Origin of the sequence: Caulobacter sp. 602-1 (assembly GCF_003931565.1) — a bacterium.
Lineage (GTDB): Bacteria > Pseudomonadota > Alphaproteobacteria > Caulobacterales > Caulobacteraceae > Caulobacter.
This window is the reverse complement of sequence record NZ_RRYI01000001.1, coordinates 951,580-1,006,213: the sequence shown is the minus strand read 5'-3', so window position 1 is coordinate 1,006,213 and position 54,634 is coordinate 951,580. Positions and strand designations below refer to the sequence as shown.

54 protein-coding genes and 2 pseudogenes (2 of these 56 running past the window's edge) are annotated in these 54,634 nt (G+C 68.8%); 17 read left to right on the top strand and 39 right to left on the bottom strand.

Annotated features, from left to right (window positions below; translation table 11 throughout):
- Together EIK80_RS04705 and EIK80_RS04700 are read right to left on the bottom strand one after the other, a co-directional pair.
- Positions 1–1,348, bottom strand: the 5' portion of a protein-coding gene (locus EIK80_RS04705; RefSeq protein WP_125155783.1) for a choline dehydrogenase. It extends 320 nt beyond the left edge of the window; the window shows 1,348 of its 1,668 coding nt (coding positions 1–1,348); its start codon is at positions 1,346–1,348; its stop codon lies beyond the left edge, outside the window.
- Between the two features lie 294 nt (positions 1,349–1,642).
- The gene (locus EIK80_RS04700) at positions 1,643–2,176 is read right to left on the bottom strand and encodes a gamma carbonic anhydrase family protein (RefSeq protein WP_125155782.1); all 534 of its coding nucleotides are present in this window, start codon (positions 2,174–2,176) and stop codon (positions 1,643–1,645) included.
- Between the two features lie 312 nt (positions 2,177–2,488).
- On the opposite strand from EIK80_RS04700, the gene EIK80_RS04695 reads away from it, so the two are divergent.
- From EIK80_RS04695 to EIK80_RS04685, 3 genes are all read left to right on the top strand, one after another.
- Positions 2,489–3,292 (top strand): PhoH family protein, encoded by an 804-nt coding sequence (locus EIK80_RS04695; protein ID WP_125155781.1) that lies wholly within the window; start codon positions 2,489–2,491, stop codon positions 3,290–3,292.
- A 144-nt stretch (positions 3,293–3,436) separates the two neighbouring features.
- Positions 3,437–5,416 (top strand): OPT family oligopeptide transporter, encoded by a 1,980-nt coding sequence (locus tag EIK80_RS04690; RefSeq protein ID WP_125155780.1) that lies wholly within the window; start codon positions 3,437–3,439, stop codon positions 5,414–5,416.
- A 5-nt stretch (positions 5,417–5,421) separates the two neighbouring features.
- A complete protein-coding gene (locus EIK80_RS04685; RefSeq protein ID WP_125155779.1) occupies positions 5,422–6,072 on the top strand; it encodes a glutathione S-transferase family protein in 651 nt (216 codons plus the stop codon).
- Here the strand turns inward: EIK80_RS04685 and EIK80_RS04680 are convergent.
- The 3 genes from EIK80_RS04680 to EIK80_RS04670 all read right to left on the bottom strand — a co-directional run bounded on the left by EIK80_RS04680 (position 6,069) and on the right by EIK80_RS04670 (position 8,037).
- Positions 6,069–6,764, bottom strand: coding sequence for a GNAT family N-acetyltransferase (locus EIK80_RS04680; protein WP_125155778.1), 696 nt, complete (start codon positions 6,762–6,764; stop codon positions 6,069–6,071). The genes EIK80_RS04685 and EIK80_RS04680 overlap by 4 nt on opposite strands.
- 85 nt (positions 6,765–6,849) lie before the next feature.
- Positions 6,850–7,056, bottom strand: a complete 207-nt coding sequence (locus EIK80_RS04675) for a DUF3126 family protein (RefSeq protein WP_099576144.1) — start codon at positions 7,054–7,056, stop codon at positions 6,850–6,852.
- A 15-nt stretch (positions 7,057–7,071) separates the two neighbouring features.
- Positions 7,072–8,037, bottom strand: coding sequence for a LysR substrate-binding domain-containing protein (locus EIK80_RS04670; protein ID WP_125155777.1), 966 nt, complete (start codon positions 8,035–8,037; stop codon positions 7,072–7,074).
- 73 nt (positions 8,038–8,110) lie between these two features.
- Between EIK80_RS04670 and EIK80_RS26060 the strand changes: the two genes are divergently transcribed.
- A complete protein-coding gene (locus EIK80_RS26060; RefSeq protein ID WP_158624640.1) occupies positions 8,111–8,272 on the top strand; it encodes a hypothetical protein in 162 nt (53 codons plus the stop codon).
- 139 nt (positions 8,273–8,411) lie between these two features.
- Here the strand turns inward: EIK80_RS26060 and EIK80_RS04665 are convergent, their stop codons facing one another.
- From EIK80_RS04665 to EIK80_RS04655, 3 genes and pseudogenes are all read right to left on the bottom strand, one after another.
- A complete protein-coding gene (locus tag EIK80_RS04665) occupies positions 8,412–9,188 on the bottom strand; it encodes a glutaminyl-peptide cyclotransferase (RefSeq protein ID WP_125155776.1) in 777 nt (258 codons plus the stop codon).
- 14 nt (positions 9,189–9,202) lie between these two features.
- A complete protein-coding gene (gene cysE / locus EIK80_RS04660; RefSeq protein ID WP_125155775.1) occupies positions 9,203–10,036 on the bottom strand; it encodes a serine O-acetyltransferase in 834 nt (277 codons plus the stop codon).
- Positions 10,037–10,113: 77 nt separating this feature from the next.
- Positions 10,114–10,792: pseudogene (locus EIK80_RS04655) on the bottom strand (NUDIX domain-containing protein).
- A gap of 4 nt (positions 10,793–10,796) precedes the next feature.
- On the opposite strand from EIK80_RS04655, the gene EIK80_RS04650 reads away from it, so the two are divergent.
- Together EIK80_RS04650 and EIK80_RS04645 are read left to right on the top strand one after the other, a co-directional pair.
- Entirely contained in the window at positions 10,797–11,414 is a 618-nt protein-coding gene (locus tag EIK80_RS04650; RefSeq protein ID WP_125155773.1) for a nitroreductase, read from the top strand.
- Between the two features lie 36 nt (positions 11,415–11,450).
- Entirely contained in the window at positions 11,451–11,741 is a 291-nt protein-coding gene (locus EIK80_RS04645) for a hypothetical protein (RefSeq protein ID WP_125155772.1), read from the top strand.
- On the opposite strand, the gene EIK80_RS04640 is transcribed toward EIK80_RS04645, so the two are convergent.
- From EIK80_RS04640 to queF, 3 genes are all read right to left on the bottom strand, one after another.
- Complete coding sequence (locus EIK80_RS04640) at positions 11,738–12,496, bottom strand: LytTR family DNA-binding domain-containing protein (RefSeq protein WP_199743374.1); 759 nt, start codon at positions 12,494–12,496, stop codon at positions 11,738–11,740. The genes EIK80_RS04645 and EIK80_RS04640 overlap by 4 nt on opposite strands.
- Positions 12,496–13,614 carry a sensor histidine kinase gene (locus tag EIK80_RS04635; RefSeq protein WP_125155771.1) on the bottom strand — a complete coding sequence of 373 codons (1,119 nt, stop codon included), beginning with the start codon at positions 13,612–13,614 and terminating at the stop codon, positions 12,496–12,498. Before EIK80_RS04635 ends, EIK80_RS04640 begins: the two co-directional genes overlap by 1 nt.
- Before the next feature lie 252 nt (positions 13,615–13,866).
- A complete protein-coding gene (gene queF / locus EIK80_RS04630; protein ID WP_125155770.1) occupies positions 13,867–14,322 on the bottom strand; it encodes a preQ(1) synthase in 456 nt (151 codons plus the stop codon).
- A gap of 68 nt (positions 14,323–14,390) precedes the next feature.
- Here queF and EIK80_RS04625 point away from each other — a divergent pair.
- Positions 14,391–15,208, top strand: a pseudogene (locus EIK80_RS04625) (SDR family NAD(P)-dependent oxidoreductase).
- A gap of 246 nt (positions 15,209–15,454) precedes the next feature.
- Positions 15,455–16,156, top strand: coding sequence for a TorF family putative porin (locus EIK80_RS04620; RefSeq protein ID WP_125155768.1), 702 nt, complete (start codon positions 15,455–15,457; stop codon positions 16,154–16,156).
- Positions 16,157–16,225: 69 nt separating this feature from the next.
- Here EIK80_RS04620 and EIK80_RS04615 read toward each other — a convergent pair whose 3' ends face one another.
- The 4 genes from EIK80_RS04615 to EIK80_RS04600 form a co-directional block, all read right to left on the bottom strand.
- Positions 16,226–17,497, bottom strand: coding sequence for a CynX/NimT family MFS transporter (locus tag EIK80_RS04615; RefSeq protein WP_125155767.1), 1,272 nt, complete (start codon positions 17,495–17,497; stop codon positions 16,226–16,228).
- Positions 17,498–17,541: 44 nt separating this feature from the next.
- Complete coding sequence (locus tag EIK80_RS04610) at positions 17,542–19,941, bottom strand: TonB-dependent siderophore receptor (protein WP_125155766.1); 2,400 nt, start codon at positions 19,939–19,941, stop codon at positions 17,542–17,544.
- 154 nt (positions 19,942–20,095) lie between these two features.
- Entirely contained in the window at positions 20,096–20,821 is a 726-nt protein-coding gene (locus EIK80_RS04605; RefSeq protein ID WP_125155765.1) for a GntR family transcriptional regulator, read from the bottom strand.
- Between the two features lie 61 nt (positions 20,822–20,882).
- Positions 20,883–21,701 (bottom strand): MetQ/NlpA family ABC transporter substrate-binding protein, encoded by an 819-nt coding sequence (locus tag EIK80_RS04600; RefSeq protein ID WP_199743373.1) that lies wholly within the window; start codon positions 21,699–21,701, stop codon positions 20,883–20,885.
- Between the two features lie 117 nt (positions 21,702–21,818).
- Here EIK80_RS04600 and EIK80_RS04595 point away from each other — a divergent pair, with 117 nt between their 5' ends.
- Positions 21,819–22,067, top strand: coding sequence for a hypothetical protein (locus EIK80_RS04595; protein ID WP_125155856.1), 249 nt, complete (start codon positions 21,819–21,821; stop codon positions 22,065–22,067).
- Here the strand turns inward: EIK80_RS04595 and EIK80_RS04590 are convergent.
- The 5 genes from EIK80_RS04590 to EIK80_RS04570 all read right to left on the bottom strand — a co-directional run bounded on the left by EIK80_RS04590 (position 22,064) and on the right by EIK80_RS04570 (position 27,645).
- Positions 22,064–22,411: a hypothetical protein gene (locus tag EIK80_RS04590; RefSeq protein WP_125155763.1), complete on the bottom strand. Its 348-nt coding sequence runs from the start codon at positions 22,409–22,411 to the stop codon at positions 22,064–22,066. The two genes, EIK80_RS04595 and EIK80_RS04590, sit on opposite strands and share 4 nt — an antisense overlap.
- An 8-nt stretch (positions 22,412–22,419) precedes the next feature.
- The gene (locus EIK80_RS04585; protein ID WP_125155762.1) at positions 22,420–23,079 is read right to left on the bottom strand and encodes a methionine ABC transporter permease; all 660 of its coding nucleotides are present in this window, start codon (positions 23,077–23,079) and stop codon (positions 22,420–22,422) included.
- Positions 23,076–24,074 (bottom strand): methionine ABC transporter ATP-binding protein, encoded by a 999-nt coding sequence (locus EIK80_RS04580; RefSeq protein WP_125155761.1) that lies wholly within the window; start codon positions 24,072–24,074, stop codon positions 23,076–23,078. The genes EIK80_RS04585 and EIK80_RS04580 overlap by 4 nt, the downstream gene beginning before the upstream one ends.
- A 93-nt stretch (positions 24,075–24,167) precedes the next feature.
- Entirely contained in the window at positions 24,168–26,258 is a 2,091-nt protein-coding gene (locus EIK80_RS04575; protein WP_125155760.1) for an ATP-binding protein, read from the bottom strand.
- Between the two features lie 109 nt (positions 26,259–26,367).
- A complete protein-coding gene (locus tag EIK80_RS04570; RefSeq protein WP_125155759.1) occupies positions 26,368–27,645 on the bottom strand; it encodes an amidohydrolase family protein in 1,278 nt (425 codons plus the stop codon).
- A gap of 419 nt (positions 27,646–28,064) precedes the next feature.
- Here EIK80_RS04570 and EIK80_RS04565 point away from each other — a divergent pair, with 419 nt between their 5' ends.
- The gene (locus tag EIK80_RS04565; RefSeq protein ID WP_199743372.1) at positions 28,065–28,463 is read left to right on the top strand and encodes a helix-turn-helix domain-containing protein; all 399 of its coding nucleotides are present in this window, start codon (positions 28,065–28,067) and stop codon (positions 28,461–28,463) included.
- A gap of 11 nt (positions 28,464–28,474) precedes the next feature.
- Here EIK80_RS04565 and EIK80_RS04560 read toward each other — a convergent pair whose 3' ends face one another.
- Entirely contained in the window at positions 28,475–29,254 is a 780-nt protein-coding gene (locus EIK80_RS04560) for a competence/damage-inducible protein A (RefSeq protein WP_125155757.1), read from the bottom strand.
- A gap of 52 nt (positions 29,255–29,306) precedes the next feature.
- On the opposite strand from EIK80_RS04560, the gene sfsA reads away from it, so the two are divergent.
- From sfsA to EIK80_RS04530, 6 genes are all read left to right on the top strand, one after another.
- The gene (gene sfsA, locus EIK80_RS04555; RefSeq protein ID WP_125155756.1) at positions 29,307–30,026 is read left to right on the top strand and encodes a DNA/RNA nuclease SfsA; all 720 of its coding nucleotides are present in this window, start codon (positions 29,307–29,309) and stop codon (positions 30,024–30,026) included.
- Positions 30,027–30,083: 57 nt separating this feature from the next.
- Positions 30,084–30,473: a hypothetical protein gene (locus EIK80_RS04550; protein ID WP_125155755.1), complete on the top strand. Its 390-nt coding sequence runs from the start codon at positions 30,084–30,086 to the stop codon at positions 30,471–30,473.
- Positions 30,474–30,587: 114 nt separating this feature from the next.
- Positions 30,588–31,415 (top strand): type I methionyl aminopeptidase, encoded by an 828-nt coding sequence (gene map / locus EIK80_RS04545; RefSeq protein ID WP_125155754.1) that lies wholly within the window; start codon positions 30,588–30,590, stop codon positions 31,413–31,415.
- A 63-nt stretch (positions 31,416–31,478) separates the two neighbouring features.
- Positions 31,479–31,745: a hypothetical protein gene (locus EIK80_RS04540; protein ID WP_125155753.1), complete on the top strand. Its 267-nt coding sequence runs from the start codon at positions 31,479–31,481 to the stop codon at positions 31,743–31,745.
- 11 nt (positions 31,746–31,756) lie between these two features.
- The gene (radC, locus tag EIK80_RS04535) at positions 31,757–32,503 is read left to right on the top strand and encodes a DNA repair protein RadC (protein ID WP_125155752.1); all 747 of its coding nucleotides are present in this window, start codon (positions 31,757–31,759) and stop codon (positions 32,501–32,503) included.
- Positions 32,504–32,619: 116 nt separating this feature from the next.
- A complete protein-coding gene (locus EIK80_RS04530) occupies positions 32,620–33,867 on the top strand; it encodes a dipeptidase (RefSeq protein ID WP_125155751.1) in 1,248 nt (415 codons plus the stop codon).
- Between the two features lie 3 nt (positions 33,868–33,870).
- On the opposite strand, the gene EIK80_RS04525 is transcribed toward EIK80_RS04530, so the two are convergent.
- The 6 genes from EIK80_RS04525 to EIK80_RS04500 form a co-directional block, all read right to left on the bottom strand.
- A complete protein-coding gene (locus tag EIK80_RS04525) occupies positions 33,871–34,548 on the bottom strand; it encodes a periplasmic heavy metal sensor (protein ID WP_125155750.1) in 678 nt (225 codons plus the stop codon).
- On the bottom strand, positions 34,545–34,979 hold the full coding sequence (locus tag EIK80_RS04520) for a hypothetical protein (protein WP_125155749.1): 435 nt from the start codon (positions 34,977–34,979) through the stop codon (positions 34,545–34,547). The genes EIK80_RS04525 and EIK80_RS04520 overlap by 4 nt, the downstream gene beginning before the upstream one ends.
- Positions 34,980–34,992: 13 nt before the next feature.
- Positions 34,993–35,559, bottom strand: coding sequence for an RNA polymerase sigma factor (locus EIK80_RS04515; RefSeq protein WP_125155748.1), 567 nt, complete (start codon positions 35,557–35,559; stop codon positions 34,993–34,995).
- Positions 35,560–35,585: 26 nt separating this feature from the next.
- Positions 35,586–36,014, bottom strand: a complete 429-nt coding sequence (locus EIK80_RS04510; RefSeq protein ID WP_125155747.1) for an EF-hand domain-containing protein — start codon at positions 36,012–36,014, stop codon at positions 35,586–35,588.
- An 87-nt stretch (positions 36,015–36,101) separates the two neighbouring features.
- Positions 36,102–38,984: a bifunctional [glutamine synthetase] adenylyltransferase/[glutamine synthetase]-adenylyl-L-tyrosine phosphorylase gene (locus EIK80_RS04505; RefSeq protein ID WP_125155746.1), complete on the bottom strand. Its 2,883-nt coding sequence runs from the start codon at positions 38,982–38,984 to the stop codon at positions 36,102–36,104.
- 38 nt (positions 38,985–39,022) lie between these two features.
- Positions 39,023–40,219 carry an FAD-dependent oxidoreductase gene (locus EIK80_RS04500; protein ID WP_233586423.1) on the bottom strand — a complete coding sequence of 399 codons (1,197 nt, stop codon included), beginning with the start codon at positions 40,217–40,219 and terminating at the stop codon, positions 39,023–39,025.
- Positions 40,220–40,445: 226 nt separating this feature from the next.
- On the opposite strand from EIK80_RS04500, the gene EIK80_RS04495 reads away from it, so the two are divergent.
- Positions 40,446–41,336: a M56 family metallopeptidase gene (locus EIK80_RS04495; protein ID WP_125155745.1), complete on the top strand. Its 891-nt coding sequence runs from the start codon at positions 40,446–40,448 to the stop codon at positions 41,334–41,336.
- Positions 41,337–41,471: 135 nt separating this feature from the next.
- Here EIK80_RS04495 and EIK80_RS04490 read toward each other — a convergent pair whose 3' ends face one another.
- The 12 genes from EIK80_RS04490 to EIK80_RS04435 form a co-directional block, all read right to left on the bottom strand.
- Positions 41,472–42,608 (bottom strand): low specificity L-threonine aldolase, encoded by a 1,137-nt coding sequence (locus EIK80_RS04490; RefSeq protein ID WP_125155744.1) that lies wholly within the window; start codon positions 42,606–42,608, stop codon positions 41,472–41,474.
- A gap of 49 nt (positions 42,609–42,657) precedes the next feature.
- Positions 42,658–44,064: a two-component system sensor histidine kinase UczS gene (gene uczS / locus EIK80_RS04485; RefSeq protein ID WP_125155743.1), complete on the bottom strand. Its 1,407-nt coding sequence runs from the start codon at positions 44,062–44,064 to the stop codon at positions 42,658–42,660.
- Positions 44,065–44,097: 33 nt separating this feature from the next.
- The gene (gene uczR, locus EIK80_RS04480) at positions 44,098–44,769 is read right to left on the bottom strand and encodes a two-component system response regulator UczR (protein WP_125155742.1); all 672 of its coding nucleotides are present in this window, start codon (positions 44,767–44,769) and stop codon (positions 44,098–44,100) included.
- A gap of 188 nt (positions 44,770–44,957) precedes the next feature.
- Positions 44,958–46,532 carry a Do family serine endopeptidase gene (locus EIK80_RS04475; RefSeq protein ID WP_125155741.1) on the bottom strand — a complete coding sequence of 525 codons (1,575 nt, stop codon included), beginning with the start codon at positions 46,530–46,532 and terminating at the stop codon, positions 44,958–44,960.
- 145 nt (positions 46,533–46,677) lie between these two features.
- Complete coding sequence (locus tag EIK80_RS04470) at positions 46,678–47,130, bottom strand: cytochrome c-type biogenesis protein (protein WP_125155740.1); 453 nt, start codon at positions 47,128–47,130, stop codon at positions 46,678–46,680.
- Positions 47,127–49,109 (bottom strand): heme lyase CcmF/NrfE family subunit, encoded by a 1,983-nt coding sequence (locus EIK80_RS04465; RefSeq protein WP_125155739.1) that lies wholly within the window; start codon positions 49,107–49,109, stop codon positions 47,127–47,129. The genes EIK80_RS04470 and EIK80_RS04465 overlap by 4 nt, the downstream gene beginning before the upstream one ends.
- Positions 49,106–49,609 (bottom strand): cytochrome c maturation protein CcmE, encoded by a 504-nt coding sequence (gene ccmE / locus EIK80_RS04460; protein WP_125155738.1) that lies wholly within the window; start codon positions 49,607–49,609, stop codon positions 49,106–49,108. The genes EIK80_RS04465 and ccmE overlap by 4 nt, the downstream gene beginning before the upstream one ends.
- The gene (gene ccmI / locus EIK80_RS04455; RefSeq protein ID WP_125155737.1) at positions 49,606–50,712 is read right to left on the bottom strand and encodes a c-type cytochrome biogenesis protein CcmI; all 1,107 of its coding nucleotides are present in this window, start codon (positions 50,710–50,712) and stop codon (positions 49,606–49,608) included. The genes ccmE and ccmI overlap by 4 nt, the downstream gene beginning before the upstream one ends.
- A 75-nt stretch (positions 50,713–50,787) precedes the next feature.
- Entirely contained in the window at positions 50,788–52,119 is a 1,332-nt protein-coding gene (locus EIK80_RS04450) for a hypothetical protein (protein ID WP_199743371.1), read from the bottom strand.
- A gap of 200 nt (positions 52,120–52,319) precedes the next feature.
- The gene (locus EIK80_RS04445) at positions 52,320–53,699 is read right to left on the bottom strand and encodes an ATP-binding protein (protein WP_125155736.1); all 1,380 of its coding nucleotides are present in this window, start codon (positions 53,697–53,699) and stop codon (positions 52,320–52,322) included.
- 3 nt (positions 53,700–53,702) lie between these two features.
- Complete coding sequence (locus tag EIK80_RS04440; RefSeq protein ID WP_125155735.1) at positions 53,703–54,380, bottom strand: response regulator transcription factor; 678 nt, start codon at positions 54,378–54,380, stop codon at positions 53,703–53,705.
- A gap of 20 nt (positions 54,381–54,400) precedes the next feature.
- Positions 54,401–54,634 carry the 3' portion of a PepSY domain-containing protein gene (locus EIK80_RS04435; protein WP_125155734.1) on the bottom strand. Its footprint extends 93 nt past the window's final position, so 234 of the gene's 327 nt are visible here — the last part of the coding sequence; the start codon falls outside the window, past its right edge — the gene reads right to left on this strand; it ends in the stop codon at positions 54,401–54,403.

The window sequence follows — 54,634 nt, the reverse complement described above, 5'->3', positions numbered from 1 at the left end:
CCGGCGCGTACTCGGCGTCACGATAGGGATCGAAGGCGGCCTGGGCCACCGTCTCGCGGGCGATGCGTACGCCCTCGCGGATGGCCCGACGGTCTTCGTCCGTGGCCAGATAGTTGGCCAGGATGGTGGGATCGTCGAACGGATCGGCCGAGCGCAGCCCGATCTTGCCGCGGCTCTCGGGGCGCAGCTGGCAGACGTGCAGGGTGAAGCCGTCCTTCTCGACCACGACCTTGCCGTGATCCTGCATGATCGCCAGCACGCCGTGGATCTGCAGGTCGGGGCGGTCGAGGTCGGGTCGCGACTTCAGGAACGCGCCGCTCTCGAGAAACTGCTGCCGCCCGAGACCCTTGCCGAAGAACATGTAGCCGAGGCCGACGCCCAGCTTGTTCAGGCCCTTGTTGGCCGAATAGGCGGTCTTGAGGTTCTTGGCCGTCCACGAGACGCAGACATCCAGGTGGTCCTGCAGGTTGCCGCCGACGCCCTTGGATTCATGGACCACGGCGATTCCGTGAGCCTTCAGGTCGTCCGGCGCGCCGATGCCCGACAGCTGCAGGATGTGCGGCGACTGCACCGCGCCGGCGCTGAGCAGAACCTCGGCGTCGGCATGGGCGGTCTTCTTCTCGGCGGCCTTGCCGACCACATAGTCGACTCCGACCGCGCGACCCTTCTCGACGATGATCCGGGTCGTGCGGGCCTCGGTCACGACGGTCAGGTTCGGACGCGCCAGGGCCTGGTTCAGATAGGCCATGGCCGCGCTCCAGCGCTGGCCGTCGCGGATGGTCAGGTCGTAGGGCCCGAAGCCCTCCTGCTGGAAGCCGTTGAAGTCCTTGGTGGTCTTGTGGCCCGCCTGCCGGCCGGCCTCGATCAGGGTCGAATAGAAGGGGCTGTCGCTCTCGCCCTTCGAGACATACAGCGGCCCCTTGTCGCCGTGATAGGCGTCGCCGCCGGCGTGGTGGGTCTCAGAGCGCTTGAAGTAAGGCAGCACCTCTTCATACGACCAGCCCGACAGGCCCATCTGCCGCCACTGGTCGTAGTCGCGCGCATGGCCGCGGATATAGATCATGCCGTTGATGGCCGAGCTGCCGCCCAGGCCCTTGCCGCGCGGCCACCAGAGTTTGCGATTGTCCAGATGGGGCTCGGCCTCGGTCCAGAAGCCCCAGTTCTGCTCACCCTTGGCCTTGATCAGCTCGCCCACGCCGGCCGGCATCTTGACCAGGATGGAGGTGTTCTTGCCGCCGGCCTCCAACAGCAGGACCTTGACGCCGGGGTCCTCGGTCAGACGCGCCGCGAGCACGCAGCCGGCCGAGCCGGCGCCGATGATGACGTAATCATAGCGTTCGCTGGCCATGCCCCGACGCCCTCCCTGGAAGGTTATCATTGTTAAGCCAGAGAGTGATCCGGGATCGGTCACAGCGCAAGGTTCCCTCACGTCGTGAAGGGAAAACGCGAGTTATACGTTCCCCCTCAACCCGAACCGCGCTACATACTACCTGAAGTCGAAACGGAGGCGGGCTCGCCCGCGCCGTCTCGCCACGCGGATGGACTTCGCGCGGCGGGCCCTCCTCGTGCTCACCCGCGCGAGGAGGGGGAGCGCCGCATCGCATCCCCCAAGCAGCATGCGGCGCTCCCTGACCTCTCCAGGCTACTCGGCCACCACCTTCAGATCGCGGACATAGCGCTTCCAGTTCTCGACATAGTGGAGGGCCGAGCCCTGCAGGATCATGGTGTGGTGTTCGCTGACCTCGCGCACCACCTTGCCCGGCGCCCCCATGACCATCGAGTTGTCCGGGATCTCCTTGCCCTCGGTGATCAGGGCGCCGGCGCCGATCAGGCAGTTCTTCCCGATCCTGGCCCCGTTCAGCACCACCGCCCCGATCCCGATCAGCGAGCCGTCGCCGATCGTGCAGCCGTGCAGCATCACCATGTGACCGATGGTCACGTTGGCGCCGATGGTCAGAGGAACGCCAGCATCCGTGTGAAGAACAGAGCCGTCCTGGACATTGCTGTTCTCGCCGATCGTGATGGGATCGTTGTCCCCGCGCACCACCGAGCCCCACCAGATACTGGCGTTCTTCTTGAGAATCACATTGCCCATCACGCTGGCCGTTGGGGCGATCCAGTATTCGCCTTGCGGGGGAAGCGTCGGCGTCGTGGCGCCCAGGGAATAGACAGTCATCCGTATGCCTCGTTTTCTTGCGCGCCATTTTCCGGTTAACCCCCCGGAAACCATAATGCGGCATTGTAGTTGGGCGATTCGAGAGGGAACATTCCTCCAGCGGGGATGATTCTTATCTCGTACGGGTCGGGGGCGACCACCGCCATCGGCCCACCCGCTGACGAAGAAGGTGTCGCATTTGGCGTTCCGGCGTACAGCACCGCCTATCGGAAGCCCCTCCGGGCCGCCTCGCCGCGCACGCGACTTCGTCTCCATCATCCAGCTCACCGACAAGGACGACGCCTTTTGGCCTCGTCCTTTTTTATTGCCCTCATGGAGGCTTTGATGACCAAGCGAGCCCTGAAGCGGATGGCGCGCGAAGGCGCGTATGAGACCGGCCAATATGGTGATGACGCCAAGGTGCGCCGCCTGCCGGTGGATGTTCGCGACCGGGGGAACAGCTGGAATCCCTTGGGGCATGATGGCGCGCCAAACAATCCGGAGCGCGATCAGAGCTACTTGAAAACCATAAAACCAAAATCACCAGGCCAGGCGCAGTTGATGGAAGCCATCGACGAGAAGAATCTGGTCATGGCCCTGGGTCCGGCCGGCACCGGCAAGACCTACATCGCCATCTCCAAGGCCGTGGAGGCCCTGGAAGCGGGCCGCGTCGGCCGCATCGTGCTGTCGCGCCCCGCCGTCGAGGCCGGGGAGTCGATCGGCTACCTGCCGGGCGACATGGAGGACAAGCTGGCCCCCTATCTGCGCCCGCTCTACGACGCCCTGACCGACCGCCTGTCGGTCAAGCGCATGCGGGCTCTGATGGCCGAGGGCGCGATCGAGATCGCCCCGGTCGGCTTCATGCGCGGCCGCACTCTGAACAACGCCTTCGTGGTCATCGACGAGGCCCAGAACTGCACCTACATGCAGCTGAAGATGCTGCTGACGCGGCTGGGCTGGAGCTCGACCATGGTCGTCACCGGCGACCCGAACCAGTCGGACCTGCTGCCCGGCATCTCGGGCCTGGCCGATGTCGCCGCGCGGTTCGAGGCGGTCGACAACATCGCCGTCGTCCGTCTGGCCGACCGCGACATCGTCCGTCATCCGCTGGTCGCGGAGATGCTGGGCGTCCTCTAGCGCTTCGTTAGAACAACCATCCCCTGGGGCCCTCGTTTCGATCCGAAACGGGGGCCTTTGGGCCTTCATGGCCCCAAATCCGAGCTTGAGTTGCGGGCGGTCGGACGTGCAAGGTCCGCCGTCTTAACTTTTCCGGACTCGTTCATGGCCGACCCCGTAGCGCCGCGCACAGAATTGACCCTGCGAGGGGTCCTCCTCGGCGTCCTGATCACCCTCGTCTTCACCGCCGCCCAGGTCTATCTGGGCTTAAAGGTCGGCCTGACCTTCGCCACCTCGATCCCCGCCGCCGTCATCTCGATGGCCCTGCTGCGGGCGTTCAAGACGGCGACCATCCAAGAAAACAACATCGTCCAGACGATCGCCTCGGCGGCGGGCACGCTGTCGTCGGTGATCTTCGTGCTGCCGGGCCTGCTGATGATCGGCTGGTGGGCGCATGTTCCGTTCCTGCCCACCTTCGGCGCCTGCGCCGTCGGCGGCATCCTGGGTGTGATGTACACCATCCCCCTGCGCCGGGCCCTGGTCACCAACTCCAACCTCCCCTACCCCGAAGGCGTCGCCGCCGCCGAGGTGCTGAAGGTCGGCACCGGTTCGCGCGAAGGCGCTGCGGAGGGCAAGGCCGGCCTGGTCGCCGTCGCCCTGGGCACTCTGGCCTCGGCCGCCTTCGGCGCCCTGGCCGCCGCCAAGATCTTCGCCGCCGAAGTGGCCGGCTACTTCAAGGCCGGGGCCGGCGCGACGGGCCTGGGCGCCTCCAGCTCGCTGGCCCTTATGGGCGCGGGCCACCTGATGGGCATCACGGTCGGCATCGCCATGTTCGCGGGCCTGGCCATCGCCTGGGGCGTGCTCGTCCCGATCATGACCACGCTCCACCAGATCCCCGGCGCTGACGCGGCCACCCACGCCCTGACCGTCTGGAAGACCGAGGTGCGCTTCATGGGCGCCGGCGTCATCGGCGCGGCGGCCATCTGGACCCTCGGCAAGCTGGCCGCCCCGATCTGGAGCGGCCTGGTCTCGTCGCTGGACGCCGGCAAGGCCCGCAAGGCCGGCGGCGTCATTCCCCGCATCGAGCAGGACATCCCGATCACCATCGTCGGCCTGATCTCGTTGCTGTTGCTGGCCCCGGCCGGCTGGTTCCTGGCCCACTTCCTGGTCGGCGGCCCGATCGCCCACCTGACGGTCCCCCTGGTCGCCATCGGCATCGGCTATGTGCTGATCGCCGGCCTGCTGGCCGCCGCCGTCTGCGGCTACATGGCCGGCCTGATCGGCTCGTCCAATAGCCCCGTCTCGGGCATCGCCATCCTGACGGTGCTGGGCGCCTCGCTGATGGTCGGCGCGGTCGGCCGCGGCGTCATCGGCCCGGACGTCACCAAGGCCCTGGTCGCCTTCGCCCTCTATGTCACCACCGTCGTCCTCGCCGTGGCCGTGGTCGCCAACGACAACCTGCAGGACCTGAAGACCGGCCAACTGGTCGACGCCACCCCGTGGAAGCAGCAGGTCGGCCTGATCATCGGCGTCATCTCCGGCGCGGTGGTCATCCCGTTCGTACTGGAGCTGCTGAACCTGTCGAACGGCTTCGCCGGCGCCCCGAACCTGAACGCCATCGCCAATGACCCGCTGGCCGCGCCCCAGGCCACCCTGATCTCGACCCTGGCCAAGGGCGTGCTGGGCGGCGACCTGAACTGGAGCCTGCTGGGCGTCGGCGCCCTTATCGGCCTGGCCCTGGTCGCCGTCGACGAGACCCTGCGCAAGACCTCGGCCGGCCGCTACAGCCTGCCGGCCCTGGGCGTGGGCCTGGCCATCTATCTGCCCAGCACGGTCACCGCCCCCGTCGTCGTCGGCGCCGTGGTCGGCTGGATCTACGACAAGCTGGTCGACAAAGACCGCACCGGCGAGGCCGCCAAGCGCCTGGGCGTGCTGGTCGCCTCGGGCTTCATCGTCGGCGAGAGCCTGTTCAATGTCGCCCTGGCCGGCCTGATCGTCGGGACCGGCAAGGGCGAGCCTCTCGCCCTGTCGTTCGCGCCGTCCGAGCACATCGGCATGATCCTGTCCCTGGTCGCCGCGGCGGTCGTGGTGTTCGGGCTCTATAACTGGGCGCGCGGCGCGGCCAGGAAGACGGCCGAGGCGTAAGGCCCATGGCGCTGAGGGTCTGGGGCCGCCGCTCCTCCTTCAATGTCCAGAAGGTGTTGTGGCTGGTGGGGGAGCTTGGTCTTCCCCACCAGCACCTCTCCGCCGGCGGCGACCACGGCGGACTCGACGACCCCGACTTTCTGAAAATGAATCCGCATGGACGGGTCCCGGTCATCGACGACGACGGCGTGGTCGTATGGGAGTCCCACGCCATTCTCCGCTATCTCGCCGCGCGATACGGCGGCTCGACCTGGTGGTCGCAAGCGCCCGCCGAGCGCGCCGAGGCCGATGGCTGGATGGATTGGGCCCAGACCGCCTTGCAGCGTGATTTCCTAACCGGCGTGTTCTGGGGCTGGTACCGGACGCCGGAAGCCCAGCGGGATGAGCTGGCGATCCTGGCCGCCCTCGCCGCCTGTGCTCGGCATTTCAAACTGCTCGACAAGGTGCTGGCCGACCGACCGTTCCTGGGAGGCGCGACGCCGAGCCTGGCGGACATCCCGGCCGGAACGCACCTCTACCGCTACTACGCGCTGGAGATCGATCGGCCGAAGACGCCGAACGTCGAGGCCTGGTACGCGCGACTTCGCGAGCGGCCAGCCTATCGCGAGCACGTCATGATCCCGTTCGACGAGATGAAGGGCCGGCTAGCCTATTAGGCCGCCGCCAGGATCGTGAACATCACCTCGGCCCGCCCCCGATAGCCCAGCGACTCATAGAGCCCGATAGCCGTGGCGTTATCGGCGTAGCTGTGCAGGAAGGCCTTCTCTCCCGTCGCCAGGATCGTGGCCGTCACCTCGCGCAGCAGGCGCGCGGCGTAGCCCTTGCCGCGATGGTCGGGATGGACGCACACGCCGCTGGCCTCGGTATAGCCGTCGGGCCGCATCCGCTGGCCGGCCATGGCGACCAACTGCCCGTCAACCCGCACCCCGATGAAGTCGCCCAGCTGATGGGTGCGCGAGAAGAACGGGCCGGGCTTGGTCAGGGTGGCCAGGGCCAGCATCTCGGCGGCGTCGGCGTCGCCCAGCGGCAGCATGTCGAAGTCCACATCCCATGCCGGCGCGACGCGCTCGGCGACCATCTGCAGGCACGGCGCGCTGGAGACGATCCGCGTCCCGGGCGGCGGCGATGGCGTGGTCGGTTCAACGAGGCCGACGGTCCCCATCTCGCGGACGAGCGCGCCCAGGTCGGCCAGACTTTCGGGGCTGTCGTCCAGCGTGCCGGCGAACAGGCCGAAGTCGGGATGCATCCGGATCGCGCCGCCGCGCTGGACGGCCAGATGCTTCTGGCGGCCGGTCAGGGTGGAGACGACGGGGCGATCCAGGACATGGGCGAGGACGTTGGCGGTCATGCGTCCATTCAAGCGCGACAACAGGACGATCCGCCGCGCGGCCCCAAGGCAGCTCTGGCCAGAGGCGCGCGGCGGCCAGAGAGGCTTAGTCCAGGTCTTCGGCCAGGATGGCCATTTCGAACATGAACGAGCCGTCCTCGTCCTCGTCCTGGAAGAGCACGCCGATGAACTCGCCAGCGACTTCGACCTCGGCCGAGTCCTTCTGCTTGGGGCGCGGCTTCACGGCGATGTGCGGGTTGCCGAAGGTGCGCTTCAGGTGCTTTTCGAGCTTGGCGATGTCGTTGGCGTCCACGGGGGGCCTCTTGTTCTAGCTGTGCGCCCGGGAGCGCGTTGTCGGGGCGAAACTAGCGTCCGGGGCGTGGGGCGCAAGCGCTTCCGGCGGATGAGGTGTGGACGCTCCTTCGGACAGCAGCCAGTCGCGAAAAAGGACGGCCTCGTCGGTGGCTCCATCGGGCGGCGTGACGGCCACGATCTTGGCCCGGCCGGGGGTGAAACCGAGCGGCGCCACGAGGCGTCCGCTGGCCAGATCGCGCTGCACGAAGGCCCACGGCCCGATAGCCACGCCCATGCCGGCGGCGGCGGCTTCCAGCATGTAGAAATAGTGATCGAACTCCTGCTCGCTGACGGGCGGCGGCAGGTCGGCGACCTCTAAATTGCGCGCCCAGTCCGACCAGCTTTCCGGGAAGGTGCGGGTCAACAGGCGCGGCAGGGCGCAGACCTGCTCCAGAGTCATCGGCGTCTTGGCCAGTTCCGGCGCCATCACTGGCCCATGGAAGTGCTCCATGAACGGCGTCACCACCGCGTCGTAGGTCACCACAGTGTCGGGCGAGCGCATGCGAATGGCCAGATCGACGCCATCGCCCTTGAAGTCGAACGGCCCGTTGGACTCCGCGACTCGGACCGGGATGTCCGGATGCGCCGCCTGGAAGCCGGGCAGCCGCGGGATCAGCCACTTCATGGCGAAGGTGGGCAGGCAGGAGACCACCAGGGGCTGGGGTCCCACCGGCTCCGGGCGAGGTACGGCGGCCTCGATCTGGTCGAAGGCCGGCGACAGGGCCTGGGCCAGCCTCAGCCCGGCCTGGGTCATGCGCAGGCGGGTGCGCGGGCCTTCGGTCAGGGCGACGCCCAGATGCTCTTCCAATTGGCGAATCTGGCGGCTGACCGCGCCGTGAGTCACGCACAGCTCATCGGCGGCCAGGGTCATGCGCCCATGGCGGCCGAACGCCTCGAAGGCGCGCAGGGCGTTGAGCGAGGGCAGCTGTCGGCGGGCCATGTGATTAAACCTCACAGAAGGCCGACGGATAAGTCGTTATCCCAGGCCGCGCAACCGATGGATAGTCGCGCGCATGCCCGCCGCAGCTCCGCAACGCATCACCCTACCCCAGGTTTTGGCCCTGATGGCGATCTGGACCGCCGTGATCTATGGGTTCACGGCTAAGCGACCGTCGGGAGTCGATCAAATCTCACTGAAGAAGCCCGCCCTCGTCGCCTGCGCCAAGCAGGGCTGATCAACAAGAAACCATGTCCCAGATAGGGGTTGGGCCCCGGCGCGTTACGCTGCCAGGGCCCAGGTCCGCCCACTAGGTCGGGGGGGCGTAGAGGGGCGGACGTGAGATAAACGCCAGTCCCTGAACGTGGTTCCGCCCGCTAATTCGCCGGCGCGAGTTTTATTTCGTAGAGCTTGGGCCACAGCTTGCCGGTGACGAACAATCGGTCGCTGACGGCGTCATAGGCTATGCCGTTCAGCACGTCGTCCTGGGTCCCGGTGACGCCGGCGTCCTTCAGCAGGCCCGCCAGCTCGATCCAGCCGACGACATTGCCGGTCTTGATGTCGATGCGGGCGATGCGCGTGGTCTGCCAGACATTGGCCAGCAGCTCGCCCTTCACCCATTCCAGTTCATTGAGGTTGCGCACCGGCACGCCGTGGTCGGTGACCTCGATACGCCCCGTTTCTTTCAGGGTTTCAGGGTCCAGGAAGCGGATGAACGAGGTGCCGTCGCTCATCATGATCCGCTTGTCGTCGCGGGTCAGGGCCCAGCCCTCGCCCGGATAGCTGAACTCGCCGATCCGCTCGAAGCTGTCGATGTCGTAGATGATCCCGATCTCGTCGGTCCAGGTCAGCGCGTAGAGCCTGTTCTTCCAGTCGACGACGCCCTCGCCGAAATAGCGGCTGTCGACGATGCGCTCCTGCTCGGAGACGCCGGTCTCAAGATTCCACTTGCGGATGAACGAGCGGCCCTTCAGGCCCGTGCTCTCGAAGATGAAGCCGTCGCGATAGAACAGGCCCTCGGTGAAGGCGGCGGTGTCGTGCGGATAGGCCTTCACGACGGTGTAGCCGCCGACCGGCGCGGTCGCGGCCAGGGCGCTGGTCACGAGCACGGACGACAGGATCAGCCCAACCAGGCCGCGAAGCAAAGCGCCCATGGGCATCCGCGCGATCAGATGTCGGAGCCGTTGTAGACGGTCTCGGCCAGGGTATGGTCCATGGTCCGGGCCGGCTCCTCGCAGGTCGGGCAGTTGACCAGGCGCGCGGGCACGCCCGCCGCCGTGCAGTGAGCGGGCACGGCCCGCAGCACCACCGAGCCCGAGGCGATCTTGGCGTAGTCGCCGACGGTGATGTTGCCCAGCACCTTGGCCCCCGCGCCCAGCAGGACGCCGTTGCCGATCTTGGGGTGTCGGTCGCCGCGGTCGGCGCCGGTGCCGCCCAGGGTCACGCCGTGCAGCATCGAGACATCATCGCCCACCACGGCGGTCTCGCCGATGACGATGCCCGTGCCGTGGTCGATGAACACGCCCTTGCCGATCCTGGCGGCGGGATTGATGTCGACCTGGAAGACTTCGCTGGACCGGCTCTGCAGATAGAAGGCCAGGGTCTCGCGGCCCTCGGTCCACAGCCAGTGCGACACGCGGTGAGTCTGCAGGGCCAGGAAGCCTTTGAAGAACAGGAACGGCTGGACATAGCCCTTGCAGGCGGGATCGCGCTCGAACACCGCCTTCAGGTCGGCCTCCGCCGCCTCGACGATCGAGGGATCGCTCTTGAACGCGTCGGCGGCGAACTCGCGCGCCGTCATCGCCCGCATCTCCTGGTCGCCCAGCTTGCGCGCCAGCTGAAAGGTCAGGGCGTCGGCCAGATTGTCATGGCTCAGGATCACCGCGTTCAGCAGCGAGGCCAGGGCCGGCTCGGCCTTGGCGGCATGTTCGGCCTGGTTGCGCAGGGCGATCCAGACGGGGGTTTCCGTCTCCGCCGTCACGACTTCCAGAGGCTTGGCCATCGGGCTCTCCCTTCCCAGCAGGCTATACTCATAGAGCATTTTTTTGAAAAATGCTCGAACCAGCCGATGAAAGCCGGCTACGCCAAGATGAGAGCCGCCAACTCGGCCGGCAGTTCCCCTCGGACGGCCATATGGTGCGTCCGCAGCAGTAACGCCACCGTAATTGCGTCGGGCATGTGGCCGGCGGTCGCCGCGTCCAGCGCTTCCTGGAACGGCACGCGGGCGACAGCCAGGTCCTCGGTCTCGTCCGGCGCGGTTTCCGTAGCGGTCAGATCCATGGCCAGAAAGCCGTAGGCGATTTCGTCGGTGACCGAGTTGGAAAGCTCCATCCGCAGGATCTGGCGCCAGTCGGCGGCCTGGAGACCCACCTCCTCGGCCAGTTCGCGCTTGGCGCCGTCCAGCGGATCCTCGTCCAGCGGCGCGCCGCCCTCGGGAAGCTCCCAACTGTAGTTGGCCAGCGAGAAGCGGTTCTGGCCGACCAGAGTCACCGTGCCGTCCGCGTGCAGCGGCACGACGCCGATCGCCTGGTTCTTGAAACCCACCTTGCCGTACAGCGCCGGCCGGCCCGTCGGGGCTATGGCCTGATACTCGGTCAGGGTGATCCACGGGTTGTCGTACACGACTTGACGGGACGAGACGCCCCAGGGCTTTCCGTGCGGCTTCAGCCAGGCGGGCTTTTCGGACATGGCGGCTCACGCGACTTGTGGCGGCCGCGCCGCGGCCATAGGTGTGCGGCTTATATCGTTTCGGAGAAATCGTCTTGGCCGCTTCAGTTCCCCCCGCGCCGCAATTCGCCGAAACGCTGCCGATCGAGGCGTCGCCCGAAGTCGTCGCCTTCCTGGCCAGGCGCCGCTCGGCCTCGGCCATGAGTCTTGCCGCCCCGGGACCGGACGACGCCCAGCTGGCCGATCTGCTGCGCGTCGCCGCGCGGGTGCCCGACCACGGCAAGCTGGCCCCCTGGCGGTTCGTGATCCTGAAGGGCGCGGCGAAGGACGCCTTCGCCGAACGGATCACCCAGCTGGCCGACAGCCAGGCCAATCCGGTCAAGGCCAACGCCGCCCTGCGCAAGCTGACCCGTCCGCCGGTCGCGGTGGCCGTCGTCTCGCGCTTCATCCCGGGTGAGATCCCCGAGTGGGAGCAGCGCCAGAGCGCCTCGGCGGTCTGTCATCAGTTGCTGTTGGCCGCGTCAGCCCTGGGCTGGGGCGCCAACTGGATCACCGACTGGTACAGCTACGACCCGCGCGCCACGGCGATCCTAGGTTTGGCCGAGGGCGAGCAGGTCGCCGGCTACCTCTATCTCGGCACGTCGACCGAGCAGCCGCAGGAGCGCGTGCGCCCCGACGTGGCGGCGATCACGACGGAGTGGAGCCCTAGTTAGGCTCGCCGCGTTCCTTCAGCACAACGAGGACACCCCATGGCCAAGCGTAAAGACCCCTGGACGAGCCTGGCCTTCGATTCCTGGTCTTTGGGGCTGGAAGCCTCGACCGTGATCGGCCTGCGCATGATGAAGCTCGCCGCCGGCGGGGCGGCGGCCCAGGCCGAGGCCCAGCTGATGGTCGGCGAGAAGCTCGCCACCAGCATGACCTTGCCGATGCTGGCCATGACCGGCCAGTTGGGCGCGTCCGGGCCCGCCATCGCGGCGGGTTCGCTGGCGCATCTGCGCAAGAAGGTGCGCGCCAACCGGCGGCGGCTGGCGAAGGGCTAGGCCTCGACCGCCAGACCCAGCCGGGCCTGGACCGCCTTCACATAGGTCGGCCCCACCGGCACGGCGACGCCGTCTCGCAGCACCAGCGCGATCAGCCCCTTGCCCAGGCGATTGACCGCCTCGACGCGGTCAGGGCTGACGAAGGCCGAGCGGTGGACGCGGATCATCCTATTACGGTCCAGCCCCTGCTCCAGGGCGTTCATGGTGATCCGGTGGATGTGACTGCGGGTGGCGGTGTGCAGAAGGACATAGTCCTTGGCCGCCTCGATCCAGTCGATCTCGCCGACCGCCACGCGGACATGGCCGTTGCGGGTGGCCACCCAGATGCCATCGAGGTCGGTCTCGCGCACCGGCGCGGTCGCCGCCTCGGCCCGCTCGTAGACCTTCTGCAAGGTGCGGCGGCGGCGGGCCCGCTCGACGGCTTGGCGCAGGCGATCGAAGCGCACGGGCTTGAGCAGATAGTCGGCGGCCTCCACCGCGAAGGCGTCGGCGGCATAGACCTCGAAAGCGGTGACGAAGACGATCTCGGGCCTGTGCTCGGCCGGCAGTTCGGACGCCAGGGCCAGACCGCTCAGCTCGGGCATCTGGATGTCGAGCATCACGAGATCGGGCGACAGGTCGGCGATGGCTTGCGCCGCCTCGCGACCATTGCGGGCCACGCCGACCAGTTCGACATCGGGGATCTGATCGAACAGGGCCGTCAGCCGCTCCAGGGCGGCGGGCTCGTCGTCGACCAGCAGGACCTTCAGCCGCATCAGGCCGCCCTCGCCTGGGTTTCCAGCGCCAGCGGGATGCGGATCAGCACCAGGAACCCGCGCTCTCGCGGAGCCGCCTGCAAGACGCCGCGCGCGCCGTACAGCACCTCCAGCCGCTGACGGACATTGGTCAGGCCCACGCCCATGCCGCTCGCCGCCTGGGTCGCCGCCTCCCCGTCGTCCTCGACGATCACCACCAGGTCATCGCCGTCGCGGGAGGCTTCGAGGCGGATGGTCACGGGCCGGCTGGTGGGGGCGACGCCGTGCTTGACCGCGTTCTCGATAAGCGGCTGCAGCACGAAGCTGGGGATCAGCGCGCCGAGCAGCTCGTTCGGGCACGAGAACGCCACGCCCAGCCGGTCGCGGAAACGGACGCTCTCGATCTCCAGATAGGCCTGCAGGGTCGCCAGCTCGTCCTCGAGCGGGATGATCGCCTGGGGATCGGCCGCCAAGGTCAGGCGCAGGAACTCGGCCAGGCGGGCCAGCATCGACTCGGCCTCGTCGTTGCGGCCGGTGACCACCGAGGCCGAAACGGCGTTCAGGGTGTTGAACAGGAAGTGCGGATTGAGCTGGTAGCGCAGGGCGGCCAGCCGCGCGGCGCTGGCCTGGGCCTCGGCGGCCAGGGCCTGGGCGCGGGCGTCGGCCAGCTGCCGCTCGCGCTCGTGGGTGACGCGCAGGGCGATCATCATCAGGTACAGCGCGCCCAGCAAGGCGAACATCCAGGCGGCCATCAGGAACTGACCGGCCGCGCGGGCCGCGATGGCCCGCCCCGTCGGATGGGCGCCATCCAGCATGGCGCGCACGGGACCGCCGACGACCATGTCGAACACGGCGATGACCGCGGCGAGGCAGAGCACGGTCGGGACCAGGGCGGCGAACCGGATCGCCCCGTCCTCGCGCGTCGTCAGTCCCGCGCGCCGATAGACCAGGATCGACAGCAGCAGCCCCAGGGCTGCGAACAGGACATAGCTGGCTGTCACCCCGGCCAATGGCGGCTTGCCCGCGGCCAGGGACGGCAAACCGAACAGCAGCATGTCCAGCCCCCAGACGCCCAGGGTCAGGATCGCGGCCTGCCGCGACAGAGGGGAAGATCTTGAGCCGGCGTCCGGAGCGGTCATGCCTTCCAGTGTAGCCGAAGGTGGCGAAAGCACAGCCCGCGTCCGGCGCGCCGGCGTCCGCTTTCGTCGCTCCGCCGCCCGCTCACGCGGCCCGGTCGCACGAGACCCGACAGCGCTTCTCCGCTGGGCGATGAAGGCGCGACCGCCTCGGCCAGGCGCCCCTGGCCAAATCCCTCAGACAGGTGAACCCCGTCCGGGGCGGTTGCTCCAAAAACCCCTGTCGCCGCGCCTCAGAGGCGCGGCGACGCCTTTTCAGCCTCGGCCGCGATACGGGGCCACGCCCTGGTCAGGGACCCACAGGCCTTCCGGCGCCGGGCCCGTCTGCCAGAAGACGTCGATCGGGATGCCGCCGCGCGGGTACCAGTAGCCGCCGATGCGCAGCCAGCGTGGCTGGGCGACCTCGACGATCTTGCGGGCGACCTTGACAGTGCAGTCCTCGTGGAACGAGCCGTGATTGCGGAAGCTGGTCAGATAGAGCTTCAGCGACTTGCTCTCGATCAGCCAATCGCCCGGCGCGTAGTCGATCACCAGGTGGGCGAAGTCCGGCTGGCCGGTGACCGGGCAGAGCGAGGTGAATTCCGGCGCGACGAAGCGGGCCAGGTACAACACGTCGTGCTGCGGATTGGGCACGCGCTCGAGGGTGGCGGCTTCGGGGCTCTCGGGCGCGTCGACGACGCGGCCCAGCTGGGTGACGTTGAGATCGGTCATCGGCGCGATTTAGGCTCCCGCGCCCCGCGAGACAAGCCATGCGCCTGCCGCTACAAGGTCGCAAACACTTGTTTGGGAGAGAACCATGTCGGGACGGGACTTCGACGGCTTCACGGTGGTGATCACGGGGGCCTCCACGGGCCTGGGCCGCGCGATCGCGGTGGAGGTCGCCCGGCGCGGCGCAGGTCTGGTGGTCGTCAACTACGCCCGCAGCGCCGACGAGGCCGCCGAGACCGTCCGCCTGGTCGAGGCCGAGGGCTCGAAAGCCGTTCTGGTCCAGGGCGACGTCGCCAATGACGAGGACTGCAAGAAGATCGTCGCGGCCGCCGCGCCGACCGGCCGCATCGACGCCCTGTTCAACAACGCCGGCGTGACCAAGTTCGCGCCCAACCACGCCGACCTCGACGCGGTGAACGCCGAGGACTTCCTGAAGCTCTACGCGGTCAATGTGGTCGGCGCCTTCCAGATGGTCCGCGCCGCCCGCGCGCTGCTGGAGGCCGCGCCGTCGCCGGGCGCCGTGGTCAACACCAGCTCCATCGCGGCGGCCCAGGGGATCGGCTCGTCGGTGCCCTATGCTGCCTCCAAGGGCGCCATGACCACCATGACTCTGTCGCTGGCGCGGTCGCTCGGCCCCCGCATCCGCGTCAACGCGATCTGCCCCGGTTTCATCGACACGCCCTGGTTCAAGGATGTGTCCGACGAGTCGATGGAACGCCTGAGAGCGGGCGCCGCCGCGGCGACGCCGTTGAAGGTCGCCTCGACGGCCGAGGACATCGCCGGCGCCGCAGTGTTCCTGGCCTCGCCAGCATCCCGCCACGTTACGGGCGAGACACTTCTTGTCGATGCGGGCCTGCACCTGGGCGGAGCAAGTCTTTCAATGCGGTAAAGCCACAGGCCAAGCGCTATCGTCTTTTTAAGCACCTGTGACTTGTCTGCGTCCATTCTGAAGCAAAAGCGTCACACTACGCTCAAACTTTGAGCTTTGGGCGCCGATCTCGCTGGCGCTTTGAGTCCCCCGGTTGCAACAAAAGGTACGCCCTCAACTAATCCTTGGGGGACGCAAGCGCTTGCAGGCGCGCGTCGGGGTTCCGGGTCCACAGCCCGGGGGAACGACACAGATAAGGGGATAGAAATGAAAACCATGAAGATCGTGCTGGCCGCAGCCGCCGCCACCGTCGCCCTCTCGGGCGCCGCAATGGCCCAGGAAGCCACCAAGCCCACCATCTCGTTCAACCTGGGCATCACCAACGACTACGTGTTCCGCGGCATCAGCCAGACCCAGGGCGATCCGGCCATCTCGGGCGGCGTCGACGCCGGTTACGGCATCTTCTACGCTGGCGCCTGGGCCTCGAACGTCGACTTCGGCGTGCCGGATCCGGACCTGGAAGTTGACTTCTATGCCGGCGTGAAGCCGACCGTGGGCGACACCTCGTTCGACTTCGGGGTGCTGTACTACGGCTACCGCAAGGACAAGAACGGCGCACCGGGCGCCAACAGCTACACCGAACTGAAGGCCGCCGCGTCGCACACCTTCGGTCCGGCGACCCTGGGCGCCGCCGTCTACTACTCGCCGGAATGGCCGGGCAAGGGTGGCGACGCGACCTATTACGAAGGCAACGCCGCCCTGCCGCTGAACAAGTACTTCACCCTCTCGGGCGCGGTCGGTCACCAGGAAATCAAGAACTACGGCGACTACAACACCTGGAACGTCGGCGTCGGCTTCCTGCTCGGCGAGAACGCCACGATCGACGTGCGCTATCACGACACCGACGAACACAGCTACGGCAAGATCTATGACAGCCGCGTGGCCGTCAGCCTGAAGGCCGCGTTCTAAGCTCGCTCGAGCTCAATCGCGAAAAGACGAAGCCGCCCCGGTTCGCCGGGGCGGCTTTTTCTATGCTGGTCAGGCTGACGCCTGGGGCGGCCGCATGGCCAGCACGGCGACGAACACCACCGCCGTCACCGCCGCGAACAGCTCGAAGGTCGGTGAGAAGCTGCCCAGCCGGTCGCGCATGGCCCCGGCGATGAACGGCCCCGCCGCCGAGACCGCGCCGACCAGGCAGGTCAGGGAAAACAGCTCCAGGTTCGACTGACGGCCGTAGTAGTTCAGCAACAGCACGGTCACGGCCAGCACGGTCAGGCCAAAGCCGACGCCGGTGCCGATGGCGTAGAGCAGCATCAAGGTGGGGCTAGCGGCCTTGGCCAGGGCCAAGAGGCCAATGACCAGCATCCCTTGCGCGAAGATCAGCAACCAGCGCGGATCGATCCGGTCGCCCAGCGCCCCGCCAGCCAGGCGGGCCAGGGTCTGCATCAGCGATTCCAGGCTCAGCATCTTGGCCGCAAGCGCCGCGGCCGCGACCGTCGCGACGCCGGCGGCGACGCCCAGCTCCGTCAGGTGGGTCACCGAGACGCTGGCCACGGTCACCCCAACCAGCAGGTGACTGAAATAGGCGGCCACCAGGATGTAGAACTGCGGGGTCCGCAGCGCCTGAGGCACGGTCCATTCGTAGGCCGTGCGGTAAACGCGAGCGTTGGCCGGCGCCTCGCGGGCCTCTTGTTCGACTTCCAGATCGACCTCGTGGGCGGCCTGGTTCAGCCACCTGGAGCCACCGACCATCATGGCGCAGACCAGGCCGACGACGGCGGCCAGTCCGGCCTGGACGATCCAGTAGGCTCGCCAGTCATTGCCGCTCATGCCCATCAGGGTCAGGGTCATCCACGGCCCGGCCGCGCCGCCCAGCGAGCCGAAGGTGAAGTAGATCCCAAACGGCAGGGCGCGCTTGCGGAACAGCGACGACAGGACGTGGGTGCCGGGGATCAGCGCCGCCATCTGGAAGCCGACGCCGCAGGCCGCCGCCCCGACATAGTAGCTGAGCAGGCTCTCGGAGTTGGCCAGCCCCAGGAACCCGCCCGCCAGCACCGCCGCGCCCAGCAGCAGCGTGCCGCGCACGCCGATCCGGCGGATCAGGATGGCCGGCAGCCACGACGAGGCGCCGGTGAAGACGCCCAGCACCGAAAAGCCCAGGAACGCCTTCTCGAAGCTCCATTTCAGCTCGCCGATCATGGCCGGCAGGACGACGCCCAGCGAACCGTAGGTCGAGGCGGTGATCAGGAACAGCAGCAGGCTAAACGCCGCCAGCAACAGCCACGGGCGGAAGCGGTCTTCGGAGGCCACTCCCCCGCCTCGCGGGGGAGTCTCAGACAAGGATGTCGTCACGATCAGAACGTCCGCTTCAGGGTGGCCCGCCACTCCCTGCCCTTGCCCGGCAAGGCGCCGAGGTTGGCGTAGGTGTCGGCGTCTGGGGTGAAATAGAACTTGTTGAACAGGTTATCGATATTGACCGACAGGGTGTACGGCCCGTGGTTCACGAAAACAGAAGCGTTGACCACCGAATAGGACGGATAGCGCACGGCGTTCTGCACCGTACCCGCCGTGCGGCTGACATGGCTGACGCCGACCGTCGCGCCGGCCTGCCCCCAGTCATAGCCCTTGCTGGTGTAGGTCCCGTACAGGCTGACCACCGACCTCGGGATCAGGGTGTAGGCATAGTCGCCGCCGCGGCCCGGCAGGCTGGCGAAGCTCCACACCACGTACGAGCCGCCATAACCCTGAGCGCCAGGCACACCCGCCGTATAGGCCGGAATGTACTGGAACGAGGTGTCCGGCCCCTTCACCGTCGTGCGCTGGCTGTTGCCGGCGAAGGTGAAGGACAGATGCTCCGACGCCAGCCAGCGAACCTCGACCTCGACGCCCTTGGCGCGTGTGCCCTGCACCACCGGCGGGGCGATGGCGCCGGCGATCTGAGTGCGGTTCTGGCGATAGGCCGCCAGCGAGCCGATCAAGGTCCCGCGCAGCAACTGGAACTTCACGCCCGCCTCGGTCAGGTCCGAGCTCGACAGCCACGAGCCGTCGGCCACCAGGTTTGGCGCGACGTCGCCGGCCTGGCTCATCTCCAGGGCCGCGGCCTTGGCGTAGCTGACATAGGGCATCAGGCCGATCGGCAGCTTGTAGGTCAGGCTGGCGTTCCAGGTCGCCTTGTTCCGATCATCCGCCTGCCTGCCGGCGATGACGTAGCTCAGGACGCCGGTGTCTTCGCTCTCGACACTGTAGTGGTCCCAGCGGCCGCCCAGCACCAGGTTGAAGCGCCCGGCCTCGATGTCTGAGGTGACGAAGGCCCCGGTCTGCTTCCACGTCGAGCGGTTGTCGTTCTCCCACTGCAGCCCGATGTTTCCGGGCTCGGTGTCGAACGGGCTGTCTATGGTGTCGGTCGGCGTGGCGCCGAAGCTGATGTCCCGGCGATCAAGCGCGATCAGGCCGCTGTTGAAGCTCTCGCGCCGGCGGCCCTCGAACCAGCGGTGCGCCCCGCCGACCAGAGTTCGGGCGCGGACAGGGCCGACATCGGTCGGGAAGGCGTAGGTCAGGCGGATCTCGCTGACCTTGGCGTCGGTCGTGGCCGGATAGCCATAGGAGACGAAGCGGCGGTTCTCCAGGCGGTCATGGAACAGCTGCAGCTTGATCGCGCGGTCACCGCCCAGGTCCTTGGCGAGGTCGAAATAGAGCGTCCGGGTGTTGGTCTTCGAGAAGTCGGCGGGACTGATATAGACCGTGCGCCTGTCCAGCTTCGTCGTGCCGACGCCGGTGTCCAGGGTGTGGGCCGCCTCCGTGCTGGGGAAGCCATAATACGGTATGTAAAGGGCGCTGGCGTAGGGGTAGAACCCCACCTCATTGGGCGTCAGCTTGCCGTTGTGGTCTGCGTCCACGAGGCTGGTGTCGCGGCCCGTGACGTAGGTGCGGTTGTCGATCAGGTCCTGGGTCAGGCGGTTCCAGCCCGGCGTCTGCACGTCACCGTCCGAGTGGAACGCCATGCCGCCGAAGGCCGTGCTCCAGCCGTTCCCCAGGTCGAAGTCCGACGACACCTCCAGCGTCTGGTGACGCGGATAGACGCCCTTGTAGTAGCTGTGGCTGTCCTCGGCCTCGCCATAGACATAGACGCCGCCCTCGGCCGCGCCGAGGTTCACGGGCGCGCCGAACTGGGCGGTGACCAGCTTCTTGTTGTAGCCGCCGACCGTGGCGGTGATCTCGCCTTCGGACTCGGCCAGGAAGCGGCCCTCGTCGCGGGCCGACTTGGGGATGAAGTTGACCAGGCCGCCGACCTTGCCGGCGCCATAGACCGGAGTCGGCGGGCCGCGCAGGATCTCGATGCGCGAGGCCCCGCCGATCGGGGTCGAATAGGTCCCGCGGTTCTCCACCCGCTTGAAGCCCCTGAAGTAGTTCTCGGCCAGGGTGCCGCGGATGTTGAGCGCCCCGGGCACGCCGTAGAAGCTGGCCGTGTGGGTCCCGGGCGAGACCTTGGTGACGCCGTCCAGGGTCTGCACCCCATAGCGCTCCAGGGTCACGTCGCTGACCAGACTGGCCGAGCGCGGCGTCTCGACCAGCGGCTTGGCGAGGCCGAACACCGTTTGGCTCGGCTGTCTTTCCAGCAGGCCCGCCTTGTCGCGCGCCACGATGATCACCGCATCGACCTGATCGGCCACCTGGTCTTCCGCGTAAGCGGCGAAGCCCGTCATGCTCGAAAGAGCCAGGACGCTGGCGGACAGGAACGCGCTTCTGAACGGCATCGGAGTTTCGGCCTTCTCGCCGCCGCGCGGAAAGGCCGGACGGTCACGCGCCGATATCTGGGGACGTCTTGATCTTCGTCAAAATGCCTTCTGACATTTCAGTTGAGATTGCGAAGGCGCTGTGGCGGGAAAGTCGCAGATTTTCTAGCTGAGGCTAGGCCGCGCCGACGTGCGGCCGGGTCTGGGCTTCCGGCTGAACGTTCAGGATCCGCAACATGGCGTTGCGCGAGGCCTCGGCGTCGCCGCCGGCGATGACCCGGGCGACCTGGCGGTGCTCCTCGATCTCGTCCAGCAGCTCCTGCTCGGTCGCGCCGTTGAACGAGAACACCCAGAAACGGGCGGCCTTGTGCTGCAGCGGGATCAGGATCCGGGCCAGGGCCAGGTTGCCGGAGGCGCGGGCGACCAGGGCGTGGAAGCGCAGGTCCATGGCCACTAGGGCCGGCAGGTCGCAGGTCCTGGCGGCCGCCTCGCCGTCGGCGAAGACGTCATACATCGCCCGGGCCTCGGCCTTGGAGGCGTGCTTGGCGGCCAAGCTGGCGCAGTGCGGTTCGATCAGCACCCGGGCTTCGTAACCCTGGCGCAGTTCGACAAGGTCCAGCGGCGCGACCGTGGTGCCCGAACGGGCCCGGCGGATCACCAGGCCCTCCAGCGCCAGCCGCCCCAGCGCGTCACGCACCCCGGCGAGGCCGGTGTCGTAGTGGGCGGCCAGCGACTGCTCGTCCAGACGCGCGCCCGCCGGCAGCTCGCCCAGGATCAGGTCCAGCAAGATCCGCTCATAGACCTTGGTCTTCTGCAGGTCCGGCGACCAGTCCTCGAGCCCCGAGGAGTTGGCGACGTCCAGCACCAGGGTGCGAGCGGCGTTGAGCGAAAGCGAGGCCATGGACGGATCCGTGAGCGGCGGTCGCTGATAGGTAGTGTGAAATTTCAGAAGTGGCTAGCGACTAGAACGCCGGGACCACCGCCCCCGCGTACTTCCGCTCCATGAACGCCTTGACCTCCGGCGTCGTCAGGGCCGCCGCCAGCTTTTTGACGCGCGGGTCGTCCTTATTGTCCGGACGCCCGACCAGGTAGTTCACATAGGGACTGGTCTTGTCCTCGATGATCAGCGCGTCCCTGGACGGGTTCAGCTTGGCGTCCAGCGCGTAGTTGGTGTTGATCACCGCCAGGTCGACCTGGTTCAGCACACGGGGCAAGGCCGGCGCTTCCAGCTCCTTGAACTTCAGGTTCTTTGGATTGCCGGTGATATCGCGGAGCGTGGCCAGGGCGTTCGTGGGGTCCTTCAGGGTGATGACGCCGTTCTTGGCCAGCAGGATCAGCGACCGCCCCTCGGTGCTGCCGTCGTTGGGAATGGCCACGGTGGCGCCGTCCGGCAGGGCGGCGATCGACTTCCACTTCGACGAATAGGCGCCGATCGGCTCGACGTGGACGCCCTGGATCGGGATCAGGTTCGTCCCCTTGTCGTGGTTGAAGCTCTCCAGATACGGCAACGTCTCGAAATAGCTGACGTCGATGCGCTTCTCGGCGACCTGGGTGTTGGGCTGGACGTAGTCGTTGAACACCTTGATCTCGATGTTTAGCCCCTCGGCGGCCAGCTTCGGTTTGATGAACGCCAGCACCTCGGCGTGCGGCACGGCGGTGGCGGCCACGGTCAGGGTGTCGGGCGCGCTGGCCTTGGGTTCCTTGGGGCCGCACGCAGCGAGCGTCATGGCGGCGAGGCCGAGAACGAGGATAGCGCGGCGGGCGACCATGAACGGCTCCATAAGGCGATCTGACGGGTAGGCTTTTGCCCGGTTAGCGGCCCGGGAGGAAATCAGATTTCCTGGCAGGGCGTCGAGTGATCGCTTGACCGCTCTCTCGAACAGGCGGCTTGGATGGAGATGGCCAAGGAAACCGTCCACATCGTGCAAGCCTATGTCGCCGGACGCGGGCAGGCCCTCAAGGCCGAACAGCAGATCGGCTGCAAGACGGCGGAAGAGGCGCGCCGAAAGGCCGAGCGCCTGGCGCCGCTGCGCGAAGGCGTGGTCGCCTTCTCGGCCAGCGCCGATGTCGAGCTGGGCGACTACGACGAGAACCCGGACATCCTGTTCAAGGCCGGCCGTCTGCCGCACCCGTTCGACCAGGCCTAATCCTCGTCGTTCGCGGCTTCGGGAACGTCCGGCTCGCCGTGGATGACCCAGTTGGCGATGAAGTCGGGCGTCTCGCCGGCCAGGGTGGTGACGCCGGCTTCGGCGGCCTGAATGGCCGAGGTCTGGGGCGGCAGGGTGTAGGTGTCGCCGTCGTGCTCGCCCAGCAGGTCCAGGACGATGCCTTCGTCCTCGGTGGCGTCGATCACCACGCCGAAGAACTGCTGGCGCTCCTGCACCTCGCCGTCGTCGTCTAGGAAGGTCAGGTTCATCAGCAGGGTCTTGCCCAGCAGCCCCTTGGCGAAGTCAGCGTCCCAGTGGACGTCGGCGTCGATATCGTCGGTCATCGTCAGCTCTATTTGTGCGAGACGCGGCGCACCACCGCGTCGCCGATCATCTGCAGCACCTGGACCAGGACCAGCATCAGCACGACGGTGACGATCATCACGTCGGTCTGGAAGCGCTGGTAGCCAAAGCGGATGGCGAGGTCGCCCAGGCCGCCCGCCCCGACCACCCCGGCCATGGCGGTGTAGGACACCAGGGCCACGGCGGTGACGGTCGCGGCGGCGACCAAGCCCGGCAGCGCTTCCGGAAGAAGCGCGCCCAGCACCACCTGACGCCGCTTGGCGCCCATGGCGAAACTGGCCTCGATCACCCCTTTGTCGACCTCGCGCAAGGCGGTCTCCACCAGGCGCGCGAAGAACGGCGCCGCGCCCACCACCAGCGGCGGGATGGCGCCGGCCACGCCCAGTGAGGTGCCGACCAGGGCGACAGTCAGCGGGATCATCACGATCAGCAGGATCACGAACGGCACCGAGCGCAGCACGTTGACCAGCAGCGACAACAGGCCGTTGGCGACCTTGTTCTCCAGCATCTGGCCCTTGCCGGTCAGGAACAGGATCACGCCCAGCGGCAGGCCCAGGGCGATGGTCAGCACCAGCGAGCCGCCCAGCATGGACAGGGTGTCGATGGTCGCCTGGCCGATCTCGCTCCAGTCGATGTTCGAGACGCTCATCGGGCGGTCTCCCCGGAAAGCTCGTCGACACGCACGCCGGAGGCCTGGAACTGGGCGATGGCGGCGGCGACATCGCCGCCGGCCAGGGCCAGGGTCAGCTGGCCGTAGGGCGTCTCGCGCAGACGGTGGATGCGTCCGCCCAGGATCGAATAGTCGACGCCGGTGGTCCGGGCCACCTCGCCCAGCACCGGTTTGTAGGTCGCTTCGCCCCGGAAGGTCAGGCGCACGACGCGGCCAGCGACGCCAGCGGCGGCCGTCACTTCACCGTCCGCCTCGCGCACGAAGCGGCGGGCGATGGCGCTCTCGGGATGCAGGAAGACGTCCTCGACGGGCCCCTCCTCCACCACGCGGCCGGCGTCCAGCACGGCGACCCGGTCGCAGACGCGGCGGACCACGTCCATCTCATGGGTGATCAGCACGATGGTCAGGCCCAGCTCACGGTTCAACCCCGAGATCAGGTCGAGAATCTGCTCGGTGGTCTCCGGGTCGAGGGCGCTGGTGGCCTCGTCGCACAGCAGCACCTTGGGATTGGTGGCCAGCGCCCGGGCGATGCCGACCCGCTGCTTCTGGCCGCCAGACAGCTGGGCCGGATACTTGTCGGCGTGGGCGGTGAGGCCGACGCGCGCGAGCAGCTCGGCCGCGCGCGCCTTGACCTCGGTGGCCGGACGCCCGGCCAGCTTCAGCGGGAAGGCGACGTTCTGGGCGACCGTCTTGCCCGACAGCAGGTTGAAGTGCTGGAAGATCATCCCGACGCGCCGGCGCAGGGCCCGCAAGCCCTCGACGCCCAGGGCCGCGACGTCGTCGCCGTCGACGATCACCTTGCCGCCGGTCGGCGTCTCCAGGCCGTTGATCAGCCGGATCAAGGTCGACTTGCCCGCGCCCGAGGCGCCGATCACGCCGAACACCTCGCCGGCCTTCACCGACAGCGAGACCTCGCTGAGGGCCGCGTGACCGCCGAGGCCATAGGTTTTAGAGACGTCCTGAAAGGTGATCACGCAGCCAAGTCCGAGAAGGGTTCAGGCGGCCGACGACCGCAAGCCGCCCGATTTAGGCGTTCAGCCGGCAAAGGTGAAGGGAAACCGCCGCCGTCAGCCGGCGCGGCGCGTATCGGAGGTCATTACCTGGCCGATGCCGTCAAGCAGGGCCGCCACCGTGATCGGCTTGGCCACATGCAGGTCGGCCCCGGCCAGAAGCGCATCCTGGCGATGGCCGGCCATGGCGTTGGCGCTGAGCATGATGATCGGCGTGCGGCGGCCCGGAGCCTCCAGGCCGCGGATGGCGCGGGTGGCCGCCAACCCGTCCATGACCGGCATCTGCATGTCCATCAGCACCACGTCATAGACTTGCGAGGCCATGGCCTCGACCGCCTGGGCGCCGTTCTCGACCACGGTCACCGTGGCGCCGCAAGGCTCGAGGATCAGCTGCACCACGCGTTGATTGATGGGGTGATCCTCGGCCAGCAGCACCCGCAACCCCTGGGCCCGGGCCGCCGGGACAGCCAAGTCGTCGGCGGTCGTCGCGGCGGCCTCGGTCCGATCCAGCGGCAGGACGACCCGGAACAGGCTGCCGGCGCCCGGGCTGGACTTCGCCGTGATCTCGCCGCCCATCATCTCGACCAGAGCCTTGCTGATCGACAGACCCAGGCCCGAACCGCCGAACCGGCGGGTGATCGTGCTGTCGGCCTGGCTGAAGCGCTGGAAGATCATCTGCGCCTTGGCCGCGTCGAAACCGACGCCGGTGTCCTCGACCTCGACGCACAGGCGCGAAGCCTGGCCGCCGCCCGCATCGTCGACGTCGATCCGGACGGCCACCTCTCCCTGATCGGTGAACTTCACGGCGTTGGACAGCAGGTTGTTCAGCACCTGGCCGATCCGCACGCTGTCGCCCAGGAAGGCGCCCTGCGCGGTCGCGCTGCGCTCGACGCGGATATCCACGCCCTTCTCCTCGGCCCGGAGCCGCGCGACGTCCAGCAGGCCGTCAAGGACCGCGCCCAGGTCGAAGGCCTGCGCCTGGATGGTCATCTGGCCCGCCTCGATCTTCGAGACGTCCAGGATGTCGGACACCAGTCGCTCCAGGGTCTCGCCGGACCGTCGGATCAGGGCGACCATTTCGGTCTGCTGCGGCGTCAGGGCGGTTTCGCCCAGAGCGGCGGCGATGCCGATGACGCCGTTCAACGGCGTTCGGATCTCGTGGCTCATATTGGCCAGAAAATCGCTCTTGGCCTTGTTGGCGGCCTCGGCGGCGTGACGGGCCTCGGCCATTTCGGCCTCGATCCGCAGGCGTTCGGTGACGTCGCGCGCCACGCCGAACACCAGATCGCCGCGCCGCCGCGACCGCCATTCCAGCTGACAATAGGACCCGTCGGCGCGGCGATAGCGGTTCACGAAGCCGTTCACGTCGCCATTGCTGTCGGCCCGGTCCATGTTGGCGCGCGTGGCTTCCAGATCGTCCGGATGCAGCAGGGACAGGAGGCAGGCCCCCTCCAGCGTCTCGACCGGATAGCCCAGGACCGTCTCCCAGGCCCGGTTCACCTTGACGAACCGCCCCTCCATGTCGCGGATACAGAGCATGTCGGCCGACACCTCGAAGAAACTCGAGAGGTTCTGCGCCGTCTCCAGGGCCTGCTGCGCCGAAAGCCGCGCGCGAACCTCGCTGGCCGCCAGCACCTCCTCGGCGCGCCGCCGGTCTATGGCGATCGCCGCCAGTTCGGCGGCGGCCTCGATGAAGGCGATGTCCTCCTCGTTCGGCGCGCGGGTCTCGCGGTGATAGATCGCGAAGGTGCCGACCACCGAACCGCCGGCCGTCTTGATCGGCTGCGACCAGCAGGCGGCCAAGCCCGCATCGGCGGCCAGCTCACGAAAGTCCGCCCAGAGCGGATCGGACTGGATGTCTTCCACCACGACCCGACGGCCAAGATAGGCCGCGGTCCCGCATGATCCGACATTGGGGCCGACCTCGACGCCCTCGATGGCCTGATTATAGGACTCGGGCAGGCTAGGCGCCGCGCCGATCACCAGATGGCGGCCCTCGGCGTCGAGCAGCACGATGCTGCAGAGGATTGCTGGATCCTCGGCCTCGACCGCCTGCACGATGGCCTGCAACGCCAACGACAGGGATTTGCCGCCGGCGATCAGGTTCATGGTCCGCCGAAAGGCGCGGTGAGCGGATGTTCGACTCATGGGGGCGTCTCCATCAAAGACAACCTTGCCACCCGACCTACATACAAGCGGTCAACGCCCGTCAACTCACGCGCCAAAGGCCGCGACATATTGAAGCGGCGCCCCGGGATCAGGGCTGCTTGACCACCGCCCCGCCCTTCATCACGAACACCGGCTTTTCCAGCACCGTCACGTCGGCCAGCGGATCGCCGGCCACCGCGATGATGTCGCCGAAGCGGCCGACGGCCACCTGGCCGACGTCCTTGGACTGGCCCAGGGCCTCGGCCGCGGTCAGGGTCGCAGCCTGGATCGCCTGCAGCGGCGTGGCGCCGTAGCGGACCATGACCGCGAACTGCTTGGCGTTGTCGCCGTGCGGATAGACCCCGGCGTCGGTGCCATAGATCATCTTCACCCCGGCCTTCAGCGCCTTCTTGAAGTTCTGGCGCTGGATCTCGCCGATGTCGCGGTCCTTGCGCAGGTTGTCTTCCAGGACGCCGTTCTTCTTGCCCTCGGCCTGGGTGTAGTCGGTGTTGTAGATGTCCATCGCGAAGTACGTCCCGTGCTGGACCGCCAGCTTGATCCCCTCGTCGTCGACCAGGCTGGCGTGCTCGATGGTGTCGATGCCCGCCTTGATCGCTTCGCGGATGCCCGCCGCCCCGTGGGCGTGGGCAGCGACCTTGATGCCGGCCATGTGGGCCTCGTCGGCCACGGCGTGCATCTCGTCATAGGTCAGCTGCTGCTGGCCCGGCTCGTCGCCGCGCGAGAACACCCCGCCCGTCGCGCAGATCTTGATCACCTGGGCGCCGTACTTCTTCAGCGTCCGGACCGCCTTCCGCGCCTCCTCGGGACTGTCGATGTTGTAGGGGCTCTTCTGGTCCATCGACGGCGGGAAGAAGGTCGAATCGCAGTGGCCGCCGGTCGCGCCGATCGCCCAGGTCGCCGTGACGATGCGCGGCCCGATCACATAACCGCCGTCGATCGCCTCGCGCAGGCCCACGTCGTCGAAGTCGGCCGAGCCGACATTGCGGATGGTGGTGAAGCCCGCCTCCAGCGTCTTCTTCGCGTTGGCGACCTGCACCACGCTCCAGAAGCGGTCGCTGTATTCCAGGCTGTTGTAGCCGCCGATTTCGGCCAGGCCGTCAATGTGGGTGTGCATGTCGATCAGGCCCGGCAGAAGGGTCGCGCCCGGCAGGTCGACGACCTTGGCCCCCGCCGGAACCGCATCGCCCTTCTTGCCGATGCTGGTGATGCGGCCGTCGGTGACGATCACCAGCGGGTTGTCGACATACTTGCCGCTCGCCACGTCCAGCAGCCGCGCGGCGCTGACCGCTTCGACCTGCGCCGCGTTCGCCGCGCCCGCCGCCAGCACGCCCGCCGCCAGCACCGCGGCCTTGATCCCATCACGCATTCGATCCGTCCCCATCCAACTTGAACGGCGACGCTAGCACGCCCGCGCGCCCCGTCGAGCCTCGCCCCCGCCGGACCGATGGCTTATGGGATCCATGCGATGGGAACGTGGCGCAATCGGTAGACGCGCCGGACTCAAAAATCCGTTGAAGCCATCCGTGTGGGTTCGAGTCCCACCGTCCCTGCAATCGACGGCGATCCCGTCCTCGCGAGCGGTTGCGGCCCGGACGCGGAACCCGCGCTGCGCGATGTGACCAAAAGGCGTGCGCCGCCAGGCCTTTCCCGCCCTACGTGAATACGACGAACCGCATAGATTATACGTTTCTTGGGACATCGACTCCGCTCAAGATCGCTACGGCGTTCGCTTATCGCCACTCGATGAGTCGTTTCCGTCCCACCGTCGCGTCCGAGTTTGTGAGCATGGCTGAAGATAAGACCCCTGATCCCGTCGACATCCATGTCGGCCGCCGCCTGCGTATGCGTCGCAAGGATCTCGGCTATTCCCAGCAGTCGCTCGCCGACGCCCTGGGCCTGACCTTCCAGCAGGTGCAGAAGTACGAGGGCGGGTCCAACCGGATCAGCGCCAGCAAGCTGCACGCCACGGCGATGTTCCTGAAGACGCCGATCGGCTTCTTCTTCGAAGGTCTGGACGATCCCGAGGAGGCCGACACCACCGCCGCCGACCTGGCCAACGAGATGGCCGCGTTCTGGTCGCAACCCGGCGGTCCGGAACTGGCGCGTTCCTACCTGGCGATCCCGTCGACAGGCATGCGCAAGCATCTGGTGGACCTGGCCAAGGCCATCGCCGGCGAGGAATAGACTCCGCCCCCTTAGGCCGGGTCGGCCAGCAGCTCGATGTTCTGCGCCCCGGCCTCGGTCAGGGCGGCGATCAGTTCGGCGACCGCCGCGTCCAGTTCGGCGGCGTCGCGACCGCGCAGGACGAGATTGGCGCCGTAGACGTCCGGCGGGCTGAAGAACGGATAGCTGCCCAGCGACATGGCCGGATGCGCCTTGGCCACCGCTTCCAGCGGCGCGGCGATCGTCCCCTCGCCCGTGCCCGTCACCCGCACGGTCTTGGCCAGAACGACGGCGCCCGTCCGCAGGCGCGGCCCCACGTCCTCCAGCATGCCGCGCATGATCGCCGGCACGCCCGCCAGCACGAAGACATTGTCCTTCTGGAACCCGGGCGGCCCCTGCACCGGGTTCTTCACCAGGCTGCCGCCTTCGGGCACGTGCGCCATGCGACGGCGGGCGGCGTTGGGCTCGCCCCAGCGCTCGCGCAGCATGGCCATGATCTCCGGATGCTCGGGGGCCGTCACCCCGAAGGCCTTGGCGATCGAGTCGGCGGTTATGTCGTCGTGGGTCGGACCGATGCCGCCCGTGGTGATGACGTAGTCGTAGCGCGTCCGCAGGGCGTTGACCGCGTCGATGATCTCTTCCTCGATGTCCGGGACAACGCGGGCCTCGCAGAGGTCGACGCCGTAGGTGGCCAGGTACCTGGCGATGGCCGACAGGTTCACGTCCTGGGTCCGGCCCGAGAGAATCTCGTCGCCGATGATCATCACGGCGGCCGTCACGCGTTCCCCCGATCCCGCTTGGGTAGCCGTCATCCCGTCGATCCCCTATGTCGCTTCGTTCCTACCGTTTCGACTTAGGCCCCGCATGCTGCTCCCGCAACCGCTCGTTCACGGCCGCCTGGTCAGCCGCTACAAGCGCTTCTTCGCGGATCTGGTGCTGGACGATGGCCGCGCGATCACCGCCCACTGCCCCAACCCCGGCGCCATGCTGGGCGTGCGGGATCCCGGCCAGGGCGCCTGGGTGTCGAGGTCGGACGATCCCAAGCGAAAGCTGGCCTGGACCCTGCAATGCGTCGAGCAGGGCGACGCGCTGGTCGGGATCAACACCCTGCTTCCGAACCGGCTGGTCGCCGAGGCGCTGGCGGCGGACGCCATCCCGGAACTGGCCGGCTACGCGACCATCCGCCCGGAGGTGAAGTACGCCCAGGCCAGCCGCGTCGATTTCCTGCTCACCCACCCGGACCGCCCGCCGTGCTGGCTGGAGGTCAAGAACTGCCACTTCAGCCGTTCGCCGGGCTTGGCCGAGTTTCCCGACTGCAAGGCCGAGCGCTCGACGCGTCACCTGTCCGACCTCGCCGCCCAGGTCGCGGACGGCTGCCGCGCCGTGGTGCTGTTCGTCGTCCAGCGCGAGGACTGCGAGACCTTCCAGGCCTGCGCCGACCTTGATCCCAAGTTCGCGGCGGGCCTGGACGCCGCGGCCAGGGCCGGCGTGGAGGTGCTGGTCTACGCCTGCGCCATGACCACGGAGGCGGTGCGGATCGACCGCCGGATCCTGTGGACCAACGCTCACCTAACAGCGATTTAAGCTGCAATCCGCTCGCATTTCGATACCCATTCCGGGCGCGCGAACTGAGGGGATCGCATGAAGACGAATGTCCTGGCCGCGGCCGCCCTGGCGCTCGCCCTGTGCGGGTGCGGACCCAGCGAGCCCGGCAAGTCCGAGAGCGGCATGATGACGGGTCTGCGGGCGATCTTCGCCTTCAAGGCCTGCACCGGAAAGCTGGAGGATCGCTTCGGCCTCAAGACGATTTCCGGCGTAACTTCCAACGACATGGACCCCGTCTCGACGGGCAAGCCGGGGGAATGGGACGTCAAGTTCACCGCGGACCTGACCGAGAAGGAAACCGGCCGGGTGACGCGCTACAAGGGCGTCTGCCACGTGCGCCGCGACAAGCCCACGACCCTGGACGCGACCTTCGTCAAGGAGATCCGTCCGGCGACCGACACGGTGCGGCGGATCAATCCTCAGTGAAGGCGCGCCATTGAGGGCGGGCTTGGGGTTGAAATCCGTGCTAGGATGGGCAGATACGCCCCTTCCGCCGACCAGATCGCCGCCCGAAACGCGGCGGCGACGCCCGAGTAGAGCATGACCCTAGACGACACCCTCGAGATCGAAGCCGAAACCCGCACGGGCCAGATCAAGATTCACACGGCCGCGGACTTCGAGGGCATGCGCAAGGCCGGCAAGCTGGCGGCCGAGTGCCTGGACATGCTGATCCCGCATGTGAAGCCGGGCGTGTCGTCCGACGAACTGGACCGGCTGTCCCGCGAGTTCATCCTGGATCACGGCGCCCTTCCGGCCTGCCTGTACTATCGCGGCTATCCCAAGACGGTCTGCATCTCGCGCAACCACGTGGTCTGCCACGGCATTCCGGGCGACTGGAACCTGAAGGAAGGCGACATCGTCAATATCGACGTGACCGTCATCGTCGACGGCTGGCACGGCGACACCTCGCGCATGTACGGCGTCGGCGAAGTGGGCCCGCGCGCGCGTCGCCTGGTCGAGATCACCTATGAGGGCATGAAGCGCGGCCTGGAGGCCGTGAAGCCGGGCGCGACGCTGGGCGACATCGGCAACGCCATCCAGAGCTATGTCGAGGCCCAGCGCTGCTCGGTGGTCCGCGACTTCTGCGGCCACGGTCTGGGCCGCGTGTTCCACGACGCCCCGAACATCCTGCACTTCGGCCGTCCGGGCCAGGGCGCGGTGCTCAAGCCCGGCATGTTCTTCACCGTCGAGCCGATGGTGAACCTGGGCAAGCCGGCCGTGAAGGTGCTGAACGACGGCTGGACCGCCGTGACCCGCGACAAGTCGCTGTCGGCCCAGTGCGAGCACTCGATCGGCGTGACCGAAGACGGCTACGAGATCTTCACCGCCTCGCCGGCTGGGCTGTTCCAGCCGCCGATCCTGGGCTGACGATCGCGCTATGGGCGCATTATTGCGATAGACAATCTTTGCGAAGTTCGCAAAGCTCAGTCCATGACCGAGCTGGAGAAACGCAGACGATTTCAGCGCTTCATGTGCTGGGGCTACACGCCCTTGATTATCGGCGGCTGGCTGGTCCTGCGGGCCTTCCGGCTGCATGACGGCGTTATCTCGGTGTCGGACTTCCTGTGGTACGCGGCGCTCGCCGTGCCCGCCCTGTTCGTGGCGATCATCATCCCCTTCACGGAGGATCGCCGGCTGCGTCGCCTCGCGGAAGAACGGCGGGCGCGTCGTCAGCCCGCCCTGGTTCTCGACAGCTAAGCGGCGAGCGCATGGTCCAGGCGGTGTCGCTCAGCATCTCGGATCCTGAGCCGGTCGCGCCGGAGAAGCCGGCGCGCAAGTCCGCCCACGCCCATCACGCCGGCCACCGCGAGCGGCTGCGCCAGCGCGCCAAGGCCGGCGGCCTCGTCGCCCTGCCCGACTACGAGCTGCTGGAGCTGTATCTCTTCCGCACCTATCCGCGCGGCGACGTCAAACCGCTGGCCAAAAGCCTGTTGGCCCGCTTCGGCTCGCTGGGGGCCGTGCTGGGCGCGACAATCGAGGAGCTGGCCACCGTGCCGGGCGTCGGCGAAACGGCGGCCATGGACATCAAGCTGCTGCACGAGGCCACCTTGCGGGCCGGCCGCGACAAGATCGTCAAGCGGCCGGTGATCAGCTCGTGGAGCGCCCTGCTCGGCTATGTCCGTGTCGCCCTGGCCAACGAGTCGCGCGAGCAGTTCCGGGTGCTGTTCCTGGACAAGAAGAACCAGCTGATCGCCGACGAGGTGATGAACCGCGGCACGGTCGACCACGCCCCGGTCTATCCCCGCGAGGTCATGCGCCGGGCGCTGGAGCTGTCGTCCAGCAACATCATCATCCTGCACAACCACCCATCCGGCGACCCCACCCCGTCGCGGCCGGACATCGACATGACCCGGCAGATCGTCGAAGCGGGCAAGGCCCTCAAGATCGCTGTCCACGACCACCTGGTGGTCGGCCGCGAGGGCGTGGCCAGCTTCAAGGCGCTGGGGTTGATGTAGATCCGGATCGGGACGTCAATTTCCGGACGGGACGCGCAAGCTCGGCTTGACGCCTCGCCTTGAAACCTTGAGCGTCGCGGCTCCCGCTTGCCCGCAAGTTGTTCCGGAGTCTCCGCATGCGCCGCCTGCTCACCGTTCTCCTCGGCTCGGCCGCCCTGCTGACCGGGGTCGCCCACGCGGCCGACAAGAAGGCTCCCGAAAAGCCCGCCGAGGTCCCCAAGGCGATCAAGACGCTGCATGACGGCTTCCTGACCCTGGACACCCACCTGGACACGCCCGAGCACTTCGCGCGCCAGGGCTGGTCGATGATCGACCGTCACGCGGTCGCCGAAGACGGCACCCAGGTCGATCTCCCCCGCATGAAGGCCGGCGGCCTGGATGGCGGCTTCTTCGTCATCTACACGGGCCAGGGCGAGCTGACGGCGGAAGGCTATCGCAAGGCGCGCGACTTCGCCCTGAACCGCGCGACCGAGATCCGCGAGATGGTCGCCGCCCATCCCGACCAGTTCGAGCTGGCCTACACCGCCGAGGACGCCGCCCGGATCAACAAGGCCGGCAAGGTCTTTGTCTTCCAGAGCATCGAGAACTCCTGGCCGATCGGCGAAGACCTGACCCTGCTGGAAACCTTCTACAAGACCGGCGTGCGCATGGCCGGGCCGGTCCACTTCCGCAACAACCAGTTCGCCGACAGCTCGACCGATCCCAAGGGCAAGATCTGGCATGGCTATTCGCCGCTGGGCCTGCGCTGGCTGGCCGAGGCCAACCGACTGGGCATACTGGTGGATGTCAGTCACGCGTCGGACGACATCGTCGACCAGTCGGTGGCCTTGTCGAAGGCTCCGATCATCGCCTCGCACTCGGGCGCCAAGGCGATCTTCGACCACCCGCGCAATCTCGACGACGCCCGCATCAAGAAGATCGCCGACAGCGGCGGCGCGATCTGCATCAACTCGGTCTATCTGAAGGCCTCGGAGCAACCGAGCCCGGAACTCATGGCCGCGCTGAAAGCCCTGGGGCCGCTGGACGACGAGGCCACCGAGGCCCAGGTCAAGGCCCGGATGGTCAAGATGGCGGCGCTCAAGGCCCAGTACACGTTCCCGCCGCGCGCCAATTTCGAGACCTTCATGGCCAGCATGCTGCACACCTTGAAGATCGCCGGTCCCAAGGCCGTCTGCATCGGCGCCGACTGGGATGGCGGCGGCGGCGTCGAGGGCCTGGAGGACGTGGCCGACCTGCCCAAGATCACCGCCCGCCTGAAGGCCGAGGGCTATAGCGACGCCGACATCCAGGCGATCTGGAGCGGCAACGTGCTGCGGCTCATCGCCGGGGCGCAGGCCTACGCCAAGAGCGTGGCCGGGAAATAGGCTCTAGCGGGGCGGCCCCTCGAAGGCCGCCCGTCGCGCCGCGGCCGGGGCGTAGACCCGCGCCAGCCCCTCGGCCAGGGCCGCCCGCTCGGGCGGCGTCAGAGTGGCGGCGTAGCTGGCCAGAGCGGCCTCGACATTGCCGCGCGCCTGCAGATCCAGGGCGCGCGCCGTGCTCAATCGCCTGGCCACCTCGGCGGCGTCGAAGCCGGGCGAGCCCAGGGCCGCCAGGGCCGCCTGCCGCTCGGCGCGGGCCTGCTGCGTCAGGGGCCGGTTCTTCTTGTTGGCCTCGCCCAACGCCCTGCGGAACGCCTTGCGACTGTCAGGCGAGAGCACGTCTCCCGCCGAAATCAAGGGCGGCCGGGCCGGGGCCGCCGGCGCGGCGTCGTCCATCGGAGGCCGAACCGCCTCGACCGGCGGCGAGGGAGGCGTCACGACCGATGGCGGCGTCTCCCGGACCGTCGCGTGACGCGCCGGCTTGGACGGCGCCTCGGTCGGCGCGACCGGAACCACGACCGGAGGACTTGTCGGCGCCACGGTGCGCGGCGCCGGGGCGGTCGCCATGGCCGGCGCGACCGGCGGCGCCGTCAGACGCGCATAGCCCATGCCGGCCAGGCCGCCGATCAGGAACACATTGACCACCGCGGAGGCGGCCAGCGCGATGATCCAGGGCCGCGACGTCATAGTTCGGAGGGCTCCGCGATGGCGTCCTGCAGGGCCGAGGAGGTGTCGACGGCCGTGACGACCGGCTGCTCGGCCACGACGACCGGCGCGGCGGCCTCCGGACGGCCGACCGCCACGCCGACGGCTATGCCCGCGAAGGCCGCGGCCGACAGACCCAGCGCCGCGCCGAGGCCGGCGATCCAGCGGCGGGCGGTGTCGCGCGCTCGTGGGGCGGCGGCGACCAGCCGGCCCAGCAGGGCGGCGTCGGCGCTCTGAGCGGGCGCCAGGTCCAGCAGGCGGTCCATCTGCGCGGCGGCGCTCAACACTGGCGCAAGGCGCGCCGCGTTCACCGCCAGCAGGGCGCGCGCGGTTTCGCGTTCGCCTTCCGGCCAGCGGGCGATCTCGCCGCCATAGGCCTCGGCCAGGTCCTCGAACCTTTCGAGCGTCATCATGACCATGCGTCCTTCATCCCCCCGCCCCCGTACCGGCCAGGTCGGCCAGCGAAGCCTTCAGTGTCCGACGCCCGCGCGAGAGCAAGCTCTCCAGCGCCTCGACGCTGATCGCCATCAATCCCGCGGCTTCGATATTGCCCAGCCCCTGGTGATGACAGAGCACGATCGCCTCGCGCTGACGCGGCGGCAAGGCCGCCAGCGCCGCTTCGACGCGCCTGGACAGGTCGGCGCCGATCAGGCCCGCATCCGGCGCCGGACCGGTGTCGACCTGCTCGGGCGGCGTGTCCGTCGCGATCTCGCGCCGTCGCCGCAGTCGGTCGTAGCAGAGGTTCAGCGCCACGCGGTGCAGCCAAGTGTCGAACCTCGCCGCGCCCGGCTTCCACGCCCGCGCCTGCTTCCAGGCCCGCAGGAAGGTTTCCTGGGCGACATCCTCGGCCTCGCCCGAGTCGTTCAGCATGCGCCTGGCCAGGGCCAGGATGCGCGGCAGGCGCCGGTCCAACAGCGCGCGGACGGCGGACGGGTCGCCCCGTCCCACCCCCGCCAGCAAGGCTTCGTCGGGATCGTTCCCGTCGGTCGCCAACCGTCACTCCGCCGCGCACGTCGCCATCAGACCCCGACCTTGGCCTTGCCGCCCTTGGCCTGCAATTCCTCCAGCGTCAGGACGCCGTCGTTGTTGGTGTCCATGCGCTTGAAGCGCCAGGCCAGCAGGGCGTCGGCCTCGGTGCGCGACAGGGAGCCATCCTTGTCGGTGTCGAAGCGGGCGAACAGGCGCTGGCCCCGCTTGCCGGCCTTGCCTGACGCCTTGGCGTCGACCTCGGCGTTCTGCTTGCGGAAGGCGGCGAACTCGTCGGGCGAGATCTTGCCGTCCTTGTTGGCGTCCAGCCGCGCGAACAGCTTGTCGCCATTCTTGGCCTGGAACTGCTCCAGAGTCATGCCGGCGGCGGTCGGCGCGGCTTTCGCGGGCGCGTTCTGGGCCAGCGCGGGTCCGCCCAGCGCCATTACGGCGCCGGCGGCGATCAGGGTGCGTACGATCATCAGTCTCAAGGTCTCCATGGAGGAAGGCCCGTCCCATCAGACTGAACGCACGGCGGCGGAGATTCCGTCGCGGCTTTTTTCGGAAACTCAGCCCGGAGCCTTCACGATGGCGGTATAGGCCGCGCGGGCCTCCGCCTTGGCCTTGGCCAGCTTGGGCTTCAGCGACTTGAACTGGCCGACGTGGCCGGCCTTGGCCATCAGCGCCTTGAACGCCTTGGGCTCGGCCTCGGGGTCCCCGCCATCCTCGAGGGCCACCTTGATCAGTTGGGAGAGGTCCTGCTCCAGCCGCCAGGCCGCCTCGAGCCGCGCCAGGGCGCCGGCGTCGGCAAGGCCGGCCTCGCGCAGCGCCGCCAGGGCCTCGCCGGTGTTCTGCCGCAAGGGACCGCCCTTGGCCGCGTGGGCCAGCTGCAGGAACTGGGCGGCGAACTCGATGTCGACAAGACCACCGGGATCCAGCTTCAGGTCCCAGTCGCCCTTGCCCGGCCGCTCGCGCTCCATCAGCTCGCGCATCTCGACGACGTCGGCGGCGGTCTTCTTCCAGTCGCGCGGCCGGCGCAGGGCCGCCTCGATCGCCGCCTCGGCCCGGGCCTGGAAGTCCGGCGAGCTGGCCCAGACCACCCGCGCGCGGGTCAGGGCCAACAGCTCCCAGGTCTCGGCTTCGCGCGCGTAATAGTCCTCGAACGCCGCGAAACTGACCGCCACCGGCCCCTTCGTGCCGGAAGGGCGCAGCTTCAGATCGACGTCGTACAGCGTCCCCTCCCCGGTCGGCGCCGACAGGGCCGAGGTCATCCGCTGGGTGAAGCGGGCGTAGAAGGTGTCGGCGCTCCATTCCTTTATGGCCGAATGGGCCGCTGGCTCATCGGCGACGTAGAGCGTCATCAGGTCCAGGTCGGACTTGGCCGTCATCTCGCGCGAACCGGCCTTGCCCAGGGCCACCACGGCGACGTGGCCGGGGAAAGCCCCGCCCAGGCGCTCGGTCTCGGCCAGGGCGGCCGGGGCCAGGCCGCCGATGATCAGGTCGCCCAGCTCGGCGAAGGCGCGGCCGATATCGCGAGCGTCGGCGGTGCCGCTCATCACCCGCACGCCGATCCGGAAGCTCTGGTCGCGGAAAAGGCGCCGGGCCGCGTCCATCGCGCCCTCGAAATCGGCGGGATCCCAGGACGGGAGGGCGGGAGTCTCGATCGGACCGAAGAAGCTGGGGTCCAGCAAGGCGTCCAGCGCCGTCGGCCGCTTGGCCATGGTCGTGGCCAGGCGCGGAGCGAAGGCCATGACCTGAACGATCAGCTCCAACAGCCGTTGCTGCGCCAGGAACAGCGACTGGATCTGCACGCCCGAGCTCAGCGACGCGAAAAAGTCGGCGAAGCGGTTGAACGCCTGGTCCGGCGCGCCGGTGGCGTTGGCCGCGTCCAGCAGACGCGGGGCCAGGCGGGTGAACAGCTCGCGCCCCCGCTCGGTGCGCGTGGCGGCGATGTGGCCGTGGTGCCAGCCGCGGATGGTGGCGGCGACGCGCTCGGGGCTGGAGAAGCCCATGCGCTTGAGGGTGGCCAGGGTCTCGGGGTCGTCCTCGACGCCGGTGAAGACGAGGGAGCCGAACCGCGAGGACAGTTCCTCTTCCCCCGCGAACAGGCGGCCGTAGCGCTGGTTGACGCCCTTGAGGATCTTGCCGACCGCCGCGTCGAAGCTGCGCAGGTTGTCCTGGCCCCACAGGGCGGCGACCTTCTTCCGGTCGTTGTCCGACTCCGGAAGCTTGTGGGTCTGATCGTCAGCGATCATCTGGGCGCGGTGTTCCAGGGCCCTCAGGTCCTGATAGGCCTTGGACAGCCAGCCGGCGTCTTCCAGGCTCACGTGGCCGGCCGTGGCCAGCGCCAGGAGCGCGTCGAGCGTGCGCGGCCCGCGCAGGTCCGGCTGGCGGCCGCCCAGGATCAGTTGCTGGGTCTGGACGAAGAACTCGATCTCGCGGATCCCGCCGCGTCCCAGCTTCAGGTCCGCGCCCTTGGCGGTCAGCCGGTCGTCGACCTTGTAGGTGTGGATCTGGCGCTTGATCGAGTGGATGTCGGCGATGGCCGCGAAGTCCAGGTTCCGCCGCCAGATGAAGGGCTGCAACGCCTCCAGGAACGCCTGGCCCTCGGCCAGGTCGCCGGCCGCGATCCGGGCCTTGATGTGGGCCGCCCGCTCCCAGTTCTGGCCGACGCTCTCATAGTAGTCCATGGCCGCGTCTACCGGCATGGCCGGCGGCGTCGAGGACGGATCGGGGCGCAGGCGCAGATCGATGCGGAAGACATAGCCGTCGGCGGTCCGCTCCTGCAGCACGCGGCCCAGATGATTGGCGATCCGCACCGCCACGGCCTGCGGCTCGACGCCGTCGGCCACCTGCAGCTTCTCCGGCGCGTAGAAGATCGAGAAATCGATGTCGCTGGAATAGTTCAGCTCGAACGCGCCGTGCTTGCCCATGGCGATGCAGAACAGGCCCTGCGCGGGACCGTCCTCGCCCTCGCCAACGTGGGTCAGGGCGCCGCGATCGACTTCCTGGCGGACGGCCTGCGCCAAGGCGGCCTTGAGGGCCGCGTCGGCGAAACGGGTCAGGGCGCCAGTCACCTGGTCGAGGTCCCAGACCCCGCCCAGGTCGCAAAGGGCCGTCAGCAGATGCAGATCGGCCTTCAGTTCGCGCAGCGCCCGCCGGGCGGTCTCGAAGTCGGGTTCGGCGGCGACGGCCTCGGCGGCCGCCAGGGTCGCGGCCAGGGTCTCCATCGGATCGCGGTCCAGGATCATCGGCAGGCGCTGGCCGTCGCGCCGCGCCAGGCTGGCCAGATAGGGCGAGGCGGCGAAGACCGGCGCCAGGGCCGGCCAGGCGGCCTCGATCTCGGGCATCGCCTCGCCCACCCGCTTGGCGATGGCCTCGTGCGCGCGTTCCGCCGCCTTGGCGTCCAGAACGGGGCCACAGGCGGCCAGACGATCAGCGAGACGAGTCATGGCGGCACGGTGGCCCGCCCCCGCCCCTTGGGCAAGGGTCAGGCGGCGGCCATCCGCGCGAACAGCGCCGCGATCGTCGACACCGCCTCATGCGCCTCGGTCAAGTCGGGAACCTCGCGGTCGTCGCCCCAGCCATAAGCCTCGCTGCCGCCGACCTGCTGCACGACGATCCCGTCGCGTCGCGGCAGGACGGAGATGTGTCGGTAATAGAGGCCGTAGGTCAGCTCGGGCTGCGGGATCAGCCAGGCGATCTGGCCCCGCACCGGAACGATGCTCTCGTCCTTCCAGAGCGCCCGTGCGCCGTAGCCCGTGCAGTTGACGATCACCGGCTCCTTCAGCGCGGTCAGCTCGCCGGGCGTGTTGAAAACCCGGGTCTCGATCCGTCCGCCGGCCAGCAGGAAGTCGCTCATCAGCACGTGGGCGTATTCGGTGACGTTGAACTGCAGCGACGCTCCGCGCCGGACGTTGCCGACCGGGAACGGGTTCTCGCCCGGCGGGACCGGCGTCTGCTTGGGGGTGATGTCGCGAACGCGGTCGATCAGCGACAGGAAGCGGGGCGCGCCGCTGGCCTCGGCATGGGTCGGCGCGGAGGGTCCGTCCTCGAGAAGGCTGTAGCGCTCGCTCCATTCCACCGGCGATCCGGCCAGGCCGACATAGTTCTGAAAGCCTCGGAACGAGGTCCGGCACATCGCCTCCCACAGCTCGGGAAAGTCGGCCGCCGTCTCGCCCTCGGCGGCGATGCGAGAGTCCGGCGACCAGGTGCCCGTGGCCCGGGACGAGCGCGTGTCGGCCAGGCGATCGGCGGCATAGATGGTCACGTTCGCGCCCGCGCGACGCAGCACCGTGGCCGCGGTCAATCCCAGAGCGCCGCAGCCGATGACGGCCACGTCCCGCGCCCCGCCCGCCAGGGCCTTGCGGGTCGCCACCTCGGCCGATCCCCAGGATAGCGACCAGCCGCTGCCTCCATGGCCATAGTTGTGGACCACCGTCTTGTCGCCAACGGTCTCGACATCGAGGCGCGGCCCCGCCTTGCGGAACGGCCTCAGACACACGGTGACGCGCGTGATGCGATCCAGTTCGGCGCGGACCTGCGGCAGCAGCAGACGCGGTCGAGCCAGCCGAACCGCCGACGGGCCGGAGAGGTTCGGACCGCCAGCGCAACCGGCCAAGCCCGCCGCGCTCCAACCTCCCAGGCCCGCCAACAGCGCGCGCCGCCCCAGAGTCGCCATGGCCATGGTTGGAAATCCCTCGATCGCCGCCTGGCGCCAGTTGAGCGGAAGCCGCCCCGGCGGTCATCCTCTCCTGGGGCCCGACACGCGTTTATTTCCAGACGCCGGAGGCTTGGGCGCCCGAAAGGCCGGGGACGACGCCGGGGCGGGCGCCGAGCCAACACAATCGCTTGACGAGTAAAATTACAGCTGTAACCATTCAAAGGAGGAAACGGCAGGAACCGCTCCGACAATGATCGAGCTTTTCGCCCTCGCCCTGGTCCGGGCTCAGATCGCCGCCGCCGCCGCGGTGCTGCTCGTCGTCATCCTGCGTCCGTCGGCGCGCCGGCTGTTCGGACCGCGCCGCGCCTACGGCCTGTGGGCCATCGTGCCGGCCGCCGCGGCCGCCGCGTTCTTCCCCAGCCTGGCCGAGACCATGGAGATCGGCGACCCGGCCCGTCCGTGGGGCCCCTGGGCCGGAAAGCTCGTGCTGCTGTGGCTGGCCGGCTGCGGCATCGCGACGGCGGTGCTGGTTCTCCGCGAGCGGCTCTTCCATCGTCGCGTCGATAAGGGCCAGGCGGGCCCGGCCGTGGTCGGCGCCCTGTGGCCGCGTATCGTGCTGCCGTCCGACTTCGCCGAGCGCTTCGACGCCCGCGAACGCGAGATGATAACCCTGCACGAGCGCACCCACATCAATCGCGGCGACCCGATCGCCAACCTGGTCGTCGCCGTGATCGGCGTGCTGGGCTGGTGCAACCCGATGATCTATCTGGCCTCGGGCCTGGTGCGCATCGACCAGGAACTGGCCTGCGACGCCACAGTCGTGGCCCTGCGCTCGGACATCCGCGCCGACTACGCCAAGGCGCTGATGAAGGTCCAGATGAACGCGCCGGTCTCGCCCCTGGCCTGCGGCTGGGCCACTCACCCGCTGATCCTGCGGGTGTCGCTGCTGAACCGCCGGGAGCCCAGCCTGGCGCGGGACATCGCCGGCTTCCTTACGATGACCTTCCTGGCGATCACGGCCATGGTCGTCGTCTGGAGCGTGGCGCCGCGGGGGCCCAACGCCGGCGACTTGCGGCCCGGCATGGCCGCTGAGATCGATCCCTATACCGGCGCGATCGTCTGGGTTCAGGCCAACCGCTGACCGATCGACCGGAGGACGCGACCAGGTCCGCCCCTAGAGCATTTTCCGACGAAGTGGACGCCGGTTCGTCCTCAGAAAACGCTTCAAAACAGAGCGCTAGCGCATTTCACCGATCCATTTGGATCGGAAAATACTCTAGCCCAGGAACAGCTTCACATACTCTTCGGCCGGTCGGCGGTTGATGGTGTCGTTGATCCAGAAGTCGACAACGCCGTCCTTATCGGGCTTGGGCAGCCGCACGCCGGCCACGCGCATGCGGTCGAACAGGCCCTCGGCGGCCTTGGGCTTGAGGGCCAACTGGCGGATGTTCGAGGCGTTCGGCGCGGGCTTCAGCCTGGCGGCGCCCGCCCTCTCCAGCGCGGCGAACACCTGGTCGGCCGTGGCGAAGGCGGCCTTCTGGCGAGCCTGAAAGTCATCCAGCGCCGCCAGGGCCAGCACAGCGCTCTCCCAGCCCTGATAGATCGTGCCGCCGAACTGGTGGCGCAGGGCGCGGGCCTTGGCGATATCGGCCTTGGAACCGGCCAGCACCGCCCCGAACGGCGCGTCCAGATACTTGTAGAGCGAGACGTAGACGGTATCGAACAACGCCGCCGCGCCGGCCACGTCATAGCTGGGTGGCGCCAGAAGCAGGCGCGCGCCGTCCAGATGCAGGCGGACGCCCTTGCCCTTGGCGTAGGCGGCGATGTCGCGCAGGGCCGAAACCTCCAGCAGTTCGCCACGGGCGCGGCGCACCGGGCTCTCCAGCGAGATCGCGCCGATCCGCAACGGGTAAGGCCCGTTCTCGGCCTCGTCGACGGCGGCCTTGATCTCGTCCAGCGTCGGCCCCGCACGGCCAGGGGCCAGGTTGACCAGGTTCAGGCCGGACAGCAGCTGAGTGGCGTCGCTCTCGTCGCGATAGAGGTGGCTCTCGTGCTGGACGATGACCCGCGTGGCGTCGCCGGCCAGGATCCGCACGGCGACATGGTTGGCCAGGGTGCCCGTGGGCAGGAAGGCGCAGTCCTCCTTGCCCAGCAGCGTGGCGAACCGCGTCTCCAGCTCGCCGACCGCGCCGCCTGAGAGATAGCCGTCGCGCGGCTTGCCCTTCTGGACCAGCTCGGCCAGGCGGGTGGCGGTGCGGACCGCGTCGGAGGGCGCGCCGTCGCCGACCAGCCAGACGCTCCTGGCGTCAACGGGCGGGAACGGCGGCGGGGAGGCTTGCGTCTGAGCCAGCGCCACGGACGGCGCGACGACGGCGCCGAGCAATGATCCAGCGAGGAAGTGGCGGCGATCCATTCGGCTATCCTCTTTCAGGCCCTCCCCGGACAGGGGAGCATCGTCGTCGCTATTCCACCCGCGGCAGCACCAGGGCCACCCGGAGGCCCGGGCCCGTGCCGTTGTACTCGCCCGGCCCCTCCGACAGCTCCAGCCGTCCGCCGTGCGAAGCGGCGACAGCCTGGACCAGCGACAGTCCCAGGCCCGCGCCGGGCTCGCTGCGGCTGTTCTCCAGGCGCACGAAGCGCTGGACCACGCGGGCGCGGTCGCTCTCGGGCACGCCCGGCCCCGTGTCGGTGACCGAGAACTCCAGTTCGCCGGACGAGGTGCGCCGCGCGCGCAGCATGATCGCCCCGCCCTCGGGCGTATATTTGATGGCGTTGTCGAGCAGGTTGGCCAAGGCCTGGGCCAGGAACTCGCGGTTGCCCTTGATGGTCAGGGCCGGGACGATCTCGGCCTTGAAGTCCAGGCCCTTGTCCTCGCACGCGAATTCGTAGAGCTCGGCCATGTCGCTGGCCAGTTCCGAGGCGTCGAAAACGCGCTGGTCGGGCGCCGAGCCGGCGGCCTGCAGGCGGGCGATGGCCAGCACGGCGTTGAACGTCTTTAGCACGCCGTCGGCGTCCTGCAGGGCGGTCTCCAGCGCCGCCACCGGATCGCCCTTGCCGTTCTCGGCGTCGATCAGGGCGACCTCCATGCGGGCGCGCAGGCGGGTGAGCGGCGAGCGCAGGTCGTGGGCGATGGCGTCGCCGGCGTGGCGCAGGCCGCCCATCAGGCGCTCGATGCGGTCGAGCATGTCGTTCAGGCCCTCGGCCAGCTCGTCATACTCGTCGCGTGTGCCGCGCACCTTGGCGCGCGCGTGCAGATCGCCGGCCCGGACGTCGTTGACCACGTCCACCAGCCCCTGCATCGAGCGGCTGACATTGCGGCTGATCAGGACGCCCCCGGCCATGCCCAGCAGGATGACCAGCGCCCCAGCGCCCCACAGGGCCCGGACGATCTTGCGGACATAGGCTTCGGAGGCGTCGACATCGGCGCCGACGAACAGGATCTCGCCGTGGTCCAGGCGCTGCTGCACCCCGCGCGCGGCCGCCTTGACCTCGGCCCCGTCGAGGTCGGTCTCGGTCACCTTGAAGCTGGCCCACTGCGGGCCGTCGCCGGTGAAGTCGCTGACCGGAGACTCCTCGATCGAGCCCGAGATGCGCTTGCCGGTCTTGTCGGCCAGGAAATAGAGGAACGGCTTCTCGCCCGTCGCCCGTTCGACGATGGTCTGGTTCAGGGCGTCGACGCCGCCCTGGCGATAGGCCGCCTCTAGGCTCTCGAACTCGCGGCTGATCTCGGCCTGGGCCCGGCGGTTCACCTCGCCCGCCGTGGCCACGTAGATGTAGCCCAGGAAGGCGCTGGCGGCCGCCGCGAACAGGGCCAGGAACAGCAGGGTCAGCCGGAACGGCGTGGTGCGGAGAAGGCGCGGCAGACGCATGGCGGGTCCGGCGGCTATGTCGCCGCCTGTCTCCTACGGATCGAGCCGGTAGCCCGCGCCGCGCACGGTCTGCAGCATGGCCCGGTCGAAGCCCTTGTCGATCTTGCTGCGCAGGCGCGAGATGTGCACGTCGATGACATTGGTCTGCGGGTCGAAGTGGTATTCCCAGACCTTCTCCAGCAGCATGGTGCGGGTCACCGACTGGCCGGCGTGGCGCATCATGAATTCCAGCAGCTGGAATTCGCGCGGCTGCAGGTCGATCTCCTTGCCCTGGCGGTGAACCGTCCGGTTGATCAGGTTCATCTCCAGCTCGCCGACCTTCAGGGTCGTGGCCACGGCGCCGGTCTCGCGGCGGCGCGACAGGGCCTCGACGCGGGCCATCAGCTCCGGGAAGGCGTAGGGCTTGACCAGATAGTCGTCGGCGCCGGCCTTCAGACCCACCACGCGGTCATTGACCTCGCCCAGGGCCGACAGGAACAGCACTGGCGTCTGGTCGCCCTCGCGGCGCAGGGTCTCGACGACGGTGACGCCATCCATCTTGGGCATCATGCGGTCGACGACCAGCACGTCATAGCCGCCCTTCTGGGCCTCGCCCAGGCCGGCCTCGCCGTCGGGCGCGTGCTGGACGTCGTAACCAGCCTCCGTCAGGCCATGCGCCATGGCGGCGGCGGCCTCCAGGTCGTCCTCGATAATCAGAATACGCATCGTCAGAGCCCCTCATGCGCTCAGGCGGAATGGCGGAACGATCGACGTTCCCCCGATTCCGCGCATCGCGCGATAGTTGCTCTTGCAATAGCGGTTTCGGCGAGCGCCGTAACTTAAACCTTGGACAGAAAAAGCCCCGCTCCGATTTCTCGAAGCGGGGCCATGACATTCGAAGTTAAGCGTTCAACTTACGGCGCGATCTTCAGCGGCACGAAGACCGGGCGGTTCTGGCGGATCACCTTGACCAGAACGCTGTTGCGGCCGGCCTTCTTGGCCGAGGCCACGGCGTTGTTGACGTCGACGACGCTGTTCACCGCCGCACCGTTGATGTTGGCTAGCACGTCGCCCTTGGCCAGACCCTTCTCGCCGGCGTCGCTGTCGCCCTTCACGCCAGTGATCAACAGGCCCTTGATCTCGCTGTCGATCTTGTAGGTCTGGCGCGAGGCCGGATCGATCGGGCCGAGGGTCAGGCCCAGGGCGTCGACCTTCTGGCTGACCGGCTTGTCCGGGGTCGGGGCGGCCCCGCCGTCCTGATCCTGATCGTCGTCGTTCAGGCCCAGGGCGTTCTCGGCCGGACGGGTGCCCGACTTGACGTCGATCACGCGCGGCTTGCCGTCACGGATGATCGACATCTTGATGCTCTCGCCCGGACGGGCCTTGGCCACTTCGCGGGTCAGCTCCGAGCGGTTGGCGATCGTCACGCCGTTGACGCCCGTCAGGATGTCGTCCGGCAGCAGGCCGGCCTTGGCGGCGGGACCGCCCGGGACCAGCTCGGCGACGATCGCGCCCTTCACGTCCTTCAGGCCCAGGGCCTCGGCCGACTCGGCGCTGAAGTCCTGGATGGTGACGCCGATATAGCCGCGAACGACCTTGCCGCCCGAGATCAGTTGCTTGGCGGTGGCCTCGGCGATGTCCGCCGGAATGGCGAAGCCGATGCCGACCGAGCCGCCCGACGGCGAGTAGATGGCGCTGTTGACGCCGATCACCCGGCCGTAGATGTCGAACGACGGACCGCCCGAGTTGCCCCGGTTGATGGGCGCGTCGATCTGGATGTAGTTGACGAACGACGAGGTGTTGTCGCCCAGGTCACGACCATAGGCCGAAATGATGCCGGCCGTGGCCGTGCCGCCCAGGCCGAACGGGTTGCCGATGGTGATGACCCAGTCGCCGACCCGCGGCTTGGCCTGGTTCTCGAAGTTCACATACGGAAAGTCCGCGCCCTTGGCCTTGGGGTCGATGACCTTGACCACCGCCAAGTCCGTGCCTTCGTCGCGGCCGACCAGGGTGGCCTTCAGCTCGCGGCCGTCCTTCATCACCACCTGGATGTCGTCGGCGTCGGCCACGACGTGGTTGTTGGTGACGATGTAGCCGTCGGCCGAGATGAAGAAGCCCGAGCCCGCCGACTGCTGCTTCGGCGTGGCCGGCGAGTCGCCGTCCTCTCCGTCCTGGCCCGGCTTGCCCTTCTGGCCGCGCGGCACGATGTCGAAACCTTCCAGACCCGGAATGCGCAGACCCTGCGGCGAGGCCTTGGAGGTCACGTTGATCTGGACGACCGCGGGCGAAACCTTCTCGAAGATGTCGGCGAACGACATCGGCGCGCCCGGCGGCGGCGCGAAGGTCGGCGCGCCCGTCATCGACGGACGGGCCACCGGGGCCTCGGCGGCCGCCGTTCCCATGCGCATCCCCACACCGGCCAGAGCGGCGCAAGCCACGCCCGCGCCAGCGATGGCGCCCACAACGAAACCCGACTTCCTAGCGGTCATTCTCTGCTTTCCTCACCCGCGCGTCCTACGCGCGGTCCCTTTGGATCTGAGAACCTAGTCGTGACGGCGAAAGGTGCAATGGTTCTCGGATTACCTTCGCGTCATTGGAGCCCGCTTCTTGCGGCTCCATTTCGGCGCAATCGTGTCAATCGTCTTGCAGCAACCTGGCGACGCGGTCTTCTTCTTCCCGCGACAGCTCTGTCTCGACCGTCCGCCGACGCCGCAGCAGGCCGACCATCAGGACTCCGCCCACCAGCAGAACCCCGACCGGCGCCAGCCAAAGCGCTGCATTGCCAGCGGAAAAGCGCGGCTTCAGCAGCACGAACTCACCATAACGCTGCACAAGAAACGCGCGGATCTCGCCATCGCTGCGGCCCGCCTTGACCTGTTCGCGGACAATTCGTCGCAGGTCGCCGGCCAACTGGGCCTCGGAGTCGTCGATCGACTCGTTCTGACAGACCAGGCAGCGCACTTCCTTGAAGAGGACGCGGGCGCGGGCCTCCTGCGCCGGATCGGGCAGACGCTCGCTGGGTTCCGAGGCGCTGCCCATCAGGGCGACGGCGGCCAGGGCCACCAGCAGGGCTCGGACGCGGCTCACGACACGACCTCGCCGGCGCGACGGCCAACGCCCAGGCGCACCCGGCGATCGGAGAGCGACACGGCCCCGCCCAGGGCCATGATCAGCGGCCCCAGGAAGATCAGCCGCACCCACGGGTTCACATAGGCGCGCACCAGCCAGGCCGGCTTGCCGCCCTCGCCCGCCCGGCGCTCGCCCAGCACGACATAGATGTCGTCCAGCACGCGCGGGCAGATGGCGACCTCCGAGGTGGTCTGGGACCCGGTCGGATAGAAGCGGCGCTCGGGCTCGGCGTGGCAGATTTCACGGCCGGCCTTGTCGGTGATCTTCACGATCCCGCGTTCGGCCAGGTAGTTCGGCCCCTCGACCGTGCCGACATCGGTCAGGGTCAGGGTGTAGGCGCCCAGGGCGTGGCTGTCGTTGAGGCTCAGGGCCTGGGCCGCTTCGACCCGCCAGGCGGTCTCGAACGACGCGCCCAGAACGAAGACGCCCAGGCCGGCGTGGGCCAGGGTCGTGCCCCAGGCGCCGCGCGGCAGGCCTCGGGCGCGGCGCGCGCTCTCGGCGAAGGGGACGCGCAGCAGCTTCAGGCGCTCGCCCATCTCCAGCAGCGCCCCGCCCAGCAGCCAGAAGCCGACGACCAGGCCGCCGCTGGCCAGGGCCTTGCGCGGCTGGACGATACCGTAGGCGATCAGGCCCAGCGCGGCGGCGGCGGCCAGCACGGTCCAGAGCTTGCGGGCCACGCCCTTGGCGTCGCCACGCTTCCAGGCCAGCAGCGGCCCGGCCGGCAGGACGCAGAACGCCAGGATCATCAGCGGCACGAAGGTCAGGTTGAAGAACGGCGCGCCGACCGAGACGGCCTCGCCGTCCATGGCCTCGCGGATCAGCGGATAGAGCGTGCCCAACAGCACCACCGCCGTCGCCGTCGACAGCAGGATGTTGTTCAACACGATGGCGCTCTCGCGACTGACGGGGCGGAACTGGCCGCCAGGATTGAGGCTGCCGGCCCGCAGGCCGAACAGCAGGAAGCCCGCGCCGGCCGCGACGCCCATCATGATCAGCAGCAGCACGCCGCGCGTCGGGTCGACGGCGAAGGCGTGGACGCTGGTCAGCACGCCCGAGCGCACCAGGAAGGCGCCCAGCATCGAGAAGGTGAAGGCCGCCAGGGCCAGGAACGCCGTCCAGCCCGGCAGCGCCCCGCGCTTCTCGGTGACGATGGCCGAGTGCAGCAGGGCCGCGCCGATCAGCCACGGCATGAAGCTGGCGTTCTCGACCGGGTCCCAGAACCACCAGCCGCCCCAGCCCAGTTCGTAATAGGCCCAGAAGGCGCCGAGCGTGATGCCGACGGTCAGCAGGCTCCAGGCCGCCAGGGTCCAGGGTCGCACCCAGCGGGCCCAGGCCGCATCGATCCGGCCCTCGATCAGGGCCGCCAGCGACAGCGAATAGACCACCGAGAAGCCGACATAGCCGGCGTAGAGGAACGGCGGGTGGAAGGCCAGCGCCGGGTCCTGCAGCAACGGATTGAGCGAGCGCCCCTCGACCGGCGGGTCCAGCAGGCGCTCCATCGGGTTCGAGGCGAACACCGTATAGGCCAGGAACAGCACGCCCAGCGCGCCCTGGATGGCGATGGCGTAGGCGCGCAGGCGCGGCGGCAGGCTGTCGCCGAAGAAGGCCATGGCCGCGCCATACCCGGTCAGAACCAGGCACCACAGCAGCATCGAGCCCTCATGGCTGCCCCAGGCCCCGGCCACCTTGTAGAGCATCGGCTTGGCGGTGTGGGAGTTGTTGGCCACATTGGCGACGGAGAAGTCCGACACCACGAAGGCGTGGATCAAGGCCGCGAAGGCCAAGGCCACGGCCACGAAGGTCGCCACCGCCGCGCCGCGTCCGGCCCCGGCCAGGACGGGCGAACGCCGCGCGCCGCCCACGGCCGACAGTCCCGTCTGGGCGACCGACAGCATCAGCGACAGGATCAGGGCGAAGGCGCCCAGTTCGACGATCATGTGGTCGGTTTTCCGTAGGCGGGCGCGCCATAGTTCGGCGGGGGCGCGCCCTCGCCGCGCCACTCGCCCTGCTTCTTCAGCGCCTTGGCGACGTCGCGCGGCATGTAGCGCTCGTCGTGCTTGGCCAGCACCTGCTTGGCGACGAAGACGCCGCTGTCGTTGAACGTCCCCTCGGCGACGATCCCCTGCCCTTCGCGGAACAGGTCCGGCAGGTCGCCGTGGTAGCTCACCTTGGCCGTGGCGCGCTGGTCGGCCACCACGAACTCGACGTCGCCGCCGGGGTGCTTGACCACGCTGCCGTGCTGAACCAGGCCGCCCAGCTGCACCTTGCGGCCGGGGGCGACATGGGCCTCCTTGGCCTGGGCCGGCGTGTAGAACAGCGAGATGCTGTCGCGCAGGCCATAGAGGGCCAGGCCCACGGCGAGGGCCAGCACCGGCGCGACGGCCAGCAGGATGGTCAGGCGACGGCGCGCCTTGCGGGATTTGGGCCAGAAACTCATGGCTGGACGGTCTTCTGAGCGGGCGTGTCGGCGGCCTGGCGCAGGGCCGACAGCACCTTGGGCTGATCCTTGAAACGGGCGGTGGCCGAGGCCAGGGCGGCGTCGCGCTTGGCGCTCTCGCCGAGCACGGCGTAGGCGCGGACCAGGCGGACCCAGCCTTCGGGATCGTCGGGCGACTGGGCCAGACGCGCGGCCAGGCCCTCGACCATGCCCACGATCATGCCCTGGACCTGGGGATTGGCGTCGGCGGCCGGCTGGTCGCTGGGCAGGCGGCCCAGAGCCTCGACCTGGGCGATTTCCTGGCCCAGCGCCGTCCGGCCCGGATCGTTGGCCGGCAGGCTGGAGACCACGGCGCGCCAGTCGGCGAGACCGCCGGCCACGTCGCCGTCGGCGATCCTGCCGCGGCCAAGGTAGTAGTGGGCGCGGATGTCGTTCGGGGCGACCTTCAGCGCCTCGCCGAAGGCCAGCTTGGCGTCGGCGCCGACCTGCCCCTTGGCCTCCACGACGAAGGTCTCGCCCAACAGGCTCCAGAGATCGCCGCGCTTGGGCGCCAGGCGCACGGCCCTGCGCAGGGCGGCCTCGGCCCCGGGCAGGTCGCCAGCGGCGGCGCGGGCCTTGGCCAGGAACACCAGCGGCTCGGGATCGGTCGGCCGGTCGGCGGCGACGCCTTCCAGCACGGCGGCGATCTTGGCGGGCTCCAGCGTGGCCGGATCGGCGGCCTTCCACGCGGCCACGCGCTTGGCGTAGGGCTGGTCGGCCATTTCCGGCTTGCCCACGGTCACATAGAGGCCGACGGCGGCCACGCAGGCCGCGCCGACGGCGATCACCACCGCCTTGCGGGGGCCGGCGCCGTCGCGCTCCCAGGTCTCGGTCTGGTCGGCGGCGGCCAGCAGGCCGCGTCCCGCCTCGGCGCGGGCGGCCTTGAGTTCGGTTTCGGCCAGCAGGCCGTCTATGGCCAGGCGCTCGACCTCGGCCAGGCGGCGGCGATGCGGTTCAAGCCGGGCCTGAGCGTCGTCGACGGGCCGGGCGCGCGCCGCGCCCCGCAGCACCAGCCCCGCCGTCGCGACCGACAGCCCCGCCGCGGCGATCCAGAAAGCGATCATGGCCGCGTGGTAGCCTGTTCCCGCGTTCGCCGTTAGTAGGAAAAGTGCGTAAGGGCGGTCGAAAGCCCCGGTTTGTCAGGCCGCGATGGCCGCCGCCGCGCGGCGTCGCACGATCTCGGCGGTCTTGTCGTCTCGGGTGTAGGCGATAAAGCCGGCGGCGATGTCCAGGTACTTCACGGCCAGCCCCGCGTCACCGCCGTCGCCCGTGCGGGCGACGTGGAGGACGTCCTCGATATAGGGATCCAGGCGGCTGTTCAGCTTTTCCAGGACCTTGTTGCGCGAACTGCCGTAACCGGCCTTGTCGGCGCACGCGCGCAGCTCGGCGATGAAGGCCAGCGCCGACTGGGCGCGGCGGATCATCGCCTCGTCCGGCTCGTCGGTCAGCTTGGCCGCGCCCTTGCTGCCCTTCTTGGACAGCATCGACAGCGACCGCAGCGGCAGGGCCGCTTCCAGCGTCCTGTCGGCCTGGTCCATGCGCTGCTCGCACGCCTTGGCCATCGCCTGCTTGTGCCGCGCCAGGCGCTTGCCCCACGGTCCGTCCTTGGCGACGTCGACCGACTGCTGGAACTCCGCGATCTGCAGCTGGACCTTGTGGGCGGCCTGCGCGGCCGCGCGGCCGGCGCGCTCGCCGTCCGAAAAGTTGAAGGTCTCGACCTGGACGATGGCGGCGTCGATCTCGGCCAGCACGCGCTCGCCGAACGCCTTGACCTCCGACGAGGCCAGGTAGCGGTCGCTGGGGCGGTCCATGACCGCCGAGATCACGCGCAGGATGCGCCAGTCGTCGGGCAGGTGGGCCGAGAGGATGTCCAGCATCAGGGGGCCGGCGTCATCGCTGATCCGGCAGGCGTCGCGATAGGCCAGGCGCGCGGCGGCGGCGCGCTCGTCCGACATGCGGCTGACCCACTCCGACAGCTTGGGCAGGCACGAGCGGGTGATGGCCGACAGTTGCAGGCACATGGCCAGCTGCTCGGGGTCGCAGATCGAGCGCACGCTGTCGAAGGCGGCGTTCTCGGGATCGCGCAGACCGGCGGCGGCGGCCCGGCAGAGATCGTCGAACACGTCGGGCACGCCCTGTTCGAGATCCCACGGATTGCACTTGGCGGCGGCCTCCTCGACCCGCGACGGGGACACGGCTCTCAGGGCCCGCCACAGCCGCGGCAGCACCGCCGAGGGGAACTGGATCTGGCCCTCGCGGCGCTTGGCGCACAGCGGCACGATGGGGCCGAGGATATTGTTGCGGATGAAGCGTTGGGCGGTTTCGTCCTCGACCAGGCCGCGCACGGCGGCCAGGGAACCGGTCGCGCCGGCGCTCGACAACGCCAGCTCCAGGCTGCGCAGCGCCGCGTCCGGAGCGGTTTCCACCAGCGTCCGGATGATCTGCAATTTATGCGCGGCGATGGCGGCCATGGTCCCCCGTGTCGGAGAAACCGATTCCGACAGGCGTCAACCATGTTCGGAACGAGGTTAAGGATTTCCGAAATCGTGAAAAATTCACCCCGGGCGCGACCGCGTGTCCCGGTTTGAAAGCCTTTATCCACCAGAAGTTTAGGCCACGGGTATCGCGTGCATGGCAGGCCCGCCTCGTAACAATTGAACGCAACCGGAAGTTAGGTTTCGGCCCTGGGAAGGTCCAGGCGCACCCGCAATCCGCCCATGGGCGATTCACCAAGCAGCACCGATCCGCCATAGGCGCGGGTCAATTCATCGACGATCGACAGGCCCAAGCCAGATCCGGGCGCGTTCTCGTCGAGTCTCTGCCCTCGCTTGAGGGCCTGGGCGCGCTCCTCGGGCGGCAGGCCGGGACCGTCGTCGTCCACGGTCAGCAGCATCCGCGCCTCGCCCGACGGCGCGGCCTCGGCGCGGATCCGGCCCTTGCACCACTTGCCGGCGTTTTCCATCACATTGCCCGCCAGCTCCATGAAGTCCTGCTTCTCGCCCTGGAAGCAGAGGTCCTCTGGGCAGCGCCAGTCGATCTCGACACCCTTGTCCTGGAAGATCCGCTCCAGGGTCACGGCCAGCTCGTCCAGGATCGGCTCGACCGGCGTGCGTTCGCCCGAGGTCTGCGAGCGGGCGGCGGCCCGGGCCCGGCGCAGATGGTGGTCGACCTGCTCGCGCATGGTCTGGGCCTGACGCTCGACCACCTCGGCCAGCTGGCCGGGCTGCTGGGAGGCCTCGGTCAGCATCACCGACAGCGGCGTCTTCAGGGCGTGGGCCAGGTTGCCCACGTGGGTGCGCTGGCGCTCGACGACCTCCTGGTTATGGGCCAGGAGGGCGTTCAGCTCGACAGCCAGCGGCTCCAGCTCCTCCGGATAGACCCCGTCGACCCGTTCGGCCTTGCCGCGGCGCACGGCGGCCACCTCGCGGCGGAGGCGGAACAGCGGCGTGAGGCCGAACCGCACCTGCACCACCGTCGCCAGCACCAGGCCGCCAGCCAGGATCGTCAGGGCGATGGCCGTGACCCCGGCGAAGCGGTCGGCGTCGGCGTCGATCGGCGTGCGGTCCTCCGCGGCCAGGAACACCACCGGGTCGGCATAGCCCGGCAGGCGGGCCAGGATGGCGGCGGCGCGCAGCGGCTTGTCCTGCGGACCGCGCATGTTGAAGTACTGGGTCTGGCCCGGGGCGGCGTCCAGCCGGTCGATCTGCTTGGACGACAGCATCAGGTCGCTGTCGAACAGCGAGCGCGAACGCTCGACCGGCCGCATCGCCCCCTCCGGCGACTTGTCCAGGATCACCCAGTAGCGGCCGGAATAGGCGCGGGTGGCGCGGATGTCGGTCAGCACGGGCGCGCGCAACTGGCCGTCCTCGACGGTCGAGCCGGCATAGAGGTCGTCGGTCAGCACGGCCAGCGACTGGTCGAAGCGCCGGATGGCGGCGCTGCGGAACTGGGCGGTCAGGAACACCCCGGCGATCAGCACGACCAGCAGGGTCCAGATCCCGGCGATCAGGACCAGGCGGCGGACCAGCGAACGGCGGCGCAGGTCCAGCAAGGTTTAGGCGGCCTCTTCCCCGGGCAGCGGCGCCAGGCGATAGCCCAGGCCCCGGACGGTCTCGATCCGATCGGCGCCCAGCTTCTTGCGCAGACGGCCGATGAACACCTCGATGGTGTTGCTGTCGCGGTCGAAGTCCTGATCGTACAGGTGCTCGACCAGCTCGGTGCGGCCGATCACCCGGCCCTGGTGCATCATCATGTAGTGCAGCAGGCGGTATTCCAGAGAGGTCAGGCGCAGCGGCTCGCCGTTGACGCTGGCGCGGGCCGCGCGGGGGTCCAGGCGCAGCGCGCCGCACGACAGCGACGGCGCGGCGTGGCCGGCCGAGCGGCGCAGCAGGGCGCGCAGACGGGCCAGCAGCTCCTCGGTGTGGAACGGCTTGGCCAGGTAGTCGTCTGCCCCGGCGTCGAAGCCGGCGACCTTGTCGCTCCAGGCGCCGCGCGCGGTCAGGATCAGCACCGGCGTGGCGACATTGCCGCGGCGCCAGCGCTCCAGCACCGACACCCCGTCCACCTTGGGCAGGCCCAGGTCGAGGATCACCGCGTCATAGGGCTCGGTCTCGCCCAGGAACTGGGCTTCCTCGCCGTCCGGGGCGTGGTCGACGGCGTAGCCGGCGTCGCCCAGGGTCAGTTTCAGCTGACGCGACAGGTCGGGATCGTCCTCGACGAGCAGGATACGCATGGAAGACTCCTAAACCCTATCTAGCCGCCGCTCAGGATCTGGCCGGTGCGCGCGTCGACGATGAAGTCGATGCGGCGGCCGTCGGCGGCGGCCCAGCGCACGCGATAGTTCGAGCCTTCCAGGCCGGCGTCCAGCACGCGGCCGGGCACGCGGCGGCCGATCATGTCGATCACCCGCGACAGCGGCACCAGCTGGCCCGACTGCACGCCGCCCCGGGCCTGGTCCGACTGCGCGCGCCAGTCGGCGCCCAGCGA

Excerpts from the sequence above, each read along its gene's own strand:
- EIK80_RS04590 (WP_125155763.1), bottom strand. The coding sequence starts at position 22,411 with ATGACCGACGATATCGACGCCGACGTCCACTGGGACGCTGACTTCGCC.
- queF (WP_125155770.1), bottom strand. The coding sequence starts at position 14,322 with ATGACCGATCTCAACGTCACCCAGCTGGGCCGCGTCGTCGACGCGCCC.
- EIK80_RS04605 (WP_125155765.1), bottom strand. The coding sequence starts at position 20,821 with ATGGCCTCGCTTTCGCTCAACGCCGCTCGCACCCTGGTGCTGGACGTC.
- ccmI (WP_125155737.1), bottom strand. The coding sequence starts at position 50,712 with ATGATCGCTTTCTGGATCGCCGCGGCGGGGCTGTCGGTCGCGACGGCG.
- EIK80_RS04505 (WP_125155746.1), bottom strand. The coding sequence starts at position 38,984 with ATGACTCGTCTCGCTGATCGTCTGGCCGCCTGTGGCCCCGTTCTGGAC.
- EIK80_RS04670 (WP_125155777.1), bottom strand. The coding sequence starts at position 8,037 with ATGGCCCGCCGACAGCTGCCCTCGCTCAACGCCCTGCGCGCCTTCGAG.
- EIK80_RS04690 (WP_125155780.1), top strand. The coding sequence starts at position 3,437 with ATGGCCGACCCCGTAGCGCCGCGCACAGAATTGACCCTGCGAGGGGTC.
- EIK80_RS04565 (WP_199743372.1), top strand. The coding sequence starts at position 28,065 with ATGGCTGAAGATAAGACCCCTGATCCCGTCGACATCCATGTCGGCCGC.
- EIK80_RS04635 (WP_125155771.1), bottom strand. The coding sequence starts at position 13,614 with ATGACCGCTCCGGACGCCGGCTCAAGATCTTCCCCTCTGTCGCGGCAG.
- EIK80_RS04665 (WP_125155776.1), bottom strand. The coding sequence starts at position 9,188 with ATGGGCGCTTTGCTTCGCGGCCTGGTTGGGCTGATCCTGTCGTCCGTG.
- EIK80_RS04510 (WP_125155747.1), bottom strand. The coding sequence starts at position 36,014 with ATGATCGTACGCACCCTGATCGCCGCCGGCGCCGTAATGGCGCTGGGC.
- EIK80_RS04495 (WP_125155745.1), top strand. The coding sequence starts at position 40,446 with ATGATCGAGCTTTTCGCCCTCGCCCTGGTCCGGGCTCAGATCGCCGCC.
- EIK80_RS04610 (WP_125155766.1), bottom strand. The coding sequence starts at position 19,941 with ATGCCGTTCAGAAGCGCGTTCCTGTCCGCCAGCGTCCTGGCTCTTTCG.
- EIK80_RS04575 (WP_125155760.1), bottom strand. The coding sequence starts at position 26,258 with ATGAGTCGAACATCCGCTCACCGCGCCTTTCGGCGGACCATGAACCTG.
- EIK80_RS04475 (WP_125155741.1), bottom strand. The coding sequence starts at position 46,532 with ATGACCGCTAGGAAGTCGGGTTTCGTTGTGGGCGCCATCGCTGGCGCG.
- EIK80_RS04530 (WP_125155751.1), top strand. The coding sequence starts at position 32,620 with ATGCGCCGCCTGCTCACCGTTCTCCTCGGCTCGGCCGCCCTGCTGACC.
- ccmE (WP_125155738.1), bottom strand. The coding sequence starts at position 49,609 with ATGAGTTTCTGGCCCAAATCCCGCAAGGCGCGCCGTCGCCTGACCATC.
- EIK80_RS04645 (WP_125155772.1), top strand. The coding sequence starts at position 11,451 with ATGGCCAAGCGTAAAGACCCCTGGACGAGCCTGGCCTTCGATTCCTGG.
- EIK80_RS04600 (WP_199743373.1), bottom strand. The coding sequence starts at position 21,701 with ATGGAGCCGTTCATGGTCGCCCGCCGCGCTATCCTCGTTCTCGGCCTC.
- uczR (WP_125155742.1), bottom strand. The coding sequence starts at position 44,769 with ATGCGTATTCTGATTATCGAGGACGACCTGGAGGCCGCCGCCGCCATG.
- EIK80_RS04440 (WP_125155735.1), bottom strand. The coding sequence starts at position 54,380 with ATGCGTATCCTGCTCGTCGAGGACGATCCCGACCTGTCGCGTCAGCTG.
- EIK80_RS04490 (WP_125155744.1), bottom strand. The coding sequence starts at position 42,608 with ATGGATCGCCGCCACTTCCTCGCTGGATCATTGCTCGGCGCCGTCGTC.
- EIK80_RS04550 (WP_125155755.1), top strand. The coding sequence starts at position 30,084 with ATGAAGACGAATGTCCTGGCCGCGGCCGCCCTGGCGCTCGCCCTGTGC.
- EIK80_RS04695 (WP_125155781.1), top strand. The coding sequence starts at position 2,489 with ATGGAGGCTTTGATGACCAAGCGAGCCCTGAAGCGGATGGCGCGCGAA.
- EIK80_RS04620 (WP_125155768.1), top strand. The coding sequence starts at position 15,455 with ATGAAAACCATGAAGATCGTGCTGGCCGCAGCCGCCGCCACCGTCGCC.
- EIK80_RS04525 (WP_125155750.1), bottom strand. The coding sequence starts at position 34,548 with ATGACGTCGCGGCCCTGGATCATCGCGCTGGCCGCCTCCGCGGTGGTC.
- cysE (WP_125155775.1), bottom strand. The coding sequence starts at position 10,036 with ATGGCCAAGCCTCTGGAAGTCGTGACGGCGGAGACGGAAACCCCCGTC.
- EIK80_RS04500 (WP_233586423.1), bottom strand. The coding sequence starts at position 40,219 with ATGGCCATGGCGACTCTGGGGCGGCGCGCGCTGTTGGCGGGCCTGGGA.
- EIK80_RS04700 (WP_125155782.1), bottom strand. The coding sequence starts at position 2,176 with ATGACTGTCTATTCCCTGGGCGCCACGACGCCGACGCTTCCCCCGCAA.
- uczS (WP_125155743.1), bottom strand. The coding sequence starts at position 44,064 with ATGCGTCTGCCGCGCCTTCTCCGCACCACGCCGTTCCGGCTGACCCTG.
- EIK80_RS04640 (WP_199743374.1), bottom strand. The coding sequence starts at position 12,496 with ATGCGGCTGAAGGTCCTGCTGGTCGACGACGAGCCCGCCGCCCTGGAG.
- EIK80_RS04585 (WP_125155762.1), bottom strand. The coding sequence starts at position 23,079 with ATGAGCGTCTCGAACATCGACTGGAGCGAGATCGGCCAGGCGACCATC.
- EIK80_RS04680 (WP_125155778.1), bottom strand. The coding sequence starts at position 6,764 with ATGACCGCCAACGTCCTCGCCCATGTCCTGGATCGCCCCGTCGTCTCC.
- EIK80_RS04685 (WP_125155779.1), top strand. The coding sequence starts at position 5,422 with ATGGCGCTGAGGGTCTGGGGCCGCCGCTCCTCCTTCAATGTCCAGAAG.
- EIK80_RS04595 (WP_125155856.1), top strand. The coding sequence starts at position 21,819 with ATGGCCAAGGAAACCGTCCACATCGTGCAAGCCTATGTCGCCGGACGC.
- EIK80_RS04465 (WP_125155739.1), bottom strand. The coding sequence starts at position 49,109 with ATGATCGTCGAACTGGGCGCCTTCGCCCTGATCCTGTCGCTGATGCTG.
- EIK80_RS04570 (WP_125155759.1), bottom strand. The coding sequence starts at position 27,645 with ATGCGTGATGGGATCAAGGCCGCGGTGCTGGCGGCGGGCGTGCTGGCG.
- EIK80_RS26060 (WP_158624640.1), top strand. The coding sequence starts at position 8,111 with ATGCCCGCCGCAGCTCCGCAACGCATCACCCTACCCCAGGTTTTGGCC.
- EIK80_RS04560 (WP_125155757.1), bottom strand. The coding sequence starts at position 29,254 with ATGACGGCTACCCAAGCGGGATCGGGGGAACGCGTGACGGCCGCCGTG.
- EIK80_RS04450 (WP_199743371.1), bottom strand. The coding sequence starts at position 52,119 with ATGGCCGCCATCGCCGCGCATAAATTGCAGATCATCCGGACGCTGGTG.
- EIK80_RS04540 (WP_125155753.1), top strand. The coding sequence starts at position 31,479 with ATGACCGAGCTGGAGAAACGCAGACGATTTCAGCGCTTCATGTGCTGG.
- map (WP_125155754.1), top strand. The coding sequence starts at position 30,588 with ATGACCCTAGACGACACCCTCGAGATCGAAGCCGAAACCCGCACGGGC.
- EIK80_RS04520 (WP_125155749.1), bottom strand. The coding sequence starts at position 34,979 with ATGATGACGCTCGAAAGGTTCGAGGACCTGGCCGAGGCCTATGGCGGC.
- sfsA (WP_125155756.1), top strand. The coding sequence starts at position 29,307 with ATGCTGCTCCCGCAACCGCTCGTTCACGGCCGCCTGGTCAGCCGCTAC.
- radC (WP_125155752.1), top strand. The coding sequence starts at position 31,757 with ATGGTCCAGGCGGTGTCGCTCAGCATCTCGGATCCTGAGCCGGTCGCG.